General features: G+C 41.6%; 62 protein-coding genes (1 of these 62 cut by a window edge). 7 read left to right on the forward strand and 55 right to left on the reverse strand.

The features are described 5' to 3' along the window. Positions 1-25: 25 nt before the first annotated feature. The 4 genes from NRIC_RS00895 to NRIC_RS00910 form a co-directional block, all read right to left on the reverse strand. Positions 26-1009 carry a LacI family DNA-binding transcriptional regulator gene (locus NRIC_RS00895; RefSeq protein WP_146620806.1) on the reverse strand — a complete coding sequence of 328 codons (984 nt, stop codon included), beginning with the start codon at positions 1007-1009 and terminating at the stop codon, positions 26-28. A 50-nt stretch (positions 1010-1059) separates the two neighbouring features. Beyond that, entirely contained in the window at positions 1060-2541 is a 1482-nt protein-coding gene (gene galT / locus NRIC_RS00900; RefSeq protein ID WP_146620807.1) for a UDP-glucose--hexose-1-phosphate uridylyltransferase, read from the reverse strand. Between the two features lie 49 nt (positions 2542-2590). Then, entirely contained in the window at positions 2591-3583 is a 993-nt protein-coding gene (galE, locus tag NRIC_RS00905) for a UDP-glucose 4-epimerase GalE (RefSeq protein ID WP_146620808.1), read from the reverse strand. A 127-nt stretch (positions 3584-3710) separates the two neighbouring features. Next, on the reverse strand, positions 3711-4088 hold the full coding sequence (locus NRIC_RS00910) for a RidA family protein (RefSeq protein WP_146620809.1): 378 nt from the start codon (positions 4086-4088) through the stop codon (positions 3711-3713). A gap of 175 nt (positions 4089-4263) precedes the next feature. On the opposite strand from NRIC_RS00910, the gene NRIC_RS00915 reads away from it, so the two are divergent. Continuing rightward, a complete protein-coding gene (locus tag NRIC_RS00915) occupies positions 4264-4431 on the forward strand; it encodes a DUF3042 family protein (RefSeq protein ID WP_146620810.1) in 168 nt (55 codons plus the stop codon). Between the two features lie 57 nt (positions 4432-4488). Here NRIC_RS00915 and NRIC_RS00920 read toward each other — a convergent pair whose 3' ends face one another. The 11 genes from NRIC_RS00920 to NRIC_RS00970 form a co-directional block, all read right to left on the reverse strand. Further along, positions 4489-6312, reverse strand: a complete 1824-nt coding sequence (locus NRIC_RS00920) for an FAD/NAD(P)-binding protein (protein WP_227873698.1) — start codon at positions 6310-6312, stop codon at positions 4489-4491. A 3-nt stretch (positions 6313-6315) separates the two neighbouring features. After that, entirely contained in the window at positions 6316-6663 is a 348-nt protein-coding gene (locus NRIC_RS00925; RefSeq protein WP_146620811.1) for a DUF488 domain-containing protein, read from the reverse strand. Between the two features lie 88 nt (positions 6664-6751). After that, positions 6752-7153 (reverse strand): rhodanese-like domain-containing protein, encoded by a 402-nt coding sequence (locus NRIC_RS00930; protein WP_146620812.1) that lies wholly within the window; start codon positions 7151-7153, stop codon positions 6752-6754. A 27-nt stretch (positions 7154-7180) separates the two neighbouring features. Continuing rightward, entirely contained in the window at positions 7181-8137 is a 957-nt protein-coding gene (locus NRIC_RS00935) for an ROK family glucokinase (protein ID WP_146620813.1), read from the reverse strand. Beyond that, positions 8137-8346: a YqgQ family protein gene (locus tag NRIC_RS00940; RefSeq protein WP_146620814.1), complete on the reverse strand. Its 210-nt coding sequence runs from the start codon at positions 8344-8346 to the stop codon at positions 8137-8139. Before NRIC_RS00940 ends, NRIC_RS00935 begins: the two co-directional genes overlap by 1 nt. A 151-nt stretch (positions 8347-8497) precedes the next feature. Further along, complete coding sequence (locus NRIC_RS00945) at positions 8498-9169, reverse strand: rhomboid family intramembrane serine protease (protein WP_146620815.1); 672 nt, start codon at positions 9167-9169, stop codon at positions 8498-8500. A gap of 8 nt (positions 9170-9177) precedes the next feature. Beyond that, positions 9178-9735 carry a 5-formyltetrahydrofolate cyclo-ligase gene (locus NRIC_RS00950; RefSeq protein WP_227873699.1) on the reverse strand — a complete coding sequence of 186 codons (558 nt, stop codon included), beginning with the start codon at positions 9733-9735 and terminating at the stop codon, positions 9178-9180. A 137-nt stretch (positions 9736-9872) separates the two neighbouring features. Continuing rightward, positions 9873-10880, reverse strand: coding sequence for a GDSL-type esterase/lipase family protein (locus NRIC_RS00955; RefSeq protein WP_146620816.1), 1008 nt, complete (start codon positions 10878-10880; stop codon positions 9873-9875). A gap of 27 nt (positions 10881-10907) precedes the next feature. Beyond that, positions 10908-11885 (reverse strand): FecCD family ABC transporter permease, encoded by a 978-nt coding sequence (locus NRIC_RS00960; RefSeq protein ID WP_146620817.1) that lies wholly within the window; start codon positions 11883-11885, stop codon positions 10908-10910. Then, complete coding sequence (locus NRIC_RS00965) at positions 11882-12862, reverse strand: FecCD family ABC transporter permease (RefSeq protein ID WP_146620818.1); 981 nt, start codon at positions 12860-12862, stop codon at positions 11882-11884. The genes NRIC_RS00960 and NRIC_RS00965 overlap by 4 nt, the downstream gene beginning before the upstream one ends. After that, positions 12859-13656: an ABC transporter ATP-binding protein gene (locus NRIC_RS00970; protein ID WP_146620819.1), complete on the reverse strand. Its 798-nt coding sequence runs from the start codon at positions 13654-13656 to the stop codon at positions 12859-12861. Before NRIC_RS00970 ends, NRIC_RS00965 begins: the two co-directional genes overlap by 4 nt. Positions 13657-13818: 162 nt before the next feature. Here NRIC_RS00970 and NRIC_RS00975 point away from each other — a divergent pair, with 162 nt between their 5' ends. Beyond that, on the forward strand, positions 13819-14757 hold the full coding sequence (locus NRIC_RS00975) for an ABC transporter substrate-binding protein (RefSeq protein WP_146620820.1): 939 nt from the start codon (positions 13819-13821) through the stop codon (positions 14755-14757). 56 nt (positions 14758-14813) lie between these two features. Here the strand turns inward: NRIC_RS00975 and NRIC_RS00980 are convergent, their stop codons facing one another. The 7 genes from NRIC_RS00980 to thmT form a co-directional block, all read right to left on the reverse strand. Continuing rightward, the gene (locus NRIC_RS00980; RefSeq protein WP_146620821.1) at positions 14814-15548 is read right to left on the reverse strand and encodes a DUF6681 family protein; all 735 of its coding nucleotides are present in this window, start codon (positions 15546-15548) and stop codon (positions 14814-14816) included. Further along, entirely contained in the window at positions 15545-15961 is a 417-nt protein-coding gene (locus NRIC_RS00985) for a hypothetical protein (protein WP_146620822.1), read from the reverse strand. The genes NRIC_RS00980 and NRIC_RS00985 overlap by 4 nt, the downstream gene beginning before the upstream one ends. Positions 15962-16423: 462 nt before the next feature. Further along, entirely contained in the window at positions 16424-16588 is a 165-nt protein-coding gene (rpmG, locus tag NRIC_RS00990) for a 50S ribosomal protein L33 (RefSeq protein WP_265416092.1), read from the reverse strand. Between the two features lie 104 nt (positions 16589-16692). Continuing rightward, positions 16693-17169, reverse strand: coding sequence for a glutathione peroxidase (locus NRIC_RS00995; RefSeq protein WP_146620824.1), 477 nt, complete (start codon positions 17167-17169; stop codon positions 16693-16695). A 144-nt stretch (positions 17170-17313) separates the two neighbouring features. Then, a complete protein-coding gene (locus tag NRIC_RS01000; protein WP_146620825.1) occupies positions 17314-19440 on the reverse strand; it encodes a penicillin-binding transpeptidase domain-containing protein in 2127 nt (708 codons plus the stop codon). Positions 19441-19831: 391 nt separating this feature from the next. Next, positions 19832-21769: a threonine--tRNA ligase gene (thrS, locus tag NRIC_RS01005; RefSeq protein WP_146620826.1), complete on the reverse strand. Its 1938-nt coding sequence runs from the start codon at positions 21767-21769 to the stop codon at positions 19832-19834. A gap of 312 nt (positions 21770-22081) precedes the next feature. Then, positions 22082-22258, reverse strand: coding sequence for a 2-hydroxymuconate tautomerase (thmT, locus tag NRIC_RS01010; protein WP_146620827.1), 177 nt, complete (start codon positions 22256-22258; stop codon positions 22082-22084). A 128-nt stretch (positions 22259-22386) separates the two neighbouring features. Here thmT and helD point away from each other — a divergent pair, with 128 nt between their 5' ends. Beyond that, positions 22387-24669: an RNA polymerase recycling motor HelD gene (helD, locus tag NRIC_RS01015; RefSeq protein WP_146620828.1), complete on the forward strand. Its 2283-nt coding sequence runs from the start codon at positions 22387-22389 to the stop codon at positions 24667-24669. 82 nt (positions 24670-24751) lie between these two features. Next, positions 24752-24913 carry a hypothetical protein gene (locus NRIC_RS19150; protein WP_175579955.1) on the forward strand — a complete coding sequence of 54 codons (162 nt, stop codon included), beginning with the start codon at positions 24752-24754 and terminating at the stop codon, positions 24911-24913. Between the two features lie 226 nt (positions 24914-25139). On the opposite strand, the gene NRIC_RS01020 is transcribed toward NRIC_RS19150, so the two are convergent. From NRIC_RS01020 to NRIC_RS01165, 30 genes are all read right to left on the reverse strand, one after another. Next, positions 25140-25859 carry a YebC/PmpR family DNA-binding transcriptional regulator gene (locus tag NRIC_RS01020; protein WP_146620829.1) on the reverse strand — a complete coding sequence of 240 codons (720 nt, stop codon included), beginning with the start codon at positions 25857-25859 and terminating at the stop codon, positions 25140-25142. A 72-nt stretch (positions 25860-25931) separates the two neighbouring features. After that, the gene (locus tag NRIC_RS01025) at positions 25932-27068 is read right to left on the reverse strand and encodes a nucleotidyltransferase (RefSeq protein WP_146620830.1); all 1137 of its coding nucleotides are present in this window, start codon (positions 27066-27068) and stop codon (positions 25932-25934) included. A 43-nt stretch (positions 27069-27111) separates the two neighbouring features. Further along, positions 27112-27843, reverse strand: a complete 732-nt coding sequence (locus tag NRIC_RS01030) for a class I SAM-dependent DNA methyltransferase (RefSeq protein WP_146620831.1) — start codon at positions 27841-27843, stop codon at positions 27112-27114. Then, entirely contained in the window at positions 27843-28181 is a 339-nt protein-coding gene (gene rsfS / locus NRIC_RS01035; protein ID WP_146620832.1) for a ribosome silencing factor, read from the reverse strand. Before rsfS ends, NRIC_RS01030 begins: the two co-directional genes overlap by 1 nt. A 45-nt stretch (positions 28182-28226) precedes the next feature. Further along, complete coding sequence (gene yqeK, locus NRIC_RS01040) at positions 28227-28823, reverse strand: bis(5'-nucleosyl)-tetraphosphatase (symmetrical) YqeK (RefSeq protein ID WP_146620833.1); 597 nt, start codon at positions 28821-28823, stop codon at positions 28227-28229. Beyond that, complete coding sequence (locus NRIC_RS01045) at positions 28813-29433, reverse strand: nicotinate-nucleotide adenylyltransferase (RefSeq protein WP_227873701.1); 621 nt, start codon at positions 29431-29433, stop codon at positions 28813-28815. Before NRIC_RS01045 ends, yqeK begins: the two co-directional genes overlap by 11 nt. Before the next feature lie 33 nt (positions 29434-29466). Then, the gene (gene yhbY, locus NRIC_RS01050) at positions 29467-29778 is read right to left on the reverse strand and encodes a ribosome assembly RNA-binding protein YhbY (RefSeq protein WP_146620887.1); all 312 of its coding nucleotides are present in this window, start codon (positions 29776-29778) and stop codon (positions 29467-29469) included. Between the two features lie 17 nt (positions 29779-29795). After that, positions 29796-30905: a ribosome biogenesis GTPase YqeH gene (gene yqeH, locus NRIC_RS01055; protein ID WP_146620835.1), complete on the reverse strand. Its 1110-nt coding sequence runs from the start codon at positions 30903-30905 to the stop codon at positions 29796-29798. Next, positions 30906-31430, reverse strand: coding sequence for a YqeG family HAD IIIA-type phosphatase (locus NRIC_RS01060; protein ID WP_146620836.1), 525 nt, complete (start codon positions 31428-31430; stop codon positions 30906-30908). Positions 31431-31650: 220 nt separating this feature from the next. Further along, positions 31651-32385, reverse strand: coding sequence for an amino acid ABC transporter ATP-binding protein (locus NRIC_RS01065; protein WP_146620837.1), 735 nt, complete (start codon positions 32383-32385; stop codon positions 31651-31653). A gap of 12 nt (positions 32386-32397) precedes the next feature. Then, positions 32398-33087, reverse strand: a complete 690-nt coding sequence (locus NRIC_RS01070) for an amino acid ABC transporter permease (RefSeq protein ID WP_146620838.1) — start codon at positions 33085-33087, stop codon at positions 32398-32400. A gap of 12 nt (positions 33088-33099) precedes the next feature. Continuing rightward, positions 33100-33948 (reverse strand): transporter substrate-binding domain-containing protein, encoded by an 849-nt coding sequence (locus NRIC_RS01075; protein WP_146620839.1) that lies wholly within the window; start codon positions 33946-33948, stop codon positions 33100-33102. A 124-nt stretch (positions 33949-34072) separates the two neighbouring features. After that, on the reverse strand, positions 34073-34879 hold the full coding sequence (locus NRIC_RS01080; RefSeq protein ID WP_146620840.1) for a transporter substrate-binding domain-containing protein: 807 nt from the start codon (positions 34877-34879) through the stop codon (positions 34073-34075). A 125-nt stretch (positions 34880-35004) separates the two neighbouring features. Continuing rightward, the gene (locus NRIC_RS01085) at positions 35005-35790 is read right to left on the reverse strand and encodes an acetyl-CoA carboxylase carboxyl transferase subunit alpha (RefSeq protein ID WP_146620841.1); all 786 of its coding nucleotides are present in this window, start codon (positions 35788-35790) and stop codon (positions 35005-35007) included. Continuing rightward, the gene (gene accD, locus NRIC_RS01090; RefSeq protein WP_146620842.1) at positions 35787-36656 is read right to left on the reverse strand and encodes an acetyl-CoA carboxylase, carboxyltransferase subunit beta; all 870 of its coding nucleotides are present in this window, start codon (positions 36654-36656) and stop codon (positions 35787-35789) included. The genes NRIC_RS01085 and accD overlap by 4 nt, the downstream gene beginning before the upstream one ends. An 11-nt stretch (positions 36657-36667) precedes the next feature. After that, positions 36668-38032, reverse strand: coding sequence for an acetyl-CoA carboxylase biotin carboxylase subunit (locus tag NRIC_RS01095; RefSeq protein WP_146620843.1), 1365 nt, complete (start codon positions 38030-38032; stop codon positions 36668-36670). A 6-nt stretch (positions 38033-38038) separates the two neighbouring features. After that, positions 38039-38458: a 3-hydroxyacyl-ACP dehydratase FabZ gene (fabZ, locus tag NRIC_RS01100; protein WP_175579964.1), complete on the reverse strand. Its 420-nt coding sequence runs from the start codon at positions 38456-38458 to the stop codon at positions 38039-38041. A 20-nt stretch (positions 38459-38478) separates the two neighbouring features. Then, positions 38479-38943: an acetyl-CoA carboxylase biotin carboxyl carrier protein gene (gene accB, locus NRIC_RS01105; RefSeq protein ID WP_146620845.1), complete on the reverse strand. Its 465-nt coding sequence runs from the start codon at positions 38941-38943 to the stop codon at positions 38479-38481. 3 nt (positions 38944-38946) lie between these two features. Next, the gene (fabF, locus tag NRIC_RS01110; RefSeq protein WP_146620846.1) at positions 38947-40173 is read right to left on the reverse strand and encodes a beta-ketoacyl-ACP synthase II; all 1227 of its coding nucleotides are present in this window, start codon (positions 40171-40173) and stop codon (positions 38947-38949) included. 17 nt (positions 40174-40190) lie between these two features. Beyond that, positions 40191-40922 (reverse strand): 3-oxoacyl-[acyl-carrier-protein] reductase, encoded by a 732-nt coding sequence (gene fabG / locus NRIC_RS01115; RefSeq protein ID WP_146620847.1) that lies wholly within the window; start codon positions 40920-40922, stop codon positions 40191-40193. Next, positions 40906-41850: an ACP S-malonyltransferase gene (gene fabD / locus NRIC_RS01120; RefSeq protein ID WP_146620848.1), complete on the reverse strand. Its 945-nt coding sequence runs from the start codon at positions 41848-41850 to the stop codon at positions 40906-40908. The genes fabG and fabD overlap by 17 nt, the downstream gene beginning before the upstream one ends. Before the next feature lie 82 nt (positions 41851-41932). Next, complete coding sequence (locus NRIC_RS01125; protein WP_146620849.1) at positions 41933-42160, reverse strand: acyl carrier protein; 228 nt, start codon at positions 42158-42160, stop codon at positions 41933-41935. Positions 42161-42212: 52 nt separating this feature from the next. Next, complete coding sequence (locus tag NRIC_RS01130; protein WP_146620850.1) at positions 42213-43175, reverse strand: beta-ketoacyl-ACP synthase III; 963 nt, start codon at positions 43173-43175, stop codon at positions 42213-42215. Continuing rightward, positions 43172-43612 (reverse strand): fatty acid biosynthesis transcriptional regulator FabT, encoded by a 441-nt coding sequence (fabT, locus tag NRIC_RS01135; protein ID WP_146620851.1) that lies wholly within the window; start codon positions 43610-43612, stop codon positions 43172-43174. The genes NRIC_RS01130 and fabT overlap by 4 nt, the downstream gene beginning before the upstream one ends. A gap of 264 nt (positions 43613-43876) precedes the next feature. Then, on the reverse strand, positions 43877-44107 hold the full coding sequence (locus NRIC_RS01140) for a YkuJ family protein (RefSeq protein ID WP_146620852.1): 231 nt from the start codon (positions 44105-44107) through the stop codon (positions 43877-43879). A gap of 88 nt (positions 44108-44195) precedes the next feature. Beyond that, positions 44196-45074: an NAD(P)-dependent oxidoreductase gene (locus NRIC_RS01145; protein WP_146620853.1), complete on the reverse strand. Its 879-nt coding sequence runs from the start codon at positions 45072-45074 to the stop codon at positions 44196-44198. A 68-nt stretch (positions 45075-45142) separates the two neighbouring features. Further along, positions 45143-46384 (reverse strand): glycosyltransferase family 4 protein, encoded by a 1242-nt coding sequence (locus NRIC_RS01150; RefSeq protein ID WP_146620854.1) that lies wholly within the window; start codon positions 46382-46384, stop codon positions 45143-45145. 15 nt (positions 46385-46399) lie between these two features. Further along, the gene (locus tag NRIC_RS01155; protein ID WP_146620855.1) at positions 46400-47443 is read right to left on the reverse strand and encodes an LTA glycolipid anchor biosynthesis glycosyltransferase, IagA/BgsA family; all 1044 of its coding nucleotides are present in this window, start codon (positions 47441-47443) and stop codon (positions 46400-46402) included. Between the two features lie 158 nt (positions 47444-47601). Then, positions 47602-49329, reverse strand: coding sequence for a phosphoenolpyruvate--protein phosphotransferase (gene ptsP / locus NRIC_RS01160; protein ID WP_146620856.1), 1728 nt, complete (start codon positions 49327-49329; stop codon positions 47602-47604). Continuing rightward, positions 49329-49595 carry a phosphocarrier protein HPr gene (locus NRIC_RS01165; protein WP_146620857.1) on the reverse strand — a complete coding sequence of 89 codons (267 nt, stop codon included), beginning with the start codon at positions 49593-49595 and terminating at the stop codon, positions 49329-49331. Before NRIC_RS01165 ends, ptsP begins: the two co-directional genes overlap by 1 nt. Before the next feature lie 440 nt (positions 49596-50035). Between NRIC_RS01165 and NRIC_RS01170 the strand changes: the two genes are divergently transcribed. Both NRIC_RS01170 and NRIC_RS01175 read left to right on the forward strand, forming a co-directional pair. Beyond that, positions 50036-52261: an ATP-dependent Clp protease ATP-binding subunit gene (locus NRIC_RS01170; protein WP_146620888.1), complete on the forward strand. Its 2226-nt coding sequence runs from the start codon at positions 50036-50038 to the stop codon at positions 52259-52261. Positions 52262-52382: 121 nt separating this feature from the next. After that, positions 52383-52685, forward strand: a complete 303-nt coding sequence (locus tag NRIC_RS01175; RefSeq protein WP_146620858.1) for a DUF1827 family protein — start codon at positions 52383-52385, stop codon at positions 52683-52685. Positions 52686-52732: 47 nt separating this feature from the next. On the opposite strand, the gene NRIC_RS01180 is transcribed toward NRIC_RS01175, so the two are convergent. Further along, complete coding sequence (locus NRIC_RS01180; protein ID WP_146620859.1) at positions 52733-54310, reverse strand: peptide chain release factor 3; 1578 nt, start codon at positions 54308-54310, stop codon at positions 52733-52735. Between the two features lie 219 nt (positions 54311-54529). On the opposite strand from NRIC_RS01180, the gene NRIC_RS01185 reads away from it, so the two are divergent. After that, positions 54530-55933, forward strand: coding sequence for a L,D-transpeptidase family protein (locus NRIC_RS01185; RefSeq protein WP_175579956.1), 1404 nt, complete (start codon positions 54530-54532; stop codon positions 55931-55933). Positions 55934-55989: 56 nt separating this feature from the next. Here NRIC_RS01185 and NRIC_RS01190 read toward each other — a convergent pair whose 3' ends face one another. Further along, on the reverse strand, positions 55990-57366 hold the full coding sequence (locus NRIC_RS01190; RefSeq protein ID WP_146620861.1) for a hemolysin family protein: 1377 nt from the start codon (positions 57364-57366) through the stop codon (positions 55990-55992). Positions 57367-57534: 168 nt separating this feature from the next. Continuing rightward, positions 57535-57671 carry the 3' portion of an AI-2E family transporter gene (locus NRIC_RS01195; protein WP_146620862.1) on the reverse strand. It continues 988 nt past the right edge of the window, so 137 of the gene's 1125 nt are visible here — the last part of the coding sequence; its start codon lies off the right edge, out of view — the gene reads right to left on this strand; the stop codon is at positions 57535-57537.

Below are 57671 nucleotides of genomic sequence, written 5' to 3' on the forward strand. Positions count from 1 at the left end.
CCAAAATAGGAAAGTTCTGCATCGCTTAATTAGTCGATTCACGTAAAACCAGTTCGGTGCCCAACATGATTTTTCTTGGGACAGGGGCCATTTCTTTGTATGCATCTAAAACAGTGGAAACCGCAAGTTCCCCCATCCATTCCGTTTCGACTCGCACTGTGGATAATTTGGGAGAGACATATTTGGCTACACTAACATCGTTAAATCCAATCACTGAAATATCCTCTGGAATTTTTAAGCCTTTCTCCTGAAGCGCCTGTATAGCACCAAGAGCCATGGCATCACTGGAAGCGAACAATGCAGTCGGATAGTCGTTTGATTCACGCAAAAATCGGGTCACAGCTTGTTTGGCGCCTTCCACTGAGAAAGGTGCCTCGATTGAGAATTTCTCCTGATAAAGATTCAGTTGTTTCAGTTTTCTGCGAAATGCCGAAAAACGAGGGTCCTCAATCAATTGTTGATGGTGCTTTGTAAATTCGATTCCTGATAAAATACCAATTTTGTCGTGGCCTTTTTGGATAAAGTGATCTACCACCAAGTTCAAACTCGCATCAAAATCAACAACGAGCGAATTGCACTGCTCATGCATCGCATCATAATCAACAAAAAGAATATTTTCATCTGTCCGCTTCAGTTGGCAAATCTCCTCAGAATCAAACTTGCCCAACGCAATCGTTCCTTGTGTTTCCAGCATGCTTAGTTCCCCTAAAGACTCTTTTTTTATTTCTATTCCAAGTTCTTCCGCCTTTTTCTCGATTCCTAAACGTATCGACAAGTAGTAAAGGTCTACCAGCTCTTCTTCAGAAGAGTACCACTGCACTAGACGAAGAATAGGCATCGAGGGCCGAGTACTTTTTTTGTGTTTCGTGTAATTTAAGTGTTCTGCCGTTTCAAAAACCTTTTGTTTAGTTTCTTTGCTGACAGATAATTGCGAATCATAATTTAGTACCCGAGAAACAGTGGCGGGAGAAACACCAGCTAATTTTGCTATATCACGTATCGTTGCCATTTTCCCTCCTGCTTTTTCAACATTGATTTTTCTCGTTTGAATGAAATGCTTTACAATGTTTCAACAAACGCAGCAAAGGCTGCTAACCCTTGTGAATCTCGTTTGAACACTCCAGCATCCTCTAATACACGAACAAAAGCTTTTCCCACTGCCTGCTGTACGATGGCTGTGACATTCTCCGCCGTGATGATTTCTTCTGCTCTCAATTCATCTGCCCACTCGCGGTGATACTCCGCCAGTCGATTGTCTCGATTCAGCAAATAGTTTTCTACCTCCTCCAGCTCAGCTTTCAAACGCGGAGGTAAAATGGCTAATCCCATCACTTCGATCAATCCGATGTTTTCTTTTTTGATATGTTGGACATCCCGGTGCGGGTGGAAGATCCCTTCCGGAAATTCTTCTGAGACATTATTGTCTCTTAAGACAAGATCAATTTCAAACAGCTCTCCTTTTCGGCGAGCGATTGGTGTAATGGTATGATGTTCGATTCCATCCTCTGTGACAGCTACAATATCGACACTTTTATCTGTATAGCTTTTCCATTTTTCTAAAATATATTCTGAAGCATCTGCTAAACGATCAGGGTCGTTCCCCTGCAAGCGGATGACTGACATTGGCCATTTGACTCGTCCTGCTTTGATGTCTGGATATTTATCAAGAGTGATTGATTCCTCAACGGGTGCCTTTGCCATTGGGAATTGATAGCGTCCTCCCTGATAATGGTCATGCGAAAGGATCGAACCGCCGACAATCGGAATGTCCGCATTTGATCCTACAAAATAGTGCGGCAGCACATCGATAATTTTTAACAGACGTTGAAATGTTTGTTTCGTAATTTTCATTGGACGGTGCTCTTCTGAAAGAAAAATACAGTGTTCATTGTAGTAAGCATAGGGTGAGTATTGCATCCCCCAGCTTTCACCATCAAGATTCATCCGAATAATCCGGTGATTGCTTCTTGCCGGATAGTTCGCTCGTCCCGTATATCCTTCATTTTCCATGCACAATAGACACGTGGGATAGTCAACCTTTTTTATCTTTCCTTCAGCAGCAATTTGCTTTGGGTCCTTTTCCGGCTTTGATAAATTGATGGTTATTTCCAACTCGCCATATTCTGTCTTGGCTAAATAAGCAACGTTTCGAGCAATTTCTCGTGTTTTTATATAATTATTGTCTTGACTCAACTTATAAAAATAAGTTGTTGCCTCCTCAGGATTTTTAGCATAGTACTGAGCAAAGTAGGCATTAACTACAGAGGGTGGAGGAGTCATAAAATCCATAATTTGGGCTTCCAATATCTCTTTTTCCGCTGACAGATTTGGAATAACTTGATTTTCGATCGCCTGTTGGATCAATTGATCTGATAATTCTACAGCTGATTGGTCAACTGCTCTCGTATCAGCAGGGCTTAAACTGCTCTCTCCAATCAATCCAATCAATTGATTTTCTAAATAGATTCGATCCATTTCCATCCATCCACCTGAATGAATCGCAAGGGTAATAAAATCTCTAATCGTTTGGCTGATAGCCATGAATAGTTCCTCCTAAATTATACTATGAATCAAAAAACACAGAACAGTCTTACTTGTCTTGATATCCTTCTGGATGTTGAACATGCCAATTCCAAGCGGTTTTGATAATTGCCTGAATATCTGTATATTCAGGTTTCCAACCCAATAGATTTTTTGCCTTTTCACTTGATGCAACCAGCGTACTAGGATCTCCAGCACGGCGCGGTCCCATAACGGCAGGAATCTCTTTATTTGTGACCTGCCTTGCAGCATCAAGCATTTCTTTGACAGAGTAACCATTGTTTGAACCTAGATTAAACACTTCACTTGCATTTCCTGCCTTCAAGTATTCCAAAGCCAAAATGTGGGCATCCGCCAAATCTTCTACCTGAACATAGTCTCGAATGCAGGTACCATCTGGCGTATCATAATCCTCTCCAAAAATCGTCAAATAATCCCTTTGGCCCAAAGCAACCTGCAAGATGATAGGTACTAAATGTGTCTCTGGATCATGATCTTCTCCAATTGAGGCATCGGATTTTGCTCCAGCCACGTTGAAATAGCGCAAAGCGACATAACGCATTCCATATGCTTCATCGCACCATTTCATCATTTTCTCCATCATCAGTTTGCTCTCACCATAGGGATTTTTAGGATTTGTAGGTGTATCTTCGCTAATTGGAGAAACTTCAGGCTCTCCATATGTAGCGGCAGTTGAAGAAAAGACGATGTGCTTCACATCAAACTCTTCCATTACCTCAAGCAAAGCTTCCATCCCTACCACGTTATTGTTAAAATACTTTAATGGATTTTCTACAGATTCACCGACCAGTGAGCTCGCCGCAAAATGAACCACACCCTCAATCGGCTCCACTTTAAAAACCTCGCGCATAAAATCTCTATCACGACAATCTCCTTGATAGAAGCGGGCTTTATTATGAACCGCTTGTCGGTGCCCCGTCAATAAATTATCTACGACCACCACGTCGTATCCTTGATTGATCATACGATCCACCGTATGAGACCCGATATACCCTGCCCCGCCTAAAACTAAAATCGCCATACCAAATGCTCTCCTTTATAAATCGTTTTGTTTACTAAATAAATTATAGTTTGTTTAGTAATTTTTTTCAAGAGGTATAAAATAAAAAAACGAAACAACGGATTGTTTCGTTTCGATCATCTTATTCTTATTCGTTCTTTTCAGCGATTACTTCGATTTCTACCAATGCATCCATTGGTAAACGTGCCACCTCTACACAGCTCCGTGCTGGATAAGGTTCTGCAAAGCGCGACGCATAAATGTCATTTACTTTCGTAAAATTCTCCAAATCGCTGATAAAAACAGTTGCTTTTACAACATTTTCTAAAGTCAAATCAGCGGTTTTTAACAGATTCTCAATGTTTTGCAGTGACTGGGTCGTTTGCGCTTCGATCCCTTCTTGCAGCTTTCCTGTAGATGGATCGATACCTAGCTGTCCGGAAAGCAGCACTAAGTTTCCACTCGTCATTCCTTGAGAATAGGGTCCGATTGCCTTGGGTGCATTATCTGTATTGATACGTTTCATTGTCATCCTCCTAATCATTTATTCTTCACAAGAAAATTATACTTGAAGACTAAACCGATTGCATCCGTTTTTTGTCAGCTTAGTGCTGCAATTTTCTTAATAAAATCATTTAGCTTTCCATTTTGCTGTTTTTCCCTCATAATAAAAGAAACGAGTACAAAAGGAGTGACCAGCGATGCGTAAATTTACTTCCGGTTTCTTCACCGGAACCTTAGCCACAGCAGCAATAGTTGCCGGCTTTGTTTTAGGCGTGAAGAAAAAAATTATTGAACCTTTGGAAGAACAGGAAACAAAAATCGATGAAAATCGTAAAAAGGCCCGTAGAAAACGAATTGCGCGCTAATTAAAAAACTAGCCCACAACTGACGGAAACAATCTAATCAGTTGTGGGTTAGTTTTTTTAGGATTTTTTTTGATAGATGGATGCTGCAATCCGCTTTCCAACTAGAAAAATCCGATCGTTGTTTTTCGGGCGAGGCGTCGTGGCATTTAACCAATCGATTCCCTCTGTCGGAACACCGTAACAATAAAGATTTTCAGAATGTTTTCCTTGTGAATCAATCACCTGATGCGAGTTTTCATCCACTAGTAATGCCCCAGTCTCCTTCTCACCATCATCAGTCAAAAGAACGTGCGGTGCTAAATAACCACGTTTCTTCATTTTCAGTATCAATGGATTGGTGGTCCGATGGTAGCTGACAGACGGGATACGTGCCTCGATCAAACGACGAGCCGCATATCTTTGTTCTTTTGCCTGACGGCTGTAAGTCACAAATTGTCCATTTTCTCCTTTTATGACCATCTCAGGTGCTAGAAAAACAATCAGTCCCGCTTCAACTAATGCCAACAATTGTTGCGTTCGCAAGACAGGCGGCCCCACAGTAATAAAGCCGTATTCCTTATTGTAGCTTTTCCACAACTCATTCCAAATTTCATCCGCGCTAAAACGCTGATGATCCAACATCCAATGGATCGGAAATTGAATTTCCTTTAATGTATCAATTGCTGCGGCCACAGGACCATCCACGTTTCCTGCGAGCGCAACTTGAATACTTTGTCTCAAATAGTCCACTACAAAGCTTGAAAAATCCTGTGCAGATACTTTCTTTGCCGGTTCGATCAACTCTTGCATCGTCAACCAGTCTTCTTTAGGAACCTGATGTTTTACTAAAGCCTCTTTTCGGTCCATTAGAACATAGTCTTGTAGGAAAGCATCTACATCAATCAACAAATTGGTCAATTTTTTTTGATAATAAACGATTTCAGCCTCTTTTTTCATCAAATCAAAGAAAATCGGTGCATCACCCGGTTTAAACTTGTCTAGACGTTCCTTTGTCAATATCTGCGGCTGCGCGTCCTCCCCTGCTTCTTTTTGATTCACTGGGCGTGGATGGTAAGGCAGACCGCCTCCAGACCCCACGATCATTCTCCCTTCATTTCCTGAGAGGCGATAGGATAATCTCCCATCTTCTTCATAAAAATGCCCACCCCAAAATTCTGGGACCATTGCTACGTAATCAAAAAAACTTAACCCGACACCACGAAATATTACATCCTCCTTGGTACCGATTTTAGATAAATCAACGGTTGCTGGATTAGCTGGTTTTTGATAATACAATTGATGTTTACGAGCGTAATTCTCTAGTTCGGCTTCTTCGTCTGTCGGGAGATCTTGTCCATGTCCTGTCGCTAAAATGACCTGATCCACCTGCCAAGTTTCCTCTGCAAAAAGTGTAATGTGAGCGTCCATTTCCAAATCCATGATCTTCTGCGGTACCATCGTCAAACGGATCGTCGAAGGGAGCTTTTCTTTTAAGGATTGGAAGAACCATCGCTGATACAATCCGTAAAAACGTCGTTCGCAGCAATCGTTTTTCTGCAGCTTCTCAGCTTGTTTCAAAAACAGACGCTGATCTACATCTGCTTGCGTTGGAATAAATGTGAACGCCTCGCTTTTGCACCATTCGTACAGATTAGGCCCTCGAGTAGTAGATCGTCCCTTTTCTGGAGAACCATCGGAAAATAGGGTGACGTGCTGCATCACGCTATTCATAAGGACCGTCCCTCTTTGTTTAGGCGACCAAACAGCTCCGCCTGGTCCATCTGGGTCAAAGATGAAAAGCTCTATTGGAAATGTACCCGAGTGCTGGTAAATAAGCTGATCCAGCATCATCAATCCATACGGCCCCGCTCCGATTACTGCAATTTTTTTCATGTTTTTCATTCATCATCCTACCAATTCTTTTAGTATCTGTGCTTGATTATACTTTGTGTCCTTTGCGCCGTACAACAAGGTGACAGTGGGCTCTAGTTGTATCGTTTTCTTCAGCTCTTCCAAAGCTTCTTTGGCAGTTCCAGAAGAAAGCTCCTGAAGATACGCCAATCTAAACGCATCATATTTTTTGGCGTCATGAGCAAACCACTTCCGCAATTCAGAACTAGGAGCGATATTCTTCAGCCACAGATTGATGCGAGCATCCTGTTTAGCGATCCCTCTTGGCCAAATGCGATCAACCAGAATTCGATACCCGTCCGAATCTTCATATTGTTCATAAATACGCTTAATTTTTACCATGCTATTAACACCTCTACCTACAGAGTAGAGGTAAATGATGATTTGTGCAACAAAAAAACAGGCACAACGTTTCTGCCTGTCTAGTAGATCAATCTAAATTTTTCTTTTTCACTTTTCCCTGCCACTCTTCGATTCCGCCTTTTAAAATGTAAAGATTGGTAAATCCATTCTTTCTCAGCAGATTCGCTGCCCGTGCACTAACAGCTTTATTATAATCATAAATATAGATCGGCTGGTCTTTTCTTAGCGACCCCATTGTTTCTTTCAGCATAGGGTAAGGAAAGCTTCGGGCACCTAGTATATGCTTTGAATTAAACTCATCACGTTCACGAACATCGATCACTTGAGCCTTTCGCATCCCAGCCTGAAATTCTTCTTGACTGATTACCTTTGCTGAACGTTTGATCATGATTCGTTGGACTCCTTCATAGACAACGAAAACCAAAATAACCCCTAGCAAAATAATGTTGATCGTCCACCAAAATGACATAATACAAAATCCTTCCTGCTCTTAAATTTATGTTAGTGCTAGTGAAGCTGCACCGATTACCCCAGCTTCATTTCCTAATTCGGCTAGCTTGATGTCAGTACTCTCTCGAACCTGAGGGAATGTGAATTCCTTAAAGTAGCTCTCTACTCGGCTACGCAGAAATTCTCCAGCCCCTGAAACGCCTCCGCCAATAATGATTGTTGAAGGATTTAGCGTATTTCCCAGGTTTCCACAGGCAAGTCCTAAAAAGAAGGTTACTCTGTCGACCACCATCAGTGCCAAGTCATCCTTTTCCTTGGCTAGATCAAATACATCCTTGCTAGTGATATCTTCTCCATTATCTAGACGTGCTTTTAGCTGAGAACCTCCTGCATACTCTTCAGCCATTTGACGAGCAACTCGTACTACTCCTGTGGCACTTGCTACCGTTTCTAAACAGCCGCGTTTTCCACAAGTACACTCAAATCCACCTGGATCGACCGTCACATGCCCAATCTCTCCAGCACATCCAGCCACCCCATGAAGGAGTTGGCCGTTCATTACGATTCCTCCACCTACACCAGTACCCAGAGTCATGAAAACCACATCTGGTTCATTGTCTCCTGCACCTTTCCAACGTTCCCCCAATGCGGCTACATTGGCATCATTGTCAATATAAAACGAGATCCCTGTTCCTTTTTCAATTAATTCTTTGACGGGCTGCAACGTTGTCCAATTCAGATTATAGGCGCCTATCACTGTTCCCTTTTCGCTATCCACGCTACCGGGAGTCCCCATGCCGATTCCAATAAATTGTTCTGGCTTCATCGCATACAGCTCTAAATGATGATTGATCGATTCAACGATGTCCGGCACGATATGAGAGCCAGCATCTAAGATATTGGTATCAATACTCCATTTTTGCTGAACTTCTCCTTCAGGAGTCAAAATCGCGAACTTGGCTGTCGTTCCGCCTAGATCAATGCCTAATAGTTTTTTATCCATTATAATTCACCTTCCCGACTTTCTTCAATGTGATGTTCTCTTTTCAGTATACGCCATCCATTTAGATAAGTATCTCGATCAATCAAACGTCCATCGTAAAGATTTTTCCATTCAATTTGCATCAACTCAATGTCATAAATACGTTTACCTAAATAAACATAGATCCCAAATTGCTTCAAGATCTGCTGTACATCATATAAACTCTTCACGTCAATCACATCCCTAGACATTATACAGGTATTTTCCGTATTTTTACAGAGGGAAATCGTTCTATTCCTTTTTATGCTTTAAAAACAATTGATTGATTCTATATTCATCTTGCGTTTCCAAAAAAACAAAAAAATCGGCAATCGGCCGATTTTAGAGAATAGGCAATCCTAACTTTCTAAATCCTAACAATATGGCTATCACAAAAAAGAATAAGAAAAACAGAACTCCGGTGATGCGTTCACGAGTAGAAAAGCGATCTTCTGCATGAGGAACAGCCAAGATCATTCCAGCCAAAGCCCCTCCAAGTAATCCTCCCAGATGCCCCCATAAATCAATCGAGGTATCGAAAACGCCGAAGACTAAATTCAATAAAATAAACATGCCAAACTGTTTAGTCAGCGCTTGAAAAGCACGATTGTCACGATAATGGTAGCCAATCACTAAAAAACCGCCGAACAAACCGAATATTGCTGTACTGGCACCACCTGATAAGGTATTCGGATGATTAAACGCAAAACTAGCTAAATTTCCCATAAGTCCGCTAAGAAAATACAGCAAAGCAAAACGCCATTGACCGAATATCGCTTCACACTGCTGTCCCATGTAATAAAGTACAACTGAATTTAATGCGAAATGGGCCAACCCAAAATGAATCAGCATCGGGGTTAAAAAGCGCCAATATTCTTGCTGATAGACCACTGAAGGGGCAAACATCCCCAGTTCATTTTCGATCATGATTTCCGGCAATAGATATTGCATCAAAAAAACAATGGAATTGACTGCTAAAATTGCGTATGTGACATAAGGCTTCTCTTTTCTCATGCTTCCTCCTAATTTCGTGTAATGATTTTCTCGACTGGCACATCGAATGGTCCAGGCTGCCAATCCTCGTTCATTTGTTCCTCAAAAACCAGACTAAGCGTCTTTCCGTTATATTCCGACAGAAATCGATCATAAAAACCGCCGCCAAAACCAATGCGATATCCGGAGCTTTGAAAAACAAGCCCGGGAACAATCAACAAGTCAAGATCTTCAGGTGCAGCAGGGTGATCCTCTTTAGGTTCCTCAACACCAAATTTTGATCGTATATAGAGACTCGACTGGTCAATCCAATGAAAATCTAATGTTCTTCCAGGCAGCGATCTAGGAACGGCAACCCTTTTTCCAGAAGCCAAAGCCGCTTGAATCAACGGTTGAGTGGGAAATTCGAACTCTACAGCAATGGTTACTCCAATTGCCTGCGAAGAAGCCCATTCTCGACTAGCGTAAAGCTTTTTATAGATCGCTTCGATTTGCTCCAATCGTTCCTCACTTGTGGCGAGCTTAGTCAGTCGTTCGATCATTAATTGACGCAATCGTTTTTTGTCCGTATCTTCCACCTCCATCATTGATTTCTAAGACCAGAACATACTCTTTCAGATTATTACATATTGATCGTGAAACGCTCAACATCGCTCGTTCTGATCTGCTGGAATCAATTCCTATGAACTGATACTACCAAATATAGGTCAAAATAAAAAGGGGACTAACCCCCCTTTAAACTTTCTATATTAATTAATTCCACGATTGCCCTTCCACCGATTGCGTTAAAATGCAAATGATCACCGCTATCCATTTCTTTTTTTAGTACACCATTTTTCGAAACAGGTGCTGCAAAGTCGAGGGCTTGTTCACCAAATCGTTGTTGGATCCACTGGTTGATCTTCAGCCTTGTTGCTTCCTTGCTTGGCGTCACATCAGGATAACCCGTAAAAGGTGTCAACGTTGAAACAAACAAACGAATCCCGTGTGCATCACATTCAGTAAAAATTGCTTCAACACCCCGTTGCAAATTAGCAAAAGTGGAACTTGAAAATACTAAATCATTGATTCCCATCGATAAAATCACTACCTTTACACTGCGATGACTCTTTAAACAGTTTTTTAATCTTGTAAGCGCAGCATAGCCATAAAAAAATTCGCGAGGATCTTGAGTGACGCGATCACTGCTATTTTTAAGAAGCTGTGCGCCATTGATTCCCTGATTCACCAGATACCAATCCTCATCACGCAACCGTTGCTGCAAAGGCGCGGTCCAAGCACCTCCTTCAGTCAAAGAATCCCCCAAAGCCAAAATACAATTTCCAGCTGTTATGTCTGCCTCAATCGCCAACAGACCTGGACAAAAATTTATCGTGCCTTTTTTCTCAGGGTGTCCACAAAAATCACTATCTGTGAACCCATAGCCGCTGACTGCCTGTTCAGCAAAGAAATTGATCTGCCAAATTTCATTTTCCGCTTCCACCATAAGCTCTTCTGTACTATAAATTTCTCCAGGCTGAACATAAAATGAAGAGAGCTCAACTTTCTGATTTCCTGAAGAAAAAGAAACATCGCTTATAGTCAGCGGCGCACATCCATATTCATTCGCGAAAACCAAACGAATGTGTCGTGCTTTAGTCAATGGTCGAAAACGAAGCTGGATTTCCCCCGAAGTCTTTCCATAAGATAAAAATCCCCGATGTGCATGACTCCAGATTGTCACCCAAGACATAAAACTCCTCCTTTAAACTGCAGCGAGTTACTCTTTTTTCAATAACTGATAAACAAAGTAAGGTGCCCCAATGATAGAAACAATAATCCCAGCAGCCATCTCACCATCTGGTAAAATCACTCTTCCAAGAATATCGCTATAAAGCAGTAACAGGCCACCAATCATGCCACTCATCAGTAAATTTCGATTGTTTTTCTTCCGCTGAAAAATTTGAGCAATGTGTGGTGCAATCAATCCAATAAAGCTAATACTGCCAGCTACTGATACACTTACAGCTGCTAGACAAACTGCTGCCGACAGGAAAAATAATTGAGCCCGTTTCATCTTTATTCCCAGGCTAGTTGCTACCTCATCTCCAAGAAAAATGACCTCTAATTCTTTTCCTTTGATCAAAATCCATGGGATCAAAAAAAGCAGCCAAGGAATGAGAATAGCTAGATGTTGCCAAGTTGTTCCCCAAATCGTGCCCGACAACCACGAAGCGACAAATTGGTAGCTGTCTTTCGACGCTCTAACCGTTCCAATTAATGTCAGTGCTGAAATTCCTGCATTGACAGCAATCCCAGAAAGCAATAACCGATTAGGCGCAAGACGTCCTTTTTGATGACCGCAGAAATACACTAAGGATGCTGCTAGCAAACTACCAATACAAGCAATCAAAGGCAGCACCCAAGCAGCTCGACTAACAGCGAAAAAACCAAGATAATATAAAACTGTCAAGCCAGCACCGGCATTGATTCCTAAAATGCCCGGATCTGCTAACTCATTGTGCATAATCGTTTGAAATAGGTATCCCGAAATCGCTAAACCAAAACCAGCAAACAAGGCAACCAGCATCCGGGGAATCCGAAAATCAACGACAATCAATTGATGTGTCCGACTGGCGTTGCCTTGAAAAACAGAAATGAGTTCATCAAAGCTGATCGGCAATGTTCCCACCATCAGACTCAATGCGATCCCCGCTCCTAATAAAAATAGAAGGGTGAAAAAAGAAAACTTTCTCATATTTTTCCCCTCCTAATTTGAACCAGCAAGAAAGGGATACCGATAATGGTCACGATGACGCCAACTGGTGTTTCTAAAGGAGGAGCAATTAATCGTGCCGCAATATCCGCGGTGACAAAAAACAAAGCCCCAAAAAGTGCTGAAGCAGGCAAAACGACGCGATAATCGTGTCCCACAAAAAAACGAACCACATGCGGAACGATCAAGCCAACAAAACTAACGGTTCCTACCAAAGATACGGCCGTACCCGCTAAAAACAAAACAAACAACATGCTCCATCTGCGGATAACCGCCGGATTTTTACCTAAGGATATAGCTGTCTCATCTCCCATGCTGAGCAATGTCACCTGAGGGGCAACAATGAAAGCCCCGATTAATCCTGTAATAATAAAGGGAGCTGCCGCCTGCAGCTGTTGCCACGAAATATTTCCAGTACCCCCAACATACCAAAAAGTCATGTCTTGGCTTAGTTGGAACAAGAGTCCTATACTTTGACTGAGTGCCGAGAAAAAAGAGCCTAACGCAGCTCCTAGCAACACGATCCGAATAGGATTCATCCCAAAGGAAACGCGAGAAGAAATAATATAGATCAGTAAAATTGCCACAGAAGCGCCAATAAACGATGCCACGAGAGCCGTCATTGGGGCGGGATTAGCAAAAACTGCAAAAACGATCGCCAATCCTAACGCAGCACCAGCATTGATCCCTAGAATACCTGAATCAGCAATCGGGTTGTTGGTGATTCCTTGCATCAAAGCACCTGCACTGGCTAAACTAGCGCCTACAGCAAGAGAACCTAACATTCTAGGCAACCGTAAAAAGCGTACTAGCTGCTCTCCCTGATTTGCTGGATCAAATGAACCTAAGGCGCCTGCAACATCCTTCCATGTTGTTTCAACTGCACCATATCTCAATGAGGCTAAAACAGCTGCTGCTAAACAAATTATTACGATAGGAAAAAAAACACGCTGTCTCATCCTAAAGGACTCCCTTTCAATAAATCATAATGCAATAAAACAGGTTTTGAATCCCCAGATGTCTTGTAGAAATGGGCACGGATGTCAAAAAGTTCACCCATGTTTTTTTCTGTAAAAACTTCTTCAGGCGACCCTTGCATGATCAATGCCCCTTTTTTCATTCCTAATATATAGTCAGAGAAACGTGACGCATGATTGAGATCATGTATAGTCATTAAGATCGTTTTCCCTTGCTGATTGATTCTTGTTAACAGATGAAGAATTTCCAATTGATGGGCAGGATCTAGAAAAGTGATCGGCTCATCTAAAATTAAAATATCGGTATCTTGTGCCAACGCCATGGCTATCCATACTCGTTGCTGCTGCCCTCCAGAAAGGGTCGCTAATGTTCGATCACGCAATCCAGTCAAATCGGTAGCTTCTAATGCCCAGTTGATCAACGCGTGATCACGCTCCCTCAAGCCCGAGAACCCCTTCTGATAAGGAAAACGTCCATAAGCCACGATCTCTTCTACATTCAATCCATTGATTTGTGCACTGGTTTGCGAGAGCGAGGCAATTTTTTGAGCAACCATTTTTGAATCCATTTGATGGATGTTTTCACCATCTAACATCACTTCCCCCTTTACAGGGTTTAGGATTCTTGCTAACGATTTGAGTAATGTTGATTTCCCACTACCATTAGGTCCAATCAGGCTGGTGATTTTGTTCTGAGGAATCTCAATCGTCACATCATTTAAAATAATTTTTTTGTCATACCCAACAGAAAGATCTGTCGTATTCAAGCTCACCATACATCGTCCTCTTTCCTTTGATAACCGTTCTCAATTATCTCGTTCTTTTCCCCCTTCGTCAACTAGGTTTTGATGAAAAATTCCTTGTTGACAGCGTCGATCCTTTCGGTAATAATAGTAATTGAGAACAATTCTCAATTAATGTACAAAGGAGTTCCATTAATGTTTAAGTATAAGAAGTTTTTAACAGCAGCTGTTGTACTAGGTAGTTTGGTTGGATTAGGGGCTTGCGGCCAAGGAGAAAATAGTCAAGACTCTGCTACAAACAATGAAACGCGAGAAGTAACAGATTCCTTGAACCATAAAGTAGAAATTCCGAAAAAACCAAAACGAGTAATCGCGTCGTATCTAGAAGATTACCTGGTCGCGTTAGATGAAAAGCCTGTTGCACAATGGACAGTCGGTCAAGGAAAGATCCAGCATTATTTGCAGGATGATTTGAAGGACATTCCTACCGTCAACTATGATCTTCCCTATGAAGAAGTACTAAAATACGAGCCTGATTTATTACTGGTTGGCTCCAACACTACTGTTGAGGGAGGAAAATACGATGAATATGAAAAAATCGCTCCAACTTATGTGGTAAAAAATGGGGATGGTGTGACTTGGCAGGAACAATTGGAAGAAATTGGAGATGTCTTCGATAAAAAGGAGCAGGCCAAAAAGGTTAAGGACGACTATGAATCATTGGTCTCAGAAACAAAGGAAGAATTAAGTGATGACATCAATGGAAAGTCGGCCACCGTTTTATGGGTCACAAACAATTCCGCTTTTATGGTTGCTGAAAATCGTTCAAGCGGTCGATTGCTTTACAGCGATTTAGGGTTTGAAGTACCAGCATTAACAAAAGAAATCAGTGAACAAGCTACCTCTGATTGGTCTGCTGTTTCACTTGAAAGTCTTTCTCAACTTGATGCGGATTACATCTTCTTAGTGAATAGTGATACAGGGGCTGCCATGTTTGAGGATTCATTGTGGAAAAATATCCCAGCTATAAAAAATGGACAGCTTCATGAATTTGATAACAACTCCAGCTGGCTATACAATGGACCAATCGCTTACACAAAAATGATTGAAAGCATCAAGGATGCGTTAAGATAGTTGAACAAAAAAACCTGATCAATCGACCTCTGCATAAAATCGATCGATCAGGTTTTTTAATTGTGCCTGCTGCTGCGACTAACTAACTGTTTCGTTGTCTTACTGCGTACCAGTAGTTTTAATTGATAGGGTTCATGGTACCGTACACCCGAACGAACAAAATCGCCCCCGATAATGAAAAGACCAATTGGTTTCAATGTTTCAGACGAATACACCTCACCAATCGTACTTAACGTTTGGTAGCTATGTCCAATCTGCACAATGTAATGTCCTTCACGCACCATTTTCAAATAGTAATAAGGATAAAGCGTATCTTTATCAATCAAAAAACCTTCTGATTCACTTAGATCATTGGTTCTCAGCTCACCTTTTTCAACCAGCCATTGGATATTTTCAGCAACGATTAACTGATAATCCTCAATAAAATCAATAGCGATCTCTTCTGCAGAGTCAAACTCCTGTTTCTTTTTCTTATTTTCCTGTTGAATATTAAAAGCCTCATCCGGTAAATATTTGACAAACAGCTGAGTAATATCTATTTTTAAATTTTTGTCTAAAAAATAGTAAAAAAAATTCAAGACAAAGAAATACAAAAACAGCAGGAAAACAACCGTATAAAGGATCATTTGAAAATAATTGTGATTGAGCCATAGGCCATAAATGATCCTCATTATATAAAAGGTTGGCAACAAGCCTAACAGGGTATACCCGCGATTTAAATACTTAGGACTAATCTCTAAAAAGCCTAAAAATTTATTCAAACCATTGATGATCTCTAAAATGAATGTCATGGGGCATTCCCTACTTCATTTTCATTTTGATTAGCTGCAGTTGACTGATCGCTAGTTCCGTTCTCCTTCGCTGATGTTCCTGTCTCTGTACTTTCCAAAGTCGCAGCAGTTCCGGATTCATCTGTCGTTTCACTTGGTTGAACGCTTGACGGCGTCGTGTCTTGAGCATAATCGGCTTGGCTATCCGGTCCATTTTGCTCTATGGACAATGTGCTTTCTGCAGACTCCGAACTATTTTTATCAGTTGCGCTCTCCTCGGGTTGAATTCCCTCGGTATTGATAGTCGTGCTGCTGGCTCCCGAGCCGCCGCGATAACTTGCACCATTGGCTACGCCCGTTGCAGTAGCGATGATCGTTGACAATGTCAATAACGCAATTGGTTTGACTATAGGCGGTACTTTCCGCAAAACCATCGCCTCCTTCTAAGATAAATGGTCAATCGTTTCATTGACTGAACTTCTATAGTTTTACCACTAGAAGTTTAGATTTTTCTTACGAATCTATGAACAATTTCCAAATCATTCGTTCAAAAAAAGAACCCTTTGTGCGCTGGGTTCCATTGCTTCTATCACTCAACTATTTTTTGACCTTGTCATCTTTTGAATTTTCAGCTGGCTTTTGCTGGTCTGAAAAATCGAAGAGGATACTTTCATAAGTTTCCAGATCTTCAACGATCCTTAATTTATCTAAAATACCGTGGGTCTTTTTTCAAGTTATGCAGCTCGCACCCTTCCTTTGAGTCCTTGCGTTGCAGCAAGTGCATTTTCCCGGTAAAAAAATGCTTCTTCCATTCGAATGCCTCTATTCCTTTATTCTACCCTTTGAGAGAACAAAAAAAGCCAGAATCATCGTTGATTCTGACTTCATGTCTCGAATTATTTTACTTCTTTGTGCAAAGTAACTTTACGTTCGCGTGGGCAGTATTTTTTCTTTTCCAAACGATCCGGATTGTTCCGTTTGTTTTTATTTGTTAAATAGTTACGTTCTTTACATGAAGTACATTCTAAAGTAATGTTTACGCGCATGATTTTCCCTCCCATACATGACAATTCTCCAAGATGAATCTCAGACTCAGATATCATACCATGTTTGAGAAAGTTTGGCTAGTCTTTTTGTCAAATTCGTTAAGTAGTATTACTTGACGTTAACCAAGCAGTTGGCGAATGTCTGCTTCGATGGCCTCTGGTTTGGTCTGCGACCCGTAGCGCTTTACCACGTTTCCTTCTCTATCTACTAAAAACTTAGTAAAATTCCACTTCACCGCTTTGTTAAGTAAACCGCCTTGCATCGATTTCAAATACGTATACAGGGGAGATTCATTTTCACCGTTCACATCGATTTTTGCAAACGTTGGAAAAGAGGTCTGATAGGTCATTTGACAAAAAGAAGCAATTTCTTCGTTGCTTCCAGGTGCTTGGTTGCCAAATTGATTGCAGGGAAAGTCTAATACCTCAAATCCTTTTTCATGATAGGCTTCGTATAATGCTTGTAGTCCTTCATATTGGGGCGTAAAGCCGCACCCAGTAGCGGTATTAACGATCAACAATACCTCTCCTCGATAAACTGATAGATTCTTGTTTGTACCGTCTACTTGTTTTACCTTATAATCGTAAACCGACATATCATTCACCCTTCCATGTTTAATTTGGATTATACGCTGAAGAACAGATCAAAGATATAATCTTGCTTGCAAAATCCCCGACCTTTCCTTTGTAATAAAAGAACCTAAGCAAAAAGAAGCTTCCATCCTCTGCTTAAGCCTTGATTAATTTGTACCATATACCTCTGTAAAGGCATTGATGATATCTTTTGCGATCGCTTTATTTGTATCATCATGATCCACAGAAAGATTCGGAAGTACGACACTAATGGCGATTCGCGGTGCCTCTGAAGGCGCATAGGCTACCAAATTACTGTTGATCGTTTGAATCACTTCGCCATTTACAGTCACTGATGTCTCCGCAGTTCCCGTTTTAGCGGAGGTATCCAGATTAGCCGTTTGGAGATCGGTTGCGGTTGTATAAGGATCATTTCCATGGACTGCTTGATAAAATCCTTGTTTGATAATGCCCATTTGTTCCGGTGATAGGTCGACTTTATTTAACTCTTTGCCGGAAATTTCCTTTTGCAGCTCGCCTAGTCCTCCGTCTTCATTATTCCCGTAAATCCCTTTGACAACGTGAGGAGAAATTCTTGTACCTCCATTTGCGACTGTGGCTGCATATTGGGCTAGTTGCATTGGGGTATAAGTATCGTACTGACCAAAGGATAAGTCAAGGAGGTTTCCACCGCCAGGCCCCCCAGGTTCGCCAAATTTTTGACTAACTAATCCACTCGATTCACCTGGCAGGTCTATCCCTGTTTTGACGCCCATACCATACTCGGCGAAGGCATTGCGCAACTTGTCATACATCTCTTTTGTGCCAGCACTCTCCGGCAAGGCCATGTTTGGGTAATAATCCACACCGAGAATTCGCAGTACAATTTTCATCATGTAAGCGTTCGAAGACCATTCCAATGCTTTGACAGTGTTTAAAGGAATTTGATTGCCTGCGATTTTATTGTAAATCGATCCCTTTAACGGTGTACCAGCCAATTGAATCGGCTCATCAATCAGAACGTCATTTCCGCTGATCACACCCGTTTGGTAGCCAGCTGTTACCGTTCCTGCCTTTACAACAGAGCCAGGCTCAAAGTTGTTTAGGATTGTTCCCAATGTGTATTCCTTTATTTCTTTGCTGCCTACTTCATGAGAAAATCCACTCATCGCTAAGACATCCCCATTGTTTGGATCAAGGGCAACGGCATAGGCACCAGGTGAATACTGCGCTTGCCCATTATCGATCAAATTTTGATAATGGTTCTTCACGATCTCTTCCACTCGTTTTTGAAAATCGCTGTTGATCGTCAGTTTCAAGTTAGCGCCTTTTTCGCCCTTGTTCAATTCTTCTTGTTTGGTGATGACACCTTGTTGATTCAAGGAGATTTCGTATTTGCTTTTTTTGCCTTGCAACGCCTCTTCATATTGTTTTTCTAAGTAACTGATTCCGACTCGATCGTTGCGAGCATAGCCTTTTTTCAAGTATTCTTTTAAATCGTCTTCAGGAAGCCCTTGTTTTTCTGTTGAGATGGTTCCCAAAATACTGCGCAGGGAATCGTCCAATGCATCATTGTAATTTCGCTCCCAGTCCGTTCCTGTCGAAACACCAGGAAGATCTGAAGCTCGTTCTGCAACGACAGCTAATTCCTCGTTAGTGACATCTTTGCTTTTCACAAAAACCGTGCTAAGTGCAGAGGCGGCATTCATGCGTTTAAAAATCGTTGCTGCCCGCAATTCTGTTTCATCAAATTGAATTTCAGTGTCTTGGACTTTATCGACTAGCTTTTGATACTCATCTGAAGTATCCAAGTTTTTTTCCTTAAACGACAAACGATCCTCTGCTATCTTCAGGTTCTCAGGATTTGCCAGCCAATAATCCTTTTTATCACGATCGGTCAAGTTTTCATCGACTTCCACATGGATCAACTCATTCAATTTATTGGCTACCTGATAAATATCTCCTGCAGACATCGTATTTCCCCGGGTAAACGTGATTGAGGGAAAAGCTTTATTGTCCACTAAAGCTACCCCGTTTGCATCATAGATCGAGCCGCGGGGGGTACTGCGAGAGACATTGATGACCGTTGCCTCTTTTAAGCGCTGTTCCATCTTTTCGCCATTGACGATCTGGAGATACCCTAATCGAGTAATTAAAATTGCAAAGAGAGCAAAGATGATAAAAAAAAGAAAATTCAAGCGAAAAGGGATCTGGTTTTTATGTTTTGCACGATCCGCTGCTTCGGCGGTTTTGATTTTTTCTAGCCAATGGGTGAAGGGGTTCTTCGATTTCATGTATCTATTCCTTCCATTAATCAGGGTTGCTTGTTATATTGTAGCTGAAAAAAATTTTTTTAAAAAGGATAATCCTTGGTATAAGTTCCTACTTTAACACTTTTTTATGTAGTCGAATAGAGTGTTTCACAACATTCTCATAAAATAATCACTTAACCTAAAACAGGATTATAAATGAGCTTTTTTTTAAAGATAAAATTTCTCGCGATCGTGAAACATTTTTCTGTTCTTCTATTTATGTGGAAAAATTTATCACAAAATCTTCATACAAAATAGATCAAACTCCCTTTTCAATAAAAAAGTTTTCCACAAATCCTTGCATTGCCATTCACCGTTTGAACCATTCGTGTATAAAAAAGCTGGCAACCGGAAACGGCTGCCAGCATGTTTTTTAATTGCGGCTGAAATTTGTAATATCGTCTTTGATTGCTTCGACGAAAATATTCAGCGCCTGGACCTCTTGGTCTTGGCTGCCATAACGGCGTACGTTGACACTAGCATCAGCAACTTCCTTATCTCCGACGACTAAGATATAAGGAATTTTTTGTGTTTGAGCCTGACGAATCTTGTAGCCCATCTTCTCATTTCGTTCGTCAACTTCTGCACGAACACCTTCGCGTTTCAACCGATCTTTAACTTCGTAAGCATAATCTCCGTGGTGTTCCACAGATACAGGGATGATGACCACTTGTTCGGGTGCCAGCCAAGTTGGAAACGCACCTTTATATTGTTCGATCAAGTATGCAGTGAAACGCTCCATTGTTGAAACAACACTACGATGGACTACCACTGGACGATGCTCTTTTCCATCTTCTCCGATATACGTTAATTCAAAGCGTTCTGGCAGCAAGAAATCAAATTGGATCGTGGAGAGTGTTTCTTCCGTTCCAAGAGCTGTTTGAACTTGAACATCTAGTTTTGGACCATAAAACGCAGCTTCTCCATCCGCTTCAAAGTAATCAAAGCCGGATTCATCCATAACCTCTTTCAGCAACCGTTGAGAATTTTCCCACATTTGATCGTCATCGAAATACTTCTCTGTATTGTTTGGGTCACGATAACTCAAACGGAATCGGTAATCATCAAAGCCAAAATCTTTGTACACTTCAAGAATCAGATCCAGTGTTCGACGAAATTCTTCTTTGATCTGGTCAGGCCGAACAAAAATATGTGCATCATTCATGGTCATTTCACGAACCCTTTGCAGTCCAGAAAGTGCGCCTGATTTTTCATAACGATGATCCATCCCCAACTCTGCTAATCGAATCGGCAGTTCACGATACGAATGAATCCGATCTTTGTAGACCATCATATGGTGCGGGCAGTTCATTGGACGAAGCACCAAGTCTTCTCCGTCTCCCATATCCATCGTTGGAAACATATCTTCTTGGTAATGGTCCCAGTGTCCAGATGTTTTGTACAAATTTGTATTTGCCATGACAGGTGTGTATACATGTTCATAGCCCATCGATAATTCTTTATCGACGATGTATCGTTCAATCTCACGACGAATCGTTGCTCCTTTTGGCAACCAGAAAGGAAGACCAGATCCGACTTCCGGGGAAATCATGAACAAATCTAATTCACGCCCCAATTTTCGATGGTCCCGTTCTTTGGCTTCTTCTCGCAAACGCAAGAACTCGTCCAAATCTGCCTGATTGAAAAAGGCCGTTCCGTAAACCCGTTGCATCATTTTATTGTCAGAGTTTCCTCTCCAGTAAGCACCTGCTACTGAAAGTAATTTGAAAACTTTGATTTTGCCGGTCGAGGGTATATGCGGTCCACGACACAAATCAGTAAATTCTCCTTGCGTATAAGCAGTGATGACTTCCTCCTCTGGCAAGTCTTGAATCAACGCTACTTTGTAAGGATCATAACTGAAAAAGTCCAGAGCTGCTTCACGACTCATAACTTTTCGTTCGATGGGTAGATTTTCTTTGATGATTCTCTTCATTTCTTTCTCAATTGCTGGAAAATCTTCCTCAGAGACCTGACCTTCTTCATTGTCTGTATCATAATAGAATCCAGAATCGATCGCTGGCCCCACACCAAAATGAATATTCGGGAACAAGCGACGCATTGCTTGGGCCATCAAATGAGCCGTAGAATGACGCATCAAAGGCAACGCTTCTTCATCTTTGTCCGTAACGATTTTCAATTCTGCATCTTCCTCGATCGGACGAGTCAAATCCTCGACCTCTCCGTTCACTACCACTGCCAAGGCTTTTTTAGCCAATGATTTAGAGATACTTTCGGCAATCTCCAGTCCTGTTACCCCATCATGAAATTCTCTGACAGAACCGTCTGGAAATGAAATATTTACTGACATGTACAATTTCCTCCTTAAAATTAATAAAAAAAGTCCTAGTATCAAAAACGATACTAGGACGAATCAACGTGGTTCCACCTAATTTCGAGCAGAATCCTGCTCCTCAAACCTGCGATAACGGCGCAGCTTCCGCTCCTGCATTTTACAAGAGTCTAAGAAAGTGGTCATTCCTTGTGCACGTATGGAAAAGTTTCAGCCTTGCTTTTCCTCTCTGTTACACAGCCTCCAAGTGCAGGTGTCTTTCTTCTTCGATCAACTATACACACATTAAAACACTTAAAACTTTAAAATGCAAGTTAAAAAATCTAACGATTATTTCCAATCGCCGTTAACTGCATAAGTGCCTTTTTTTAGCTCATTGATGATGACATGGATGTGTTCTTTTGGTGCACCAGTGTTTTTATGGATCGCCTCGGTCACTTCCTTCATCATTTCAGTTAGCTGCTCTTTGCTTCTTCCTTCCACTAATTCAATATGGACAAATGGCATCTTGGATCGCTCCTTTTTTTCTATAGTCTATCATTTCTTATTTAAAGAGTCTAACTCTATTCGTTCTTTTACTTTTATCACCAACATATGCTATACTATTATGCCGTTAAGTTACGAGGAGGACGATTATGAACAGCAGACAAGAAGAACAGCAGCACGTCCAAAAGACGATTGCATTGATCGACCATGAATATCACTTTTTAGAAGATCAAAGGCAAGCAAGTCGAAAACAATTCAACCAGAATTTGCAAGAAAATGCTGAACAGCGTATTCAAGGCGGCTCCTTTGAAGCACTGGCAGACACGATGGCCAGTACAAGACAACATGAACAAGAATTGCTGGTTCGATATCAATCATTGGCCGCTCAAGAAAAACGTCAACGGGTTCTGCGTTTGATGACCGGCAATCCTTATTTTGCCCGAATCGACTTCAAAGAAGATAAAGAAGCTGAGACACTATACATTGGAATTGCCTCTCTTCGCGACACCGAAGAAGAGACACTAGTGATCGATTGGCGTGCCCCTATCGCCAACCTGTATTATGAAGGTGAAATGGGAGAAACAGAATATACCGCACATGATGCCGTCATCCCAATCGAATTGCTGCTAAAACGTCAATTTAAGATTCGTGAAGGCCAGATTCTCTCTATGGTCGATACATCAGAAGCGATCAATGATGATTTCTTGTTAGAGATTTTGGACGAAGCCTCTTCCAATCATATGAAAAACATTGTTGCTACGATCCAGAAAGCTCAGAACGAGATCATTCGTGATGCACATAGCAAAGTAATGGTGGTCGAAGGGATTGCCGGCAGCGGAAAGACTTCAGCTCTTTTACAGCGAGTAGCCTTTTTACTCTACCATCATCGAAATTGGCTGGACAATGAGCAAGTATTATTGTTTTCTCCGAATCACATTTTTTCCGATTACATTTCAACCGTTTTGCCTTCACTAGGAGAAAGCGGCATTCCAACGGAGACCTTTAAAAGCTTTTTGGGAAAATTATTGCCGATCTATCAGATCCACACAGAAGAAACCCATGAAGAAGTCTTTCTTTCAGGTAGAGATGACCGGATCCTGCGGCTTAAAAGCAGCCTGTCGATGATTCGAGCGATGCAAAGCTATTGTCAGTCCATTACCGAACTTGGACCACTTTTCAGGGATTTGAATCTAGAAGGACGAACACTGATCTCGAAAAGTCAGATTCGGCAATGGTACCAAGAAGCCAATCCTCAATTGCCAATGTATCAACGCATGCAGCTGCTGCAAACCAAGCTGCTTAAAAAACTCGGCGGGATCGAAAAAGATGAAATGAAAAAAGATTGGAGTAAAGCTGCAGCTGACGAATTACTCCAAGCAGCCTATATCGACAATCCTTCGATGGACGACTCTGAGAAAGCCGAGCGTCGATTACGACGACAGCTGACTCAAAAAGTGGTTAGACAAAAGCTTCGTCCGATCAAACGTCGGATTCTGCGCTACCAATTTATTAATTTCGGCAAGCAGTACTTGCATTTTTTACAAACATTGCCTAAGAACATTTTGTCCAACTACCAATTGAAACACGCCGAATGGCAAGAGATGCTGGCACAGGTTCGTCAAGATTTTCGGCAAAGGGATTTAAGCTTAGAAGACGGTACTCTATTGTTTTTATTGATGAAGGCGATCTTTCCCGTGTCGGTCGATCAAAAAGCTCGGTTCATTTTTATCGATGAAATGCAGGATTTTTCCCCCGCTCAGCTGGCTCTGCTGCAATTGCTGTATCCTAAAGCTACGTATACATTGAGCGGTGATTTAAATCAGAAAGTATTTGGAAACGAAAGCCTAGCAGGCGCTTTGGATACTATTTTTCCAGAACAATCAATCACTCGTTTTGAATTGACGACCAGCTACCGCTCAACGGAGGAAATCACTCATTTCGCCAATCAATTCCTCACTCAGGAGAATCGTGTCCAGCTAACCGCACGTACTGGTGAACTGCCTAAAATCTATTATACAGAAGAAGAGCAATCGATGATTGATGAGCTGTTAAGGGAGTTGGAAGAGACGGCTGAAAAGGCTAAATATTGGCGGACTGCGATTATCGGCAAAACAGCTGCAGAATGTGAAACCTTTTATGCTGCATTGCCAGAAGAAAAGAAAAAAGAGATCCAGCTCTTGACCAGTGAAGAGGATTTTATGCGAAAAAATATTTTGGTTATCCCTGCTTATCTAGCTAAAGGCTTGGAATTTGACCGTGTGTATGGCTGGAATATCTCTAATGAGAATTATCAAACCGAGCAGGACAAGCTCATTTTATATACTTTATGTACCAGAGCAATGCACGAATTGACTTTATTAACTTTCCAGCAACCAAGCAAATTATTGGCTAGTGTGCCGGAAATGTTTTATCAGCGAAAAACAGTCCATTGAGAAATCAGACTTTGGTCTAATGACGGAACGTCTCTTCTTACCTATACTGAAGTTAACAAGTTTGACTAAAGGAGACAAGAAGATGACGATCTGGGAAACGATAGGTATTGGCTTGCTGATACTGATTTGTGTGCTGTTGATTCTTGGCCTCACCCATCATTATTACAAAGAATTAGAAATCAGAAACCGAATATGGCGTGCTCTAGTTTCTGGAGTCCTAGTAATCATGGAACTCTTTCTTTAACTAAAAAATCCGAGACTCGGAAAATGCAGATTTTCCATCTCGGATTTTTTGGTGCTGGTCGTCGAGTTTGATACTATGAACGTTTTTGCAGTTTAGTAATTCGCCGCATTGTCTCTTTTATCCATCGGACCCATCGTTTCTCTTTTGTAATCATTTGTCTGCTTCCCTCGTTTCGCTTAAAAGCTGTCAGCAAAAAGAACCGCCAAGTTTAGACGGCTCTTTTTAATTAGTCATCAAGTTCTACATTGTGGTAAACTTGTTGAACGTCTTCTAGTTCTTCCAGGACATCGATCATTTTCTCAAATTTCTCAAGATCTTCTCCAGTTAAAACCACTTCATTTTGTGGGATCATTTGCATTTCTGCAATAGAAAAATCACTGATTCCTTTTTCTTTCAATGCTTCTTGAATCGCATTAAAGTCCTCAGGCTCACCATAAACAATGAGTTGTCCGTCTTCCTCAACGACATCTCGAACATCGATTTCCTGATCCATCAAATATTCTAAAATTTCGTCCGCATCCTCGCCAGAAAACCCAAACAAAGCAGTGCTGTCAAACATGTACGAAACCGCGCCTGAAACACCCATATTGCCACCGTTCTTACCAAAAGCTGCACGAACATCCGCAGCTGTACGGTTCACATTGTTTGTCAAAGCGTCGACAATCACCATTGAACCATTGGGACCAAAGCCTTCGTAGCGAAGTTCTTGGTAAGTTTCATCGCCAGAACCCTTGGCCTTTTCGATCGCTCGATCAATGATATGTTTTGGAACATTATACGTTTTAGCCCGTTCAATCACGAAACGCAATTTTTGATTGGCATGGGGATCTGGATCACCTGATTTTGCTGCTGCATAGATCTCAATTCCAAATTTTGCATAAACTCGGCTGTTATTTGCATCCTTCGCCGTTTTCTTAGCAACGATGTTTGCCCATTTACGACCCATAATTTCACTTCACTTTCGTTAATTTCATACTTCCCCATTATAAACACAAGCTCACTATTTTAAAAGCCTTTTTTATCCTTGAATCGGAAAACGACCTAAATTTTGTTCTTTTGGATGAACCAGTTGGTACACTTGGTCTGCTCGATAAGTCAAAAAGTGCTGCTGTTGTTCATATTGGCCGATTTTTGCCGCAATAGGCAAACGGAATTTCTTTTTATGCAGATTCAAAAATTGTTGCCCTGATTTGGTAAAACCTAAAATGTGCAGCATCGTCGTTGACTGTTCTGCCTGGATCTCCTTTTGCTTCACCTGCAATAACGAATAGATCAATAAACGCTGTAATCTAGTTTTTGTATAGCGCTTGGACTTTACTAAATCCAAAAAAGCAGAAAAGGTAGTTTTTTTAGCCGACTTTATTCGATGTTCGATTCCCTCATTCATTTGATAGATCGTTTGCAATTCTTCAACTGAGGCGACCGTCAATTGATAAGTTAGATACGGCCAGAAAGAATCCCAGGTAATGGGTTTCCAAAGATTCTCCGCTGTTGCACTTGGAACATATTGCTCGATATTTTCGCCTCGAATCAATCCCTGACGTATCGCTGTCGCACTGGCAAACTGCTGCTCTACTAATCTAGGATCATGATAGCCTTGATCTTTTCGCTGTAGAGGAAAAAGTTTCATGGGACGCACATATTTGGCATTTTCTTTGGCATAGCTTAGCCCTAAAATATGATTGGGCGGAAACTCCTGAGCTTTCGGAAATACTTGACGAACAACTTCGGCCATTTTTTCAGGATAGCTCATCCCAACTGGTAAACGCTGAAATAGCATATCAATGTGCTCTTGATGTTCGATGAAATACTTTCCATAAGCCTGATAATCAAACGAATCATCACCGTCCGTACCGAAACAAAGTGCATCGCAGTTCATCGCCTGCAACAGCTTAACCCCGCCTTGTGCGAAATAATCAGCTGATTGGACAGACCACGAAAAAGGAAGCTCCACAACCAGATCAACGCCATTTTTTAGGGCTGCTTCTGTGCGTGCCCATTTATCCATGATGGCTGGTTCTCCACGTTGAAGAAAATTGCCGCTCATCACAGCGATTACGACATCCGCTTGACTAAGCCTTCTGGCCTGTTCAGCATGATATTTATGTCCATTGTGAAACGGATTGTATTCTACGATGATTCCGCAGCTTTGCATCGTTACTCTCCTTCCAATCTTAAAAAAAGATGAGACAGCTGTCTCATCTTTTGCGACAAACGAAAAACCAGCGCTTGCTGTGTGCATTTGGTACTCGATCCGTAAAATCAGCCATTACACGCACTTCAAAGCCTACATTCTCCAGCATTTGCGTGTAGCTCGCAAGCGGGTAGGTCCGCTCCTTATGCAGCTCATCGATTCGTTCAAATCGACCATCCTCCGATGCAACAAAAAAGGTCAGAAAATGTTCGATACTATGTGGAACCTCTCCTGGATAACTATCCCATAAAAAGGCAAACTCCTCTGTCTGTTCATGATAGCTGTAATCAGGAAATACCTCATCCATCTGATACAGTGAATGCACGTCAAAAAGAAACAGGCCATCTGATTCTAACAGCTGGTAAACACCTTGAAAAACCTGCTGCACTTGTTTCTCATCCTGCATGTAGCATAGGGAGTCAGAGAAACAGGTAACAGCATCGTACGTTCCTATTTCTGTTAAATCAAGCATATCTCCTGCTATGAAGGTAACCTCCGTGTCTGCTGACAGCGCTCGATCTTGTGCCAGCGTCAGCATTTCTTCAGAGAGATCCAGTCCAGTTACTTGGTAACCTGCTTTAGCAAACTCAACCGCTAAAGCACCCGTTCCACAGGCCAACTCTAAAATAGTCTGATGCTCAGCAGCTAGTTGCCTTTTTGAAAAGCTGAGCCACTTTTGGTAGAGGCTTTCGTCCATGACCGCGTCATAAACCAAAGCAAATGTTTCGTAAGCCATTAATCCAGCCAAGCCTCAATGTTTTCTAACGGAGCATCTGACCAAAGTTTTTCCAAATTGTAAAATTCCCGCTCAGAATTACTGAACACATGAACAATCAAATCTCCCATGTCGATCAGTACCCATTTCCCGCCATCTTTTCCTTCGATGCGCTTAATCTCAACTTGCTGTTCCTCTTCTTTTTCAACAATTGTTTCAACGATCGCGTTGATTTGCCGATCAGAATTTGCTGAACAAATCATGAAATAATCTGCTAATAACGACACCTCTGAAACATTTAACGCAACAATATCGACTGCTCGTTTTGAATCAGCTGCCTTTACAGCAATTTCCAACATTTTTTTACTCTCTATGATGGTTCTCCTCCTTAAGCTTCATTTCTTTCAATTTAATCCTGCTACCCAACGATTATAGGTTTCAATCGTTTTGGGATATACTTCTTTTTCGTTTTCAATCAAATGCTGCAGCGTATGCTTTGTTTCAAAAGCAACCGCATTGTCCAAATCGATGAAGGCAATCTCACGGGCATCCTCCACTCCTGGAAAAACACGATTTGGTTCAATGTAATCGGCCACATAAATGATTTTGTCCAACAGGCTCATCTCTGCTGCACCCGTTGTGTGCAGTCGGATAGCCGTAAGAATCTCCTGGTCTTGAATCTTCAACTCGCGTTTCACAAAATCGGCACCGACGATTCCATGCCAGATAGCATTCCCATAGCGCAACAATTCCGCCTTATCTGCGTAGTCTCCCTGCTCGATTGCCAGTTGAAATTCCTCATCGGAGCGTTCCTTGGCATAATCATGGGTCAAGGCTGCAAGACTTGCTTTCTCCACGGACGCACCATAATGCTCTGCTAATGCAATTGCTGTTGCCTCTACTCCCAGAACATGTTGAAAACGTCGCTCGCTCATGCGCATTTGGACTGCCTGCATCACATTCTCACGATCCGATGCAGTATAAGTCTCGCTATGCTTCATTTAAATACAACCCTTCTTCTTCGATGTATTCCCGTACCTTTTCAGGAACCAGATACCGAATCGAACAGCCCTGGGCAACCTGTTTTCGAATGTAGCTTGAGGACAGCTGGATTTGAGGAACATCCACCCAAATTATCGGATAAGGACTGTCTATCTCGTATCCAGGTCGTTTTACCCCAACAAAATTTACTAATTGGGCCAGCTCATCAATTTTGTGCCATTTGGGCAAATACTCTACCTGGTCGCCGCCAATGATGAAATAGTATTCTGTATCAGGATTTTCTATCTTCAGTTTTTTCATCGTATCAACTGTATAACTTTTCCCTTTTCGATCTAAATCAGTGGTATTGATCGTCAAATGAGGATTGTCTTCGATGGCCAATCGAACCATATTCAACCGGTGTAAACTATCGATAGTTTGTTTTTCATCGATATGCGGCGGCAAATAAGACGGAAGAAATTCAACATGATCAAAGCCCAATTTTTGGCCTACCTGTTCGGCAATCATTAGATGTGCAAAATGGACCGGGTTAAAATTCCCGCCAATCAGCCCCACCTGCTTCTTCGGTCCGCTCAGATCAACCACTGCAACTGTCTCAGGAACGGTCACAACTTCACTATGATACAACGTTGTCTCCTCCAATCAGATTTTTGTTACTTCACGAGAAATCTTTTGATAGTTTTCCTTCGAGGATGGTTTGTATACAACCAACACGCGTCCAATGATCTGTACCACTTCACAATGGATCTTTTCTTCCAGAACATCAGCAACTTCTTCAGCTAACTCGTCCGTATTCTGCAGCAAACTGACTTTGACCAGTTCCCGTTTTTCAAGTGCTTCCTCAATCTGCACAATGACTGCATCATTCAATCCATTTTTCCCAATTTGGAAAATAGGCTGCAAATGGTGCGCCTGACTACGTAAATACCTTTTCTGCTTACCTCTTAATGTCATCATATCTCCCTCATCACTTAAATCAATGCCTTTCTGATCAACACATCGACGCCTTTAGGTGCCCAGCCCGCGATTACAGCAGGTTTACTGATCGTCACCCAGCCTAACCCAGCAAAGACGATATCGGTTTTTTCTTTGATCGAAAATTCGAATCGAACCAGCTCTGGAAATTCAGCGACTTCGTCTGGACGGGGCGGCTGAAGCAATCCACCAATGTGTTTTTGATAAAAGGCATCTGCTTTTTCTAATTTTGTGCGATGGATCATCAAATCATTGGACACGTAGGCAACAAAGGCACTTCGCTCTCCTTGAATAAAGTCAAAACGCGCCAATCCTCCTAAAAACAACGTTTGTCCTGAATTTAGTTGATAGGTTTTCGGTTTGATTTCTTTATGCGGTGCAATGATTTTCAAATCCTTTTTTCCTAGATAGTGAGCCATTTGATGACGATGAATAATCCCTGGTGTATCGATTAGAAAATGTCCATCGTCCAATGGAATCTCAATTTTATCTAAGGTCGTCCCTGGAAATTGCGAGGTGGTGATCAGATCTTGTACACCAGCAGTTTGTTTGATGATTTGATTGATCAATGTTGATTTCCCAACATTGGTCACACCAACTACGTACACGTCACGACCCTCACGATACTCCTCAATTTTATCAAGCAGTTCTTGCATTTGATGCGCTTTGCGTGCACTCGTCAACAAGACTTCGACAGGACGCAATCCTTCTTCGTGTGCACGTTCGCGCATCCATTGGGTAAGTCTATTTTTTTTCAATGATTTTGGCAAAATATCGACTTTGTTCCCTACTAAGAGGACTGGATTGTCGCCAATAAAACGATGCAGTCCCGGTATCAAAGACCCGTTAAAATCAAAAATATCAACCACATTAACGATCAGCGCATCGGTTTTTCCTAATTCATTAAGCAAATGTAGAAAATCATCGTCTGTTAGCGATACATCTTGAATTTCATTGTAGTGCCGCAAGCGGAAACACCGTTGGCAATAGACCTCGCCATTTTCTAGCCCCTTTTCTAGTGCAGACGGAGGGGTGAAGCCGATCTCTTTCGGATTCTTGGTTTGTATTTCAGCACCACAACCAATACAATAAATTTCCTCTTCCATTTACAGCCCACGCTTCCATATCATATCTGGATGTTTTTTCAATAAATAAGTCATCACTCTGCGCTCAAAAAAGCGGTTGATCCGTGTATTCCAATTATCAGTATCAACAATTGGCTGGACAAGGATACTGCGAATCCCTGCAGCATTTGCCCCACGAATATCTGTCATGATTTGGTCACCGATCATCACGATCTGTTCCTTTGGCAGTTCTAACGTTCTCTGAGCGTGCTTGATTCCAGCCGAAAATGGTTTCATTGCGCGAGAGACATAATCCAACTCAAAAAGCTTGACCGCTCGCGCCACTCGACTTGATTTGTTGTTGGAGACCACAACGACCGGAATCTTTGCCGCGCTCATCTCTTTTAGCCAGGCTAACAGTTCAGCAGTCCCGTCTGGGTTATCCCAAGCAATCAATGTATTGTCTAAATCAGTCAGAACAGCTTTGATCCCATGTGCTTCTAACTGTGCTGGAGTGATCTGATAAATGGCTTCGACCATCCAGGTTGGTTTGTAACTTTCTAGCATACTTACTCCTTGTTTATCCTAAAAATTCATTCATCTTAACTGTGTTTTTTTCAATTCATGCCCCTTCATGCAATGGTCAAAAAATTGACTTCTACAAAATTTCATTATAACGCAGATGCGTTAAAAACTCCACTTTTCTAATCAAATCCAAGCGTATCCCTTATTTTCTAACTCAACGAAATAAATATACGTACAAAAAAGACTAGACAATCGCCTAGTCTTACAAAACCTTTGATAAAAAATCGATCGTACGCGCATTTTTAGTTTCCTCAAAAACTTCGATCGGTGTTCCTTCTTCCATGATAATCCCGCCATCCATGAATAAGATTCGATCGCCAACTTCTTTGGCAAATCCCATTTCATGAGTCACGATCACCATCGTCATTCCTTCTTTGGCCAACTGCTGCATAACGGCCAATACATCCCCGACCATCTCAGGATCTAGTGCAGAGGTTGGTTCATCAAAAAGCATCACGTCTGGTTGCATCGCCAATGCTCTAGCAATAGCGATCCGTTGCTGCTGACCGCCAGATAACGACTGCGGATAAGCATCTGCTTTGTCAGAAAGGCCGACTTTTTTCAAAAGCTCCTGTCCAACAGCCTCAGCCTCTGATTTCGACAACCCTTTGACTTTAATGGGAGAAAGGGTAATATTGTCCAGCACGGTCATATTAGGAAATAAGTTGAATTGTTGAAATACCATGCCCATTTTTTCGCGTGTTTTGAAAATATCGTTTTTCTTATCTGTAATATCCGTTCCTTCGAACTTAATTTGTCCAGAAGTGGGAATTTCTAATAAATTGATGCAACGAAGGAAAGTACTTTTACCTGAGCCAGAAGGACCGATCACTACAACAACTTCTCCTGCAGTGATATCCGTTGAAATATCTTTTAAAACCTCATTGTCGCCAAAACGCTTATTCAGGTGTTCAATTTGAATCAATGTTTCACTCATAATGCTTGCCCCCTACCTTTGATATCCTTTGCCGAGCTTCTTTTCCCACAAATTCAATAATCTAGAGGTGGCAAAAGTCATGACAAAATAAATCATAGCGGCAATAAAATAAGGCTCTAATGGAATGTATGAATTAGAGATAACAATTTGCGCAGATCCCATCAACTCGTTGATTCCAATCGCAGTCAATAAGGACGAATCTTTGATTAAGGTAATAAACTCATTTCCAAGCGGTGGCAAAATATTTCTTAGTGCTTGAGGCAAAATCACATAGCGCATCGTCTGTGCTGGACGCAAGCCTAATGAATGAGCTGCTTCCGTTTGACCAAAATTAACCGCAATAATCCCCCCTCGAATAATCTCAGCAACATAAGCCCCTGAATTTAATGAAAGTACAATCATCCCAGGCAGTAATCTTCCGAGGTCAACGGTTAGAACGCCTACCTCTAAATCTCTTGAAGGAAACAATCCTTGTAAAAGCAAAAAACCAATCATGATCTGCAAAAGCATCGGGGTGCCGCGAAGCACCTCGATATAAATATTTGCCAACCAGTTCAGTGGTTTTTTCTTTGATAATTTCATTAGTGCCATAATCAACCCGATCAAAGAGCCCAGCACAACGGTAACCAAGGAAATCAAAATCGTGATCCCAGTTCCCGAAACAAAATAAGATAAGTATCTATCTAAAAATGAAAAATCCACTCCGATTACCCTCTATTCTTTAGCAGCTTTCTCAGCAATTTCATTATTCTTTTGAACAAACTCTTCAATCTTGCCCTCGTCGTTTAATCGTTTGATCGTTTTATTGATTTCTTTCAGCAAATCATCGCTGCCATCTTTTGGTACAGCGATCGCATAAGCTTCATCATCCTTTGATTCCAAAGCAACATCTGCAATCATCAAATCCGAATTTTGAGCCACATAAGACTCGGCGATGGTCTTTTCTAAAACCATTGCATCTAATGAGCCTTGGTTGACTTCTACGATCATACTTGGGACCTTTTCGATCGAAACCAATTTAGCATCAGGCAGTTGTTCCTTGACAACATCTTCCTGGATTGATCCCTTTTGTCCACCAACATTTTTGCCAGCAAATGCATCGATACTCGTTAAAGTATCCTGATCTTTTTTATTGATAACAATCACTTGAGGCGGGTTGTAATAATCATCTGAGAAGCCGAATTGTTCCCGACGCTCGTTGGTTGCTGAGAGACCTGCAACAGCGATGTCTGACTTTCCTTCTTTAAGAGATGCTAAAACTGTATTGTAGCCCATGTCCATGATATCTACTTTAACACCTAAATCTTTCGCTACTTCTTCTACTAGGTCGATATCTGCACCAACCACCTTGTCTTTGCCATCAATCATCGTGTGAAACTCGAAGGGGGCAAAGTCAGCTGATGTTGCTACTTTAAGTACTCCAGCCTCTTTGATTTTTTCCAATTGATTCTCAGCATTGTTTGCTGAACTGGTAGAATCTCCAGTACTGCTATCTCCGCCACCACAGGCAGCTAGAGTGAATAATGCAAAAAATGATACTGCTAAGCCGGTAATTTTTTTCATCCTATTTCCTCCTAAATAATCATTCTTTCTTTCGAATGCATTCATTATAGCATGTTTCTTACAAAACGCGAGTAAAATGTTGTATATTTATCTATTTTAAGCAAAATATAATGTATAAAAATTGCTATTGATCTGCTTGTTCCATCAACTCACTATTTTTGTCGACCATTTTTTCAATGTCCCCTTGTTCTTTCATTTCACTGATCAATTTGTTTAGTTCTTCCACAAGTTTAGGATTGCCTTTAGGGATAGCAATCGAAAAGGAATCTTCTTTCATACTTTCTAGTGAGATATCTGCAATCATCAGCTCTGGGTTTTGATTCACATATGAGGTCGCTATGGTTTTCTCTACGACAAGAGCATCTAAAGATCCATTGTTGACCTCAACAAAAATATTTGGCAACTTTTCGATCGAAACTAATTTTGCATCCTTCAATTGATTTTTGATCACATTTTCTTGGATCGTACCTTTTTGAGCACCCACCTGCTTGTCAGCAAAACTTTCGGTTGAAGTAAAGGCTTCTGCATTTTTCTTATTAATCACAATGACTTGTGGAGATGTATAATAATCAGTAGTGAAATCAAAGCTTTCTTCCCGTTCCGGCGTCACTGATATAGCCGAAACGGCGATATCGGCTTTCCCCTCTTTCGCAGCCGCTAAAACATTATTGAAGCTCATGTCCATCCACTTCACTTTCACATCCAGCTTTTTTCCGATCGCCTCAACCAAATCAATATCCGCACCAACAATCTTGTCTTTTCCGTCAATTTTCGTGTGAAACCCAAACGGTGCATAATCAGGAGAAGTGGCTACTTTGATTTCTCCAGCTTCTTTGATTGAATCGAGCTTATCCTCCGCTGATTGATTCCCACAACCTGCAAGTAAAAGACATGCTGCTCCCAACAACATTATCCCTATTTTGTTCTTCATTCTCCTACCTCCATTTTGACTGATTGGAGTTAGTATAGCATATTATTTCAAAAAATCCACTATTTTATGTATATTTATTTATTTTTCCAATAAAAGAGTATAAAAAAACAGCAGAATTTCTGCTGTTAAAACTTTCTAAATCGATTGTAACGTTGCTCGAGTAATTCTGCTGTCGACTGTTTTGTCAATCGTTGAAGTGTCTCGATCAATGATTTTTGAATCATCCGAACGACCTTTTCCTGTGTCAGTGGGTTCCCCCGAAATGTTTCTGAAATGACCTTATCAATGACTGCCAGATCAAGTAGTTCAGCTGCAGTGATTTTCATCAAGGCCGCGGCTTCGTCTGCCCGCTTGCCATCTTTCCAAAGTATTGATGCAAAGCCTTCGGGAGAAAGTATAGCATAAATACTATGCTCCATCATCCAGACCTCATCCGCCACTGCCAGCGCCAATGCACCGCCGCTGCCACCTTCACCTGTAACGATCGAAATGATCGGAACTGTAAGATTTGACATCTCCATTAGATTACGTGCGATGGCTTCTCCTTCGCCTCGTTCTTCAGCCTCAATTCCGCAAAATGCTCCTGGTGTATTGACTAAGGTGATCACAGGACGTCTAAATTTTTCTGCTTGTTTCATTAATCGAAGTGCTTTTCGATAGCCTTCCGGATTTGGCTGACCAAAGTGACGATCCATATTTTCCTTCAGATTGGCACCTTTTTGGATTCCAATTACTGTGACCGGTTTTCCGTCAAGATAGGCGACGCCTCCAACGATCGCCGGATCATCACCGAATAAACGATCGCCATGAAACTCTTGAAATCCCTCGAATACTTTTTCAACGATATCCAGACTGGTCATTCGATCAGCTGACCGAGCTAATTTTACTACTTCACCTGCTGAAAGAGTCATTCGTCACACCATCCTTTTGTTTGATGAAGGTCCAGCAACTCTACTAACCTTGTTCGAAGCTCTAATCTAGGTACGATTTGATCGATAAACCCATGTTCCAGTAAAAACTCAGCCTTTTGGAAATCTTCTGGTAGTTTTTGTCGAATCGTTTGCTCAATCACTCGTCTCCCAGCGAAACCAACCAATGTTTGCGGCTCAGCTAAAATAATGTCGCCTTCCATTGCAAAACTGGCAGTTACTCCTCCTGTTGTAGGATCAGTCAATACTGTGATATATAACTGCCCTGCTTGATTGTGCCGTTGAACGGCCGCGGAGATTTTCGCCATTTGCATAAGAGAAAAAATGCCTTCTTGCATCCTTGCACCACCGGATGCTGTAAATAACATGACCGGCAAGTGGGCTTTCGTCGCTTTTTCAAATAGGCGAGTAATTTTTTCGCCTACCACTGTTCCCATGCTTCCCATGATGAAATTCGTATCCATCACGCCGATTGCCACTTCTCGTCCTTCGATCATGGCTTTTCCGGTCAGAACTGCTTCATCCAATCCAGTTTTTTCTTTCATACGTTGAAGCTTTGCTTCATAATCAGGAAAATCGATTGGATTGCGTACAGGCAGTTGATTGTCCCATTCTTCCAAGCTTTTTTCATCTATTGTAATGGCTAAACGCTCCCATGCACTGATACGGAAACTGTAGCCGCAGTGCGGGCAGACCTTTTCCTCACCCATTTCCTTTTTGTACAGTGTCCGTTTGCAGTTCGGACACTTGGCCCACATGTTGTCTGGAACAGAGGGTTTGCTGGTGGGAGAGCCATCGCGATTAGGATTGATGCGAATATAGTTTTTCTTTTTGTTAAAAAGGCCCATCTACTTTCCTCCTACTCGCTTTGCTGCCATTCCGGTAAAAAGGTATTTTGTAAAAAGCTGGTATCATAATCGCCAAATAAAACATTGGGATGGCTGATCAGATCCATTTGAAACTCTACGTTAGTGATTACCCCATCAGAAACGAATTCTCCAAGGGCACGCTGCATTTTCATTAGTGCATCCATTCGGTCTTCCCCATGAACGATGATCTTTGCAATCATTGAATCATAATATGGAGGAATTGTCACCCCGCTATACATGGCGCTATCGACACGAAGTCCCAGCCCACCGCTTGGTAGCAGCAGCGTTTTGATCTTGCCAGGTGATGGTGCAAAATTAAATGCTGGATTTTCTGCATTGATTCGACATTCGATCGAGTGTCCTTTGAATTCAATATCATTCTGTTGGAGCCCGATCGGTTCTCCTGCTGCTATTTTGATTTGCTTTTTGACAATATCGATTCCGGTAATCATTTCTGTGATCGGATGCTCTACCTGAATTCGGGTATTCATTTCCATAAAATAGAAATGACCTGCCGGGTCTCGTAAAAATTCAATCGTTCCAGCACTTTCATAGTTTACTGCCTTGCCTGCCTTAACTGCGATCTCACCCAGCATCGTCCGTTGCTCGTCATCAATAACGACCGAGGGTGCTTCTTCCAACACCTTTTGATTGTTTCGCTGCAGTGAACAATCCCGCTCGCCAAGATGAATGACGTTTCCAAGCTGATCGCCAAGTATCTGAACTTCAATGTGCCGGGCCGGAAAGATGATTTTTTCCAAATACATGGAGTCGTCACCAAAAGCTGCCTTGGCTTCAGATTTAGCAGATAAAAAGTTCTTTTCAAGTTCTGATCTTTTCAAAACCTTTCGAATCCCTTTTCCACCGCCGCCTGCCGCTGCCTTCAGCATTACAGGATACCCCACAGCATCAGCAATTTGCTCTGCTTCTTCTAACGTTGTGATGGCACCGTCGCTTCCAGGAATCACAGGAACACCCGCATCTTTCATTAGTTGACGAGCATGTATTTTGTTTCCCATCGCATCGATCGTCTTTTCACTCGGGCCGATGAATGTGATATTACACTCTGCACACATCGTTGCAAACAAACTATTTTCTGATAAAAAACCAAAGCCAGGATGAATCGCCTCAGCATTCGTCACGATCGCTGCACTTAAAATCGCCTGCATATTCAAATAAGAATCTGTAGAACGAGCAGGTCCGATGCAGATCGCCGCATCAGCCATTTCAGTATGCAACGCTTCCTTGTCGGCTTCCGAGTAGATTGCGACCGTTTCGATTCCCAGCTCTCTACACGCACGGATAATGCGAACCGCGATCTCTCCACGGTTCGCAATTAAAATTTTTGAAAACATAGACATCTATCCAATCATAAAAGTAAGTTCAGCTTGAGCTACTTTTTTTCCATCCACATAAGCGATTCCTTTTCCACAGCCAGCATTCGATCGAACTTTGGTCAGTTCAACTTCAAGCACCAATGTATCCCCAGGAACTACCTTTTTACGGAATTTAGCTTTGTCGATTCCGCCGAAATAAGCAGTTTTGCCTTTGAAATCTTCTAGTGACAATAAAGCAACCGCTCCGGCTTGAGCCATTGCTTCAATGATCAAAACACCTGGCATTACTGGTTCATGTGGGAAGTGTCCTTGGAAAAATGGCTCATTTACAGAAACATTCTTTTTTGCCTTAATCGTCTTACCGGGCTCTAATTCTTCCACCCGATCAATCAGCAACATCGGATAGCGATGAGGAATGATCTCTTTGATTTCTTCTATTGTCAACATATTCTTTCGCTCCTTTTTTATCCAATACGGAATAACGGCTGGCCGTATTCAACAACGTCTTCATTTTTGACCAGCACTTCAAGGATCGTCCCGTCGTATTCACTAACGATTTCGTTCAAAAGCTTCATTGCTTCAATGATACAGACGATCTCTCCCTTTTTTACTGACGAACCGATCTCTTTAAAGACTGGTTTGTCCGGTGAAGGTTGAAGATAGACAACTCCCACGATTGGCGAGGTGATTACTTCTCCGTCTGTTGCCGCAGGTTCATGCTTTTCTTCCACATTCTGTTCTGTTATAGCTGACTGAGCGTGTGCTTGAACCGGAATTGCTTCTTCGACAGTAGGTGACGGATTTGACACGTGTCGGCTGGTCTTATTTTTATTCATATATAATTCGAAACTACCTTCGCGCAAATCAAATTCAGTTAACGAAGAAGCATCGAATCGCTCCAGCAATTCCTTAACTTCCTTGATATCCATTGTTTAAGCCTCCCAGCGCTTCATACAGATGACCGCATTGTGTCCGCCGAAGCCTAAAGAGGTGCTAACTGCATAATTTACTTCTGTTTCTATCGCATCGTTGACTACGATGTTTGCTTGGATCTCTGGATCCACTTCGTTAATGTTCGCTGTTGGCGGTATAAATTGGTTCTCTAATGCTAGTAATGAAGCGACCGCCTCAATACCACCTGCACCGCCCAAAAGATGTCCAGTGAGTGATTTCGTACTGCTTACATAGGCGTTTTTAGAAAGCGCCTGTTCGATCGCCTTGCTCTCTGCCTTATCGTTAGCTTGTGTACTGGTCCCATGAGCATTCACATAGTTCACATCTTCTGGCTGAATCCTTGCTTCTTCAACAGCCGCTCTAATTGCTCGTGCTGCTCCTTCACCATTTGGATCTGGCGCAGTCATATGGTAGGCATCACAAGTTGCTCCATAACCGACAATTTCACCCAGAATCGTTGCCCCGCGTTGCTCCGCGTGCTCCAATGATTCTAAAACGATAACACCAGCACCCTCACCCATAACAAAGCCGTTCCGATCCGTGTCGAAAGGAATCGATGCTCGAGCAGGATCCTTCGAATCGCTTAGAGCAGTTAATGCCGCAAAGCCGGCAATTCCAATTTTATTGATACAAGATTCCGCACCGCCTGCTAAGATCACATCTGAATAACCATGTTTAATATTGCGGTAAGCTTCTCCGATTGAATGCGTGCCGCTGGCGCAAGCTGTAACCGTACTTGTACAAATGCCTTTTGCTCCTACACGCAAAGCGACATTGCCAGCCGCCATGTTCGTAATGGCTAACGGAACAAACATTGGTGAAACACGATTTGCGCCTTTTTGATCCATACGCAGCACCTGATCTTGGATGGTTCCCAAACCGCCGATCCCAGAACCGATCATGACTCCAAAACGTTCCATATCTTCTTTTTGGGTATCGATCTGACTCATTTCCAGTGCTTCCAAAGCAGCGTAGATCGCAAACAATGAATATTTTTCCATTCGTTTCGTATCTTTTTTGACAAAATACTTTTCTAAAGGAAATTCTTTGACTTCAGCAGCTACGGTAATTCCAGTTTCCGAAGCATCAAACTGTTTGATCGGTCCGATTCCATGTTTGCCTTCTTTTAAATGATTTAAAAAGGTTTCTTTGTCATTGCCAATGGGTGAAACAATACCATATCCGGTAATTACAACTCGGTTCATTTCGTTCAGTCCTTTCTTTACATGACCATTCCGCCATCAATATTGATAACCTGTCCGGTAATATAGGAGCTTTGTGCTAAGAATACTGCTGCTTGAGCTACATCTTCTACTTGACCATAGGTTTTTAGAGGAATTTGTCCTTCGATCTGTTCTTTGACTTTGTCGCTTAGCTGGTCTGTCATTTCTGTTTCAATAAACCCTGGCGCCAGCGCATTACACGTAATTCCACGTGGAGCTACTTCGCGAGCCACTGATTTTGTAAAACCAATCACACCTGCTTTGCTAGCTGCATAATTGCTTTGTCCGACATTCCCGATCTGCCCGATCACACTTGCCATGTTCAAAATCACTCCGCTGCGTTTTTTCATCATTTGTTTTAAGACCTGCTGGGTCATATTGAACGTTCCCAGCAAATTAATCTCAAGACAGCTGGAAAACTCTTCCGGCTTCATCCGCAACAGCAACTTATCGTTTGTGATCCCAGCATTATTGATTAGGATATCGATCGTCCCTAATTTTTGATTGGCTTCTTCGATCATTCTTCCTGCATCCTCAAAAGAACTAATATCACCACAAACAGCGATGCATTCAACACTATTTGCTTTTATTTCTTCTATTTTTTCAGTGGGAATTTCTTTTCTTCCATTTAAAACAATGTTCGCACCTTGTTTAGCAAAGGCTTGAGCAAGCCCCCAGCCGATTCCTCGACTGCTGCCAGTAATAAAAACATTTTTATTCGTTAGTTCCATTGGTACCTCCTAAAAAGCTGATGGTGTCCTGCAATGTTTGACTATTTTCCACACGAGCAGATGCGATCGAACGATCAATCTTTTTGATAAAGCCAGTCAAGGTTTTCCCTGGACCAATCTCAATCATTTGTTGGATGCCCATCTCTTTTAGCGTGGAAATACTTTCACTGAAACGAACGGGTGACATGACTTGAGCTGTCAACAAGTCGACAATATCTTCTTGCGGCATGATCCTTGCTGTCGTATTTGAGATTACTGGGATGACCATCGGATGAAAATCAATGGTCTGAAGTTCACGATTCAACTTTTGACTAGCGGACTGCAGCAAAGCAGTATGAAAAGGACCGCTCACATTTAACGTGATTAATCGTTTTGCGCCGGCCTCGTTTAACAGGGCTTCTGCTTTTTCGACTGCTGCCACTTCACCGCCAATGACGATTTGTTGAGGAGTGTTATAATTTGCTGGAGACACGATCCCAAATGCTGAAGCTTTTTGGCAACATGCTTCAACCACTTCAGCTGGTGTATTCATCACCGCAACCATTTTTCCACTTCCCGATGGCACTGCCTCACTCATAAAGCGGCCTCGTTTTTGTACAAGCTGGACTGCATCACTAAATTGTATCGCTTTTGAAGCTACCAAGGCAGTATATTCGCCTAAACTAAGTCCTGCGGCTGCATCCGGTAAATGTCCAAGTTGTTCCAGGACTCTCAAAAAGGCCGTGCTGACAGTCAAAATTGCCGGTTGTGTGTACTTTGTTTCATTCAAATGAGGATTTTCTTCAAAGCATAGGTCGGCCATCGAATAACCCAAAAGATCACTTGCTTCTTCAAAGGTTTCTCGAACAACTTGTTCTTGGTCATACAACTCTTTGCCCATCCCAATGTACTGGGCACCTTGTCCGCTAAACAAAAATGCTGTTTTCATAATTTTCTCCTTATAAAAAGGTATTGATTTTACTTGATAAAAGATAAGGAAAGGCCAGGCTTGCGCCTCGCCTCTCGATCGTTTATGCGTTTTGTTGTTTTTCTACGTATTCAACTAAGTCTTTCACAGTAGCAATACCATCTTCTGTTTCGATCTTTACATCAAATTCATCTTCGATTTCGTTAATGATTTGGAAAAGATCCAAGCTGTCTGCCTCAAGATCCTCTTGAATATTTGTCGTCAATTGTACTTCGTCTTTTTCAACACCTAGTTCTTCTACGATAATGTCTTGAATTTTTTCAAATGTCATGAGTTGATTCCTCCACTGATTTTACTATTTGTTTTTTATTTGTATACAGGCACTACAAACGAACTAAGACATTGCCCCAGGCAAGTCCGCCGCCGTATCCTGTGAATACCGTATTTTGTGTACCATCCAAACGAATCGTCCCTGCTTCAACTAGCTCATCCAACAAAATCGGAATACTGGCTGCCGAGGTATTGCCATAATTGGTCAAATTAATTGGAAACTTCTCAAGTGGTTCTTTCAATTTTTTAGCCATTTTTTCAATAATCCGACGATTTGCCTGATGGAAAAGATAATAATCGACAGAATCACTGCCAATACATTCTTTCAGACTTGTCGTGACATCATTCATGGCAAAATTCCAAATTCCACGCCCATCCATCGTTAAGCCTCCTTGAGACTCCTCCTGATAAAACAAAGAGTTGGTTGGTCTATGTCCCGAAACTAAGGACTTGGAACGACGCCCGTCTGCATTGAGGTTTTGTTTAGTAATATAAGGTTCGTCCGCAGCTTCAATCAAAACACCCGCTGCCCCGTCACCGAATAGAACGGCAGTGGATCGGTCTGTCCAATCGATTAGCTTAGAGGTTTTTTCTCCTCCTATCACTAGTCCACGTCGCTGCCCGCTGCGAATAAAATTTTCCGCAGTCGCGACCGCATAGACAAATCCGGCACACGCAGCTGAAAGATCAAAGGCCATCGCACTGCTTGCTCCGACCGCACCTTGAACTATACAAGCTACTGATGGACTAGTATAGTCTGGCGACATCGTTGCTACGATGATGAAATCGATCGTTGCAGGATCGATGTTTTGTTCTTCGATCAATTTTTTTGCTACTTGTGTACACAAATCAGAGGTGTTCTCTTCTTCAGCGATGTGTCTTTGCTTGATCCCTGTACGTGACTGGATCCATTCATCCGATGTGTCGAGCCATTGAGTCAAATCATTATTGGTGACAACTTTTGAAGGTAAATATCGTGCTGTAGCAACGATTCTGCCAAATTGTGACTTACTCATTTGATCTCCTCTAAATATTCATATAGATTCTTCAAAGCATGCAAAAAGACTTCCTGCTCTTCTTGATTCAGATCCTTAATCGCACGTTTGACCATTTCCCGGTGAAAGTGCTGATGGATTCGAAAAACCAGCTTGCCTTTTTTGGTCAGCGCCAGCTTAACTACGCGCCGGTCATCCTCACTGCGAATTCGCTCAACATAGCCTTTTTTTACCAATCGATTGATCGAGGTTGTTAGCGTCCCAACAGTGACTAACAGTTCTCTAGCAACTTCCGTCGTAGTCTTTTTTTTGTACATCCCGATCGCGTCGATCGTATGCATCTCTGTGATCGTCAAATCGCTGAATCGCGACTTTTTCAATTCCGTCTCTTCAATCGACAAAACATCGTTGAAGATCGTAACGAGATAATTATTCATTTCTTCCCAATTGTGTTCCATAAAACCTCACCAATTAGTTTGACATTCAAATCATTTGATGTTCAAACTATATCTTATTTTATTTTTGATTGCAAGTTCATTTCTGCATTTTATTGAAACTTAAACTTTTTTTATCGTGGCCGTTAACCCGATAAATAAACTTTGATAAGCAAAATATTTTATTCAGAAATTTTCCATAAAAAAGCCCCGCCAGTCACCAGCTTACTGCGATAACTGCGGGGATGTATTCATAATCATTTCATTGAAAAAGCGGCTCTCTCCGTTTTATTGAATCAAGTCATAAATCTCCATTGCGACAATGTCGATGTTGTCGAATTGGTAAGATTGTTTGCTGTCACTTTCAGTTAGTTCGAATGTTTCTGTAGTGTTGTCAAAAGTCACCGTACACTTTTCAACGCCATCCTTCTCAAAACGGCGAACTTGTACTTCATTATCAGTCGATTCAGTCATCGCTTCCAAGCGTTTAATAATGGCAACTAATTGCGAATGTTTCATCTAGATGCCTCCCTTCCAATAGTTCTGTATTATTGTAACAAATCACATACTAACTTGCATTGATTTTCACCAATAATTTATGATTTTTTCAATTATTTTTATTTCCTTTCGGCCACCATAGTTTGATCAGCGCCTGAGTCCCGTCTTCATCGTAACCCTCTTCTGACAATTCCTCATAGAGCTTCAAGGCCAAAGCTGTTCCAGGTAGTTCAAGCGACATTTTCTCCGCTTCGTCCAGCACGATCTTCAAATCTTTGATAAAGTGTTTCACGAAGAATCCAGGAGAATAATCCTCATTGAGAATTCGCGGACCGTAATTGGCCATAGACCAATTGGCTGCTGCACCTCCACCAACGACATCCAGTACGTCGGCAATGTTTAATCCAGCTTTATCGGCATAAGCCATCATTTCGGACATTCCGATCATCGTTGCAGCAACCATAATTTGATTAGCCATCTTCGTATGCTGCCCACTGCCGGAAGGCCCTTGTAAGCGCACGGATTTCCCCATCACTTCGAATAAAGGCAGAACCTGTTCAAAGGCAGTCTGATTTCCCCCGACCATTATCGTCAAAGTAGCATTTTTAGCACCTAGATCCCCTCCTGAAACAGGAGCATCTAATGCCTCAGCCCCTTTTTCAATGGCCATTTGCTGAATTTTTTTGGCTAGTGTGGGTGTCGAAGTGGTAAGATCGACCACTATTTTTCCAGAAACATCGTTAGAAAAAATTCCTTCGGTCCCAAAATAAATTTCCTCTACATCACTTGGGTAGCCTACCATTGAAAAAATGATATCCGATTGTTCAGTGACCTTCGCAGGAGTATCTTGCCAAACGGCTCCTTGTTCCACTAGCTCGTTTGCTTTGCTTTTTGTTCGATTGTACACGTTTAACTGATGTCCAGCAGTCATCAAATGTTGAACCATCGCTTTGCCCATCACACCAGTTCCGATAAATCCGATTCTCATGATCATTCTCCTTTCGAACACTAAAAATAAATCCATCTCTAGTATACATGAAGAGATGGATTTAAACGTTACTTATCTTCTAATTTTTTCAGTGAAGCGATCTTCACTCTCACTCTTTCCACCGGACGTCGCTGGCTGATCGGGCGCTTCACTGGATTATCTTGATAATAGGCGTGCATTTTAAGATAAAATTCTTCCATATCTGCACCAAATCGTTCAGCCGATATTTCATCAAGCTTCCGGCTTTTTAATTCTTCCGTCATCTTATAATCCTGATCGATATAAGACAACAGCGTTTTTGAAAACTCTTGGTCACTTTCAAAGGTTGCTCCTAAGCGCTCATCATCCAGCAAAGCGTATAAATAGTCGTTTCCTTTCACTACGCATTGCACCCCTGAAGCAATCGCTTCAGCATAGGTCAATCCTTGTGTTTCAGATGAGGAGGCACTGACGAAATAGTCAGCAGCTCGATAGTAAATCGGTACTTTCTCATGAGGAATCTCCCCTGTGAAGCGAACGACATCCTTTAGTTCCAATTGCTCAACTAATTCTTCTAAGCCTTCGCGAAAAGGCCCTTTTCCCACAACTACCAGCCGCGCTTCTGGATGACATTGCAGGACCTCAGAAAATTGCTCGACGATCGTCTGAATATTTTTTTCATACGACAGCCGACTCAATGATAAAATCATTAACTGATTCGAACAAATCCCCAAATCACTACGCAAATCTTGAACCATACGTTCCGTTATATCCGGCCGGTTAAACTGTGAAATATCAATCCCTGTAGGAATGACCCTCATCGGAATTTCGACTCCATAGCGGCGCATGGTCTTGACCACCCGTTCACTCGGACAAACCACACCCGTTGAATGGTTGACAAAAAAGCGAATAAAATGTTTGACATGGGTGGGCCGCACAACTTTGCCATTGGCAATGTAATGCAAGTAATCCTCATACATCGTATGATAGGTATGGATGACCGGGATTTCCAGACGTCTTCCAACCATTTTCCCTAAAACACCCGCGCCGAATTCAGTGTGCGTGTGAATTAATTCTAATTGCAATTCTTTTGCAATTTTATAAGCAAACCACATACCACGAACTACAATTCGCCGATCTTTAAATGAGACAAATGGAACACTAGGCATGCGTACGATATCCTTTTCAAAGTCCTCGGCCTCCGGATCAGTCGTCGTGAAAATATAGACCTCATGTCCTCTTTTCTCTAATTCCTCTTTCAAGGTTTTAATCGATGTCGCAACACCACTCACTTGCGGAAAATAGGTATCCGTAAAAAAACCGATACGCACCTTAACTCCTCCAAACTATTTAATGACTCTTTGATAAATCGCCGTATCAAAGGTTTCGCCTAATACTTTCTGATAGACAGCCTTCAACTCACGGCCAATTTCCATGATGCTTTTACTTTGCGCAGTTCGAAATCCATTTCTGGTCAAATCAGGGACTTCTTGCTCGACTATTTTGGAAATCCACAGACAGAAGTCCTCGATCGAATTACCCATGTAACAATTTTTTTGATTCTCCATCCATTGGTGGTACACAGGAATATCTCTCAACAAAACTTGTTGTTGACTTGCCAGCGCTTCTAGAACAACGATGCCTTCTGTCTCCTCATAGGAAGGAAAGAAAAATAAATCAGCTCCTGAGTATGCCCCTTCGATCACATCCCCGTCAATATAGCCTGGGAATATTACATTTTTTGGATGGTCATATTTTACAATTTTTCGAATTTTAGGCGGGACTGAAAACATCGGGACATCACCAAACCAAATAAAGGTGTACTCTGGTAGTTTTTTGGCGATCGTAACAAAGTCAATCAGACCTTTTCGCTCAAAAAACAGACCGACACTGATAATTACCTTTTGATTCCTTGTTAAAGAGAAATACTCACGAAATTTCTGTTCTTTCTTTGAATCTGGATAATAGCGTTTTAAATCGATGCCATTAGAAATCGCAGCAATGGGCTGATTTAAACCATACCCCTCCAACAATTTTTTCGAGTATGGAGTCGGCGTTATCAGATGATCCCCTTTCGAATAGAGATAGACTAACCATTTTTTGACAAATGGTGCAGCCTGATTCGAACCAATAAAGGAGTTTCGAAAATCTTCTTCCGTTGAATGGGCATGGTAAATAATTTTTTTTCCTAGACGCTTTGCTCGATGAATCAATGAAATGCTTCTTGGACCATAAGTATTAATGTGCAAAATATCATAATCTTCGTCGTTAGGGTCTAAAGTGAATTTGATTCCGACAGAAGCCAGTGCTCGCTTTTGATGCTCCAAGGCACGGCCAATTCCAGATCTGCCAATAACGGACTGTCCTTCAAAATACAGCAATATCTTCATTTCGATACCCCACCTCTCTAAACAGCACATTCATTATACCATAGGCGGTTTGTTTTTTTATCGAACGAAAGTCTTAATTTTGCAAATGACAACTCTCCTTTTTGTAGACAAAATTGAAAAAACACCGTCTGTTATCAACAGACGGTGTTTAGGAACACTTATTTTACATATTGTTCAACCAACGCTACAACCTCTTCCATTGTATCGCAGTCGTTTAATGCTTTGTCAGCTAATTCAGCCATCTCAGTAGTGGTCAGACGTTTCATCAAACTACGTGTCTTCAAGATAGAAGTAGCACTCATTGAGAATTCGTCTAGTCCCATACCCATTAAAATTGGCACAGCTGTTTGATCGCCGGCCATCTCACCGCACATTCCAGCCCATTTGCCTTCTGCATGTGCTGCATCGATAACATTTTTGATCAGACGTAAGATCGATGGGTTATACGGTTGATACAAATAAGATACCCGTTCGTTCATGCGGTCAGCTGCCATTGTATATTGGATCAAATCATTGGTTCCAATACTGAAAAAGTCAACTTCTTTAGCGAATTTATCTGCCAACACTGCTGCTGCTGGAATTTCGATCATGATCCCTACTTGGATCGTGTCGGAAACCTTGACACCTTCGTTAACAAGCTTTTCGCGCTCTTCATTGTACATCTGTTTAGCTGCACGGAATTCTTTCAACGTTGCTACCATCGGGAACATGATGCGCAGATTCCCGTACGCAGATGCGCGCAACAACGCACGTAACTGCGTGCGGAACATTTGGTCACCTAATTCTGACAAGCTGATACGCAACGCTCTATAACCTAAGAAAGGATTCATTTCATGAGGCAATTGCAAGTAAGGAAGTTCTTTGTCGCCGCCGATATCCATCGTACGAACAACAACAGGATGCTCGCCCATGCCTTCAAGTACTGCCTTATATGCTTCAAATTGATCTTCTTCCGAAGGGAAATCAGGTGCATCCATGTATAAAAACTCTGTACGGTATAATCCGATTGCTTCAGCACCATTGTTGTGTACGCCTTCTAAATCTTTCGGAGTACCGATATTAGCTGCTAACTCAAAATGCTTGCCATCTGCAGTCACTGTTTCAGCATCCTTCAGTTTTTCCCACTCTGCTTTTTGAGCAGCGTAAGCTTCACCAGCCTTCACAAATTCTGCCGCTTGGTCATCGGTTGGGTTAACGATCACTTCCCCAATGATTCCATTAACAGCCAGCATATCGCCTTCGTTTACTTTAGAAGTGATTTCCATCGTTCCTACGATCGCAGGAATCTCCAAGGAACGCGCCATGATTGCAGAGTGTGATGTACGTCCGCCGATATCCGTAACGAAAGCCTTCACGAAGTTTTTATCCAATTGTGCGGTGTCGCTTGGTGTTAAATCATGGGCAACAACGACAACTTCTTCATCAATCATCGATGGATTTGGCAATTTCACATTTAACAAATGCGCCATTACACGTTTAGTCACGTCACGAATATCAGCAGCCCGCTCTTGCATGTAAGCGTTATCTTCCATTGCCTCGAACATACCGATGTACATATCAGTGACTTCTTTCAATGCTGATTCAGCATTGACTTTGTTATCTTGAATATGTGTTTTGATTTGACCGATCATTTCTGGGTCAGACAAAACCATTAAATGTGCATCAAATACTTGTGCTTCTTCTTCACCTAAGCTTTTTGCAGCTTTATCCCGAATTTTTTCAAGCTCTGAAGAAGAGGCTGCTAAAGCGTCATCAAGACGTTTTTCTTCAGCAGCTGTATCTTCGACAGTTTTCTTTTGGAAAGACAAATCCGGTTGTACTAGCAAGTAAGCTTTCGCAACGGCAACTCCGTCGCTAGCGGCAATACCTTTTAGCATTTCAACCATTATTCAGATAGTCCTTCTTTCTTCATAGTTTCAACGATTGCTTCCATCGCTTCTTTTTCGTCTGCACCATCTGCAGAAATCGTTACATCAGAACCTTGGCCAACACCTAGAGACATTACTCCCATGATTGATTTAAGGTTAACTGATTTTCCTTTATACTCTAAGTTGATGTCAGAGTTAAATTTGCTTGCAGTTTGCACTAAAAGTGTTGCTGGACGTGCATGAATCCCTGTTTCTGCTACTACGTGAAAATCTTTTTTTTCCATATTGACCGTTCTCCTTTGTACAAGAAAATATTTTTTATGCTAGAACCCAAGCGATAAACCTTATCATCTCAAGTCCTTCATTCCTAAAGATTACCATTTTTTGGTTTTTGTTACAACAATTTTAGGTGAATTATTTCTATAAAATGTATGCCCTTTCTTAAAATAGAGCTATCTTCAAAAAAGAATCAAGGTATCCTGCGTTTTCATTTATCGTTACATAACAGATTTATTCTTTTTTTAATCTTTTTATTGAAAAAAGGTTCCTGTTAGCACTCGCAGACGATGAGTGCTAAAAATTGAATCCATTTGCTTGATTTTATTCCAAAACCACGTATAATATTAGTTAAGGTCAGAGAACGTCAAAGTTTTGACCTGCGTATCTTTTTACGAAAGTCTATTTGAAGATGTACAATAGAAAAAAAGGTGAAAGGGTGAATGCAATGCTTTGCCAAAATTGCCAGCAAAATGAGGCAACAATCCATTTATATGCAAATGTGAATGGTCAGAGAAAACAATTGGACTATTGTCAAAGTTGCTATCAGAAATTGAAAAATCAAGCAAATGGAGGTGCTCCGCGAATGGCAAGTAATGATCCATTTGGATTCGGCAGTCTGGATGATTTATTCCGTTCCATGTCGCAACAAATGCAGCGTCAAGGCGGTCCAGAACAAATTCCGCCTACCCAATTTGGCGGTGGAAACAATTTTAACGGCCAACCCCCTCGCGGGAATGCCGGAGGCGGACTGCTTGACGAGTTCGGCATCAATATAACAAAACAAGCACGTGAAGGAAACATCGATCCAGTCGTCGGACGAGATGAAGAAATTCAGCGTGTCATTGAAATTTTAAATCGCAGAACAAAAAATAATCCCGTACTGATCGGAGAACCTGGAGTCGGTAAAACAGCCGTCGTTGAAGGCTTGGCACAAAAAATTGTCAACGGAGATGTTCCGCAAAAATTAATGGAAAAAGAAGTCATCCGTCTAGATGTAGCCTCCTTGGTTCAAGGAACGGGGATTCGCGGCCAATTCGAAGAACGAATGCAAAAGTTAGTTGAGGAAATACGTTCAGCTGAAAATATTATTCTGTTTATCGATGAAGTTCACGAATTAGTCGGTGCTGGCGCTGCTGGCGATGGAAATATGGACGCTGGAAATATTTTGAAGCCCGCATTAGCACGAGGAGAACTTCAGATGGTTGGTGCAACGACGCTAAACGAGTATCGAATCATTGAAAAGGATGCTGCACTCGAACGTCGCATGCAGCCAGTTAGAGTCGATCAGCCAAGTGTGGAGGAAACCATCGAGATCTTAAAGGGTCTTCAGCCACGTTACGAAGATTACCATCACGTGAAATATACTGAAGAAGCCATCAAAGCGGCAGCAGAGCTTTCCAACCGCTATATCCAAGATCGATTTTTACCCGATAAGGCTATCGATCTGTTGGATGAAACAGGGTCTAAAAAGAACCTAACGATCCAAATCGTCGATCCTAAAACGATTGAACGAAAATTGACAGAGGCCGAAGAACAAAAACAACTTGCTTCGAAAGAAGAGGATTTTGAAAAGGCTGCTTATTACCGTGATCAAATAAACAAATTGCAACGCATGAAGGAACGTCAATTGAGTGATGAGGAAACACCTGTCATCACAGAAAAAGACATGGAATCAATCGTTGCAGATCGCACGGGGATCCCCGTTGGTGAACTGAAGGAAAAAGAACAAACGCAATTAAAAAATCTTGCTGATGACTTGAAGAAGCATGTAATCGGACAAGATGAAGCTGTCGACAAAGTGGCTAAAGCGATTCGTCGAAATCGGGTCGGTTTGAATAAGAAAAATCGTCCAATCGGTTCTTTCTTATTCGTAGGTCCAACAGGTGTTGGAAAAACGGAATTAGCCAAACAATTGGCCTATGAAATGTTTGGTTCACCAGATTCAATGATTCGTTTTGACATGTCTGAATACATGGAAAAACACAGTGTCTCTAAATTGATCGGTTCTCCTCCAGGTTATGTCGGTTACGAGGAAGCAGGGCAATTAACGGAAAAAGTTCGTCGAAATCCATACAGTCTGATTTTGCTTGACGAAATCGAAAAGGCTCATCCTGATGTGCTCCACATGTTCCTGCAAATACTTGATGACGGTCGCCTAACAGATGCACAAGGTCGAACGGTCAGCTTTAAAGATACCCTGATCATCATGACCAGCAATGCTGGAACTGGTAAAATCGAAGCCAATGTTGGTTTTGGTGCTGCACGTGAAGGAACGACTCGCTCGGTTCTGGGTCAATTAAAAGATTTCTTTGCACCCGAATTCTTAAACCGTTTCGACGGCATCGTTGAATTCAAAGCATTGACCAAGGAAGGCCTGATGGAAATCGTTTCGTTGATGATCGATGATGTAAACAATATGCTGGCAGATCAGAAGCTGCATGTTGATGTACCTGACAATGTCAAAGAAAAACTGGTGGATCTTGGTTTCGATCCTTCCATGGGGGCTCGCCCGTTGCGTCGGACGATCCAAGAAAATATCGAGGATGGCATCGCTGAATTCTATTTAGATCATCCGTCGATCCATGATTTAAAAGCAAAATTAGATAAAGAAGGAACAATCGTGATTACTTCTAAACCTGAGCGCTTGGTAAAGGAAAACACGAAAGAGTAAACGATTAGCTGAGATGAAAAAACATCTCAGCTTTTTTAAACCATTATTCTTCATTTTTTGTGATTTTTTTTATATAATTATCATTGAGATGTAATATCGTATATTGAAAGGGGTGTTTTTTATGAAACTGATAAACGTAACCAATAGTCACTCTCGGTTAGTATACAGCCAATTGGAAAATACAGATGCCAACATGATCAAAGTCTACTCCATCGGGAATACAACTGTCATTTTCACAGATGCCTACAAGCATGCTGAGATTGTCATCAAAAATGATAAACGCAACATCCAACAAAAAGAAATTGATTTTATACATAAATACTTTAAACGCAAGCTTCATAGTGATGATTATGATTTTGAAAATCTCTCCTACATCGAGGCCCCTGGTCTGGTAGAGATTTCCATCCAGAAAAAAGACAAGTAAAAAAAGAGACTGTGGGAAGAGAAATAACTCCCGCAGTCTCTTTTGGCTTACATCAAACTTTTCAATTCTACATTCGGATATTTGTCAGCAAACCAGCGCATTGCAAATTGATTTTCAAATAAAAATAATGGTTGATCGAACCGATCCTTCGCCAAAATATTTCGGCTTGAGCTCATCCGCTCATCTAAGTCCTCAGGGTCGATCCAACGCGCGATCTTGCTGCCCATTGGTGTCATAACTACCTCTGAATTATACTCATTTTGCATACGGTACTGGAACACTTCGAACTGCAGCTGCCCTACCGCACCAATAATGTATTCATCTGTCAAATACGTTTTGTACAGCTGGATCGCACCCTCTTGCACGAGCTGATAAATGCCTTTATGGAAAGACTTTTGCTTCATGACATTTTTAGCTGTCACTTTCATAAAAAGTTCTGGTGTAAATGAAGGCAGTTCTTCGTAAGCAACTTTCAACTTGCCCTCGTACAACGTATCCCCAATTTGATAATTCCCAGTATCATAGATTCCAATAATATCGCCTGCAACAGCCTCCTGAATGTTCTCACGCGCATCGGCCATAAACTGCGTCACGTTGCTGAGCTTCATTTTTTTGTCCGTTCGGTTCAACTGAACATCCATCCCACGTTCAAAAGTCCCTGAACAGATTCGAACAAAGGCAATTCGGTCTCGATGATTAGGGTTCATATTGGCTTGAATCTTAAAAACAAATCCGGAAAACTCTTCCTCATAAGGAGAAACTTCTTCCCCGTCTTCTGTTTTATGTGCATGCGGCTTAGGTGCAATCGTTACAAAAGTCTCTAAAAAGGTTTGGACCCCAAAATTCGTCAAAGCAGAACCGAAAAAGACGGGTGTTTGGTCGCCGCGAGCAATTTTCTCCAGATCAAACTGATCTCCTGCTTCTTGTACTAGCTCTACTTCCCCTAGAACATCCTGATAAATCGAATTTTTGGTAAGCGGGTGATCCGCTGGCAGCTCCCCGTCAGTTAAAGCGGCAAAGCGCTGATCTCCATACTCTTCTGGCCGATAAAACTCGATACGCTGATGGTGAATGTCGTATAAGCCTTCCAATCCTTTACCCATACCGATCGGCCAGTTCATCGGATACGATTCGATATCTAACAGCTCTTCCAGCTCCTCAAGCAAATCCAATGGTTCACGACCATCCCGATCTAATTTATTAATAAAGGTGAAAATTGGAATACCTCGACGTTTAACGACCTGAAATAGTTTCTTCGTTTGTGCTTCGATCCCTTTTGCGCTATCGATCACCATGACTGCGCTGTCTACCGCCATTAACGTACGATACGTGTCCTCCGAAAAATCTTCGTGTCCAGGGGTATCTAAAATATTAACTCGTTTGCCTTCATAATCAAATTGCATAACAGAACTGGTGACGGAGATCCCCCGCTGCTTTTCAATTTCCATCCAGTCCGATTTAGCAAAGTTTCCTGTTTTCTTCCCTTTTACAGTTCCGGCCTGTCTGATAGCTCCACCGAATAAAAGCAGTTGTTCTGTAATCGTCGTTTTCCCGGCATCGGGATGGGAAATGATCGCAAAGGTACGGCGACTATCAACTTGTTCTTTCAATTTTGGATTGTTCATTTTTCTTTCTCCTCAAACAAATTTCAACCAAATCAGTATAGCATGGATGGTAAGCGATAGGAAAGCTGAAACATCCTATTTTTATCTCCTAAATAAAATCACAAATTTTTTTCATAAAAAATGTTTACAAAAAAAACTTTTGTGTTACAATTTCATTACATATTTTTCTTTATGATTTCTATTATTTTTTTTATGAAACAGAAAGTAGGTTCTTCCCCATTGAAAAAATTGATCTTGCTTCATCAACGCTTGCTGCTTTTTGTTAGTGCTTGTTTGGCCGCGCTGTTCATTTTCAGCATCTTTTTTTACCATTCACACTTCTTACCAGGAACCAAAGCTAATCACACTTCGATCGGTCAATTGTCTGTTGAGAAAGCCCATAAAAACCTAACAACCAAATTTCAGCGAGTGTCGATTACTTTAGTTGCCGATGATTTCCGTGAGGATCTTCTATTGGATAGTCCATATACTATTTCAAAGGAGCATTTAGCAGATCAGTTAAAGCATCGAAAAATTCTTTTGCCATTGAAAAGGGATACCCCAAAAGTTCTGCAACAGAAAATCAATCACTTTTCTTTCCCAGATGAAAAGGAAAATGAAAATGCAGTGATCTCACACAATGAGAAGAAATTTGTGATCATCCCAGAAAAACTAGGAACAACAATTGATCGAAAAAAATTGCTTGATCAACTAATCGCTGACCTAGAAAATGACACATTGAAGAAGACTTATCCGCTTAGCGACTTTTATGTCTCCCACGATCGAACAAAAAAGCAGTTGCAGGAAAAACAAAAACAATTAAACCAGCGACTTGGGAAAACAATTGTTACACTGCCAAACAAGAAAATCACACTGACAAACCAGCAGCTGTTTTCTTCAGTTGATCAAGAGGGATATTTTCAACCAGAGCTTCTTGTTCCTTGGATAAGTGAATTGGAACGAACCTATTCAACGATTTATCAAAATGTTCGATTTAAAACGATTCATGGAGAAAAACGTCAATTCAAAAATATTGGGAATTATGGCTGGTTCGTCGATATCCAAGCTTCGGCAAAAAGACTTGCTAAGAAACTCAATGACACCAGTCAAAAAAACATTTCACTGGTCATACAGGGTGATCCCAAAAAACAACCACTAAACGTGACTAAGGATTATATCGAAGTCGATTTGAACCAACAGCGAATGTATTGTTTTCGTGAAGGAAAGCGCCTCGTTTCGACTGATATTATTACTGGGCAGTACAATAAGCACACTGCTACTGTCCCAGGCTTTCATACCATTATGGACAAACAAAAAGACGTGTCTTTAAGCGGAGAGTTAATTTCTGGTGATGGCAGTTATAGTGTACCGGTCGGTTATTGGATGCCCTTTTTGAGTCACGGACAAACCATTACTGAGATCGGCATTCATGATACCGATCATAAATTAGAGGCTTTCGGAGACAAAGAGGCGTATCGAAAAGGATTTGGCAGCTATGGTTGTGTGAATACTCCAGGAAAACAAGTCGCAAAAATCTTTCAGCACAGTTATATCGGAATGCCTGTTTTCGTATATGGAGATATCTACGATGATGCTCCGGGCGAGTTTGATAAGCCGGTCGACCACGGAACAGTGATTGATTGATTTCAAAAAGCCTCGCACTGGTTTTCGTCCAGTGCGAGGCTCTTTGATTCCATTATTTATCTGCGAGGCTCATCGTCCTCAAAATCTTTGGTGAACATGCGGCGCTCTTCTTCGGGCTCTGCATTTTCATGTTCTTCGGGATGAAAAATCGCACGAATCGTTAATACTCGGGAACCCTCCATCTCCTCTGATATCAACGTCAAATCATCCACATCAAAAGACAGCTTCTCACCTTCATCCGGGATTGTTCCCAAAGCAGTGATCAAATATCCAGCCATAGTATCGACATCGCTCATGTGCAAATTCAATCCAAATTCTTCGTTAAACTCATCAATCAACATTTTTCCGCTGACCAAGTATTCATTTTCTGCGACCTTTTCATACAGCTTTTCGATTTCATCAGATTCATCGTCGATCTCACCAACGATCTCTTCCAGCAAGTCTTCCAAGGTAACCAACCCGACCATTCCACCGTATTCGTCTAACAAGATCGACATTTGGTTTTGCGTCTTTTTCAATTCATATAATAAATCATCGATAAAAATCGTCTCAGGAACAAAGAGGGGTTCCTGAATAATTTTTTGCAGATCGATGTTTTCAAAGCCATGTTTGCGTGCAGCACTTAATAAGTTTTTCGTATGGACGACGCCGATAACTTTATCTTTGTCTTCGTCATACACAGGAATCCTAGAATAGCTTTCGCTTAAAATTTCGTCGATGATTTCGATGATCGGATCGTTGATGTCTACCATGAATGAATCTGTACGAGGAACCATTACTTCTCTGGCAACCTTGGTATCCAATGAAAAAACACCCTGAAGCATTTCGATCTCTTCATTATCCAATACACCCTCGGTCTCCAGCATATAACGCATCTCGTCTCGCGTCATTTTGGTGTCTTCATCGTCAAATTTCATCGGCGTGATCTTAGCCAATAGATTCGTTGAAGCCGTCAGCAACCAAACGAATGGTTTGGTGATGATCCCAAGTTTTTGTACAATCCCAGATGTAGCCTGAGCAACCGTTTCTGTTCTTGTCATAGCAATACGTTTTGGATACAATTCTCCAAATACGATTGAGACATAGGTCAATAAAAGCATGATCAACACATTGGCAATCGTTCTAGCAGCAGCAGTCCCGCCTAAAACAGGTGCTAGACGCGTAGAAAGACTGTCCGCTAAGGAAGCCCCAGATAAAATATTGACAAGGGTAATCCCCACTTGAATCGTAGACAGGAAGTTGTTAGGTTGCTGAATAATCCGCAACAATTTCTGAGACTTGACATTTCCTTCCTCTGCCTTTTGTTCAACACGATTTTTATTAACAGATACAACAGCGATTTCTGCCGCAGCAAGAAATCCGTTGATCAAGGTCAAAACAACCAATAACAACAATTGTATGACCAGCGACTGACTATCGGGGTCAGCATTCATAATTGCATTCTCTCCTTATTCATCTTTTATCCTTTTTAAAATATTCCGTTTTCTTCTCAGCTCAAATCGAAGCAGCAGCATTTTGAGCTCTAAAAAAAGTGGCACTAGGCCACATTGAAATCGTATCACATCACTAATTTTTATGCAATCATTTCCATAAGTGTTCAGCTAATTTAAGAATTCGTGTTCCCGTTCTTCTTGTTTGCCCTCCTGCACTATTCGAATTATGAATGTCACAATTGTTCTGAGGATCGCATAGACCGGCACACCTAAAAAGACACCTAAGATTCCTGCTAAGTTGCCCG

Source organism: Enterococcus florum, from assembly GCF_004309355.1.
GTDB lineage: Bacteria > Bacillota > Bacilli > Lactobacillales > Enterococcaceae > Enterococcus_A > Enterococcus_A florum.

Bases quoted from the DNA above. Each gene is read 5' to 3' on its own strand.
- NRIC_RS01020 (WP_146620829.1), bottom strand. From the start codon at position 25,859: ATGGGTCGTAAATGGGCAAACATCGTTGCTAAGAAAACGGCGAAGGAT.
- thrS (WP_146620826.1), bottom strand. From the start codon at position 21,769: ATGTCAGTAAATATTTCATTTCCAGACGGTTCTGTCAGAGAATTTCAT.
- NRIC_RS00915 (WP_146620810.1), top strand. From the start codon at position 4,264: ATGCGTAAATTTACTTCCGGTTTCTTCACCGGAACCTTAGCCACAGCA.
- NRIC_RS00920 (WP_227873698.1), bottom strand. From the start codon at position 6,312: ATGAAAAACATGAAAAAAATTGCAGTAATCGGAGCGGGGCCGTATGGA.
- yqeK (WP_146620833.1), bottom strand. From the start codon at position 28,823: ATGAAGCATAGCGAGACTTATACTGCATCGGATCGTGAGAATGTGATG.
- yhbY (WP_146620887.1), bottom strand. From the start codon at position 29,778: ATGACATTAAGAGGTAAGCAGAAAAGGTATTTACGTAGTCAGGCGCAC.
- NRIC_RS01140 (WP_146620852.1), bottom strand. From the start codon at position 44,107: ATGAAACATTCGCAATTAGTTGCCATTATTAAACGCTTGGAAGCGATG.
- NRIC_RS01170 (WP_146620888.1), top strand. From the start codon at position 50,036: ATGCTTTGCCAAAATTGCCAGCAAAATGAGGCAACAATCCATTTATAT.
- galE (WP_146620808.1), bottom strand. From the start codon at position 3,583: ATGGCGATTTTAGTTTTAGGCGGGGCAGGGTATATCGGGTCTCATACG.
- thmT (WP_146620827.1), bottom strand. From the start codon at position 22,258: ATGCCATTTGTCCATATTGAATTAGTGGAAGGAAGAAGCAAAGAGCAG.
- NRIC_RS00960 (WP_146620817.1), bottom strand. From the start codon at position 11,885: ATGAGAAAGTTTTCTTTTTTCACCCTTCTATTTTTATTAGGAGCGGGG.
- rsfS (WP_146620832.1), bottom strand. From the start codon at position 28,181: ATGTTGGAAATTGCTGTAAAGGCAGCTGATTCAAAACGAGCAGTCGAT.
- NRIC_RS01095 (WP_146620843.1), bottom strand. From the start codon at position 38,032: ATGTTTTCAAAAATTTTAATTGCGAACCGTGGAGAGATCGCGGTTCGC.
- NRIC_RS00955 (WP_146620816.1), bottom strand. From the start codon at position 10,880: ATGTCTTGGGTGACAATCTGGAGTCATGCACATCGGGGATTTTTATCT.
- NRIC_RS00935 (WP_146620813.1), bottom strand. From the start codon at position 8,137: ATGGATAAAAAACTATTAGGCATTGATCTAGGCGGAACGACAGCCAAG.
- NRIC_RS00985 (WP_146620822.1), bottom strand. From the start codon at position 15,961: ATGGTTTTGCGGAAAGTACCGCCTATAGTCAAACCAATTGCGTTATTG.
- NRIC_RS01190 (WP_146620861.1), bottom strand. From the start codon at position 57,366: ATGAATGCTGACCCCGATAGTCAGTCGCTGGTCATACAATTGTTGTTA.
- NRIC_RS01180 (WP_146620859.1), bottom strand. From the start codon at position 54,310: ATGAACAATCCAAAATTGAAAGAACAAGTTGATAGTCGCCGTACCTTT.
- NRIC_RS00930 (WP_146620812.1), bottom strand. From the start codon at position 7,153: ATGTCATTTTGGTGGACGATCAACATTATTTTGCTAGGGGTTATTTTG.
- NRIC_RS01155 (WP_146620855.1), bottom strand. From the start codon at position 47,443: ATGAAGATATTGCTGTATTTTGAAGGACAGTCCGTTATTGGCAGATCT.
- accB (WP_146620845.1), bottom strand. From the start codon at position 38,943: ATGGATATCAAGGAAGTTAAGGAATTGCTGGAGCGATTCGATGCTTCT.
- NRIC_RS00925 (WP_146620811.1), bottom strand. From the start codon at position 6,663: ATGGTAAAAATTAAGCGTATTTATGAACAATATGAAGATTCGGACGGG.
- NRIC_RS01065 (WP_146620837.1), bottom strand. From the start codon at position 32,385: ATGAGTGAAACATTGATTCAAATTGAACACCTGAATAAGCGTTTTGGC.
- NRIC_RS01130 (WP_146620850.1), bottom strand. From the start codon at position 43,175: ATGAGTAAGTCACAATTTGGCAGAATCGTTGCTACAGCACGATATTTA.
- NRIC_RS00965 (WP_146620818.1), bottom strand. From the start codon at position 12,862: ATGAGACAGCGTGTTTTTTTTCCTATCGTAATAATTTGTTTAGCAGCA.
- NRIC_RS00970 (WP_146620819.1), bottom strand. From the start codon at position 13,656: ATGGTGAGCTTGAATACGACAGATCTTTCTGTTGGGTATGACAAAAAA.
- fabG (WP_146620847.1), bottom strand. From the start codon at position 40,922: ATGGAACTAACGAATAAAAATGTTTTTATTACTGGCAGCAGTCGAGGA.
- NRIC_RS00950 (WP_227873699.1), bottom strand. From the start codon at position 9,735: ATGATGGAGGTGGAAGATACGGACAAAAAACGATTGCGTCAATTAATG.
- ptsP (WP_146620856.1), bottom strand. From the start codon at position 49,329: ATGGTTGAAATGCTAAAAGGTATTGCCGCTAGCGACGGAGTTGCCGTT.
- NRIC_RS00910 (WP_146620809.1), bottom strand. From the start codon at position 4,088: ATGAAACGTATCAATACAGATAATGCACCCAAGGCAATCGGACCCTAT.
- galT (WP_146620807.1), bottom strand. From the start codon at position 2,541: ATGGCTATCAGCCAAACGATTAGAGATTTTATTACCCTTGCGATTCAT.
- NRIC_RS01000 (WP_146620825.1), bottom strand. From the start codon at position 19,440: ATGAAATCGAAGAACCCCTTCACCCATTGGCTAGAAAAAATCAAAACC.
- NRIC_RS00980 (WP_146620821.1), bottom strand. From the start codon at position 15,548: ATGACATTCATTTTAGAGATCATCAATGGTTTGAATAAATTTTTAGGC.
- NRIC_RS01075 (WP_146620839.1), bottom strand. From the start codon at position 33,948: ATGAAAAAAATTACCGGCTTAGCAGTATCATTTTTTGCATTATTCACT.
- NRIC_RS01025 (WP_146620830.1), bottom strand. From the start codon at position 27,068: ATGCAAAGCTGCGGAATCATCGTAGAATACAATCCGTTTCACAATGGA.
- fabD (WP_146620848.1), bottom strand. From the start codon at position 41,850: ATGAAAACAGCATTTTTGTTTAGCGGACAAGGTGCCCAGTACATTGGG.
- rpmG (WP_265416092.1), bottom strand. From the start codon at position 16,588: ATGGGAGGGAAAATCATGCGCGTAAACATTACTTTAGAATGTACTTCA.
- NRIC_RS00945 (WP_146620815.1), bottom strand. From the start codon at position 9,169: ATGAGAAAAGAGAAGCCTTATGTCACATACGCAATTTTAGCAGTCAAT.
- NRIC_RS01085 (WP_146620841.1), bottom strand. From the start codon at position 35,790: ATGACTCTTTCAGCAGGTGAAGTAGTAAAATTAGCTCGGTCAGCTGAT.
- helD (WP_146620828.1), top strand. From the start codon at position 22,387: ATGAACAGCAGACAAGAAGAACAGCAGCACGTCCAAAAGACGATTGCA.
- NRIC_RS01125 (WP_146620849.1), bottom strand. From the start codon at position 42,160: ATGACATTTGAAAAAATTCAAGACATTATCGTAGAAGAACTAGGTGTT.
- NRIC_RS19150 (WP_175579955.1), top strand. From the start codon at position 24,752: ATGACGATCTGGGAAACGATAGGTATTGGCTTGCTGATACTGATTTGT.
- NRIC_RS01080 (WP_146620840.1), bottom strand. From the start codon at position 34,879: ATGAAGAACAAAATAGGGATAATGTTGTTGGGAGCAGCATGTCTTTTA.
- NRIC_RS01175 (WP_146620858.1), top strand. From the start codon at position 52,383: ATGAAACTGATAAACGTAACCAATAGTCACTCTCGGTTAGTATACAGC.
- NRIC_RS01165 (WP_146620857.1), bottom strand. From the start codon at position 49,595: ATGGAAAAAAAAGATTTTCACGTAGTAGCAGAAACAGGGATTCATGCA.
- NRIC_RS01060 (WP_146620836.1), bottom strand. From the start codon at position 31,430: ATGCTAGAAAGTTACAAACCAACCTGGATGGTCGAAGCCATTTATCAG.
- NRIC_RS01030 (WP_146620831.1), bottom strand. From the start codon at position 27,843: ATGGCTTACGAAACATTTGCTTTGGTTTATGACGCGGTCATGGACGAA.
- fabF (WP_146620846.1), bottom strand. From the start codon at position 40,173: ATGAACCGAGTTGTAATTACCGGATATGGTATTGTTTCACCCATTGGC.
- NRIC_RS00975 (WP_146620820.1), top strand. From the start codon at position 13,819: ATGTTTAAGTATAAGAAGTTTTTAACAGCAGCTGTTGTACTAGGTAGT.
- fabT (WP_146620851.1), bottom strand. From the start codon at position 43,612: ATGGAACACAATTGGGAAGAAATGAATAATTATCTCGTTACGATCTTC.
- accD (WP_146620842.1), bottom strand. From the start codon at position 36,656: ATGGGCCTTTTTAACAAAAAGAAAAACTATATTCGCATCAATCCTAAT.
- NRIC_RS01145 (WP_146620853.1), bottom strand. From the start codon at position 45,074: ATGAGAATCGGATTTATCGGAACTGGTGTGATGGGCAAAGCGATGGTT.
- yqeH (WP_146620835.1), bottom strand. From the start codon at position 30,905: ATGGAAGAGGAAATTTATTGTATTGGTTGTGGTGCTGAAATACAAACC.
- NRIC_RS00895 (WP_146620806.1), bottom strand. From the start codon at position 1,009: ATGGCAACGATACGTGATATAGCAAAATTAGCTGGTGTTTCTCCCGCC.
- NRIC_RS00995 (WP_146620824.1), bottom strand. From the start codon at position 17,169: ATGTCGGTTTACGATTATAAGGTAAAACAAGTAGACGGTACAAACAAG.